The organism is Nostoc sp. JL34, from assembly GCF_017114945.1.
Lineage (GTDB): Bacteria > Cyanobacteriota > Cyanobacteriia > Cyanobacteriales > Nostocaceae > Nostoc.
Genome location: NZ_JABXKQ010000150.1, coordinates 1 through 57046, shown reverse-complemented (window position 1 = coordinate 57046; position 57046 = coordinate 1). Strand labels below are relative to the sequence as shown.

At 41.4% G+C, this 57046-nt stretch carries 57 protein-coding genes and 2 pseudogenes (1 of these 59 cut by a window edge); 28 read left to right on the top strand and 31 right to left on the bottom strand.

Annotated elements, in window-relative coordinates:
* A protein-coding gene (locus tag HWQ44_RS27685) for a hypothetical protein (protein ID WP_292725186.1) crosses the window boundary here: on the bottom strand, window positions 1-51 show its beginning. 834 nt of this gene lie to the left of the window's left edge; 51 of the gene's 885 nt are visible here — the first part of the coding sequence; its start codon is at window positions 49-51; its stop codon lies beyond the left edge, outside the window.
* A gap of 956 nt (window positions 52-1007) precedes the next feature.
* On the opposite strand from HWQ44_RS27685, the gene HWQ44_RS27680 reads away from it, so the two are divergent.
* The 3 genes from HWQ44_RS27680 to HWQ44_RS27670 all read left to right on the top strand — a co-directional run bounded on the left by HWQ44_RS27680 (window position 1008) and on the right by HWQ44_RS27670 (window position 4869).
* The gene (locus HWQ44_RS27680; RefSeq protein ID WP_292725185.1) at window positions 1008-3362 is read left to right on the top strand and encodes a ribonuclease R family protein; all 2355 of its coding nucleotides are present in this window, start codon (window positions 1008-1010) and stop codon (window positions 3360-3362) included.
* A gap of 17 nt (window positions 3363-3379) precedes the next feature.
* On the top strand, window positions 3380-4000 hold the full coding sequence (locus HWQ44_RS27675) for a flavin prenyltransferase UbiX (RefSeq protein ID WP_292725184.1): 621 nt from the start codon (window positions 3380-3382) through the stop codon (window positions 3998-4000).
* A 173-nt stretch (window positions 4001-4173) separates the two neighbouring features.
* Entirely contained in the window at window positions 4174-4869 is a 696-nt protein-coding gene (locus HWQ44_RS27670; RefSeq protein ID WP_292725183.1) for a LapA family protein, read from the top strand.
* A gap of 22 nt (window positions 4870-4891) precedes the next feature.
* Here the strand turns inward: HWQ44_RS27670 and HWQ44_RS27665 are convergent, their stop codons facing one another.
* The 4 genes from HWQ44_RS27665 to HWQ44_RS27650 form a co-directional block, all read right to left on the bottom strand.
* The gene (locus HWQ44_RS27665) at window positions 4892-5086 is read right to left on the bottom strand and encodes a hypothetical protein (protein WP_292725182.1); all 195 of its coding nucleotides are present in this window, start codon (window positions 5084-5086) and stop codon (window positions 4892-4894) included.
* A gap of 1008 nt (window positions 5087-6094) precedes the next feature.
* Window positions 6095-6259: a hypothetical protein gene (locus tag HWQ44_RS27660; RefSeq protein WP_292725208.1), complete on the bottom strand. Its 165-nt coding sequence runs from the start codon at window positions 6257-6259 to the stop codon at window positions 6095-6097.
* Window positions 6189-6359, bottom strand: a complete 171-nt coding sequence (locus HWQ44_RS27655; protein ID WP_292725209.1) for a hypothetical protein — start codon at window positions 6357-6359, stop codon at window positions 6189-6191. Before HWQ44_RS27655 ends, HWQ44_RS27660 begins: the two co-directional genes overlap by 71 nt.
* Window positions 6328-6669, bottom strand: a complete 342-nt coding sequence (locus tag HWQ44_RS27650) for a DUF433 domain-containing protein (RefSeq protein WP_292725181.1) — start codon at window positions 6667-6669, stop codon at window positions 6328-6330. Before HWQ44_RS27650 ends, HWQ44_RS27655 begins: the two co-directional genes overlap by 32 nt.
* Window positions 6670-6841: 172 nt before the next feature.
* On the opposite strand from HWQ44_RS27650, the gene HWQ44_RS27645 reads away from it, so the two are divergent.
* From HWQ44_RS27645 to HWQ44_RS27635, 3 genes are read left to right on the top strand one after another with little or no spacing between them, the layout of a single operon-like run.
* The gene (locus HWQ44_RS27645; protein ID WP_292725180.1) at window positions 6842-7387 is read left to right on the top strand and encodes a shikimate kinase; all 546 of its coding nucleotides are present in this window, start codon (window positions 6842-6844) and stop codon (window positions 7385-7387) included.
* 20 nt (window positions 7388-7407) lie between these two features.
* Window positions 7408-7824, top strand: a complete 417-nt coding sequence (locus tag HWQ44_RS27640) for a XisH family protein (protein WP_292725179.1) — start codon at window positions 7408-7410, stop codon at window positions 7822-7824.
* A complete protein-coding gene (locus tag HWQ44_RS27635; RefSeq protein ID WP_292725178.1) occupies window positions 7812-8147 on the top strand; it encodes a XisI protein in 336 nt (111 codons plus the stop codon). Before HWQ44_RS27640 ends, HWQ44_RS27635 begins: the two co-directional genes overlap by 13 nt.
* Before the next feature lie 103 nt (window positions 8148-8250).
* Here HWQ44_RS27635 and HWQ44_RS27630 read toward each other — a convergent pair.
* Window positions 8251-8436 (bottom strand): annotated as a pseudogene (locus tag HWQ44_RS27630) (Uma2 family endonuclease); the annotation flags it as partial.
* Between the two features lie 60 nt (window positions 8437-8496).
* On the opposite strand from HWQ44_RS27630, the gene HWQ44_RS27625 reads away from it, so the two are divergent.
* Together HWQ44_RS27625 and argB are read left to right on the top strand one after the other, a co-directional pair.
* On the top strand, window positions 8497-8631 hold the full coding sequence (locus HWQ44_RS27625) for a pentapeptide repeat-containing protein (RefSeq protein WP_292725177.1): 135 nt from the start codon (window positions 8497-8499) through the stop codon (window positions 8629-8631).
* Window positions 8632-8728: 97 nt separating this feature from the next.
* Window positions 8729-9625, top strand: coding sequence for an acetylglutamate kinase (argB, locus tag HWQ44_RS27620; RefSeq protein ID WP_292725176.1), 897 nt, complete (start codon window positions 8729-8731; stop codon window positions 9623-9625).
* Window positions 9626-9702: 77 nt separating this feature from the next.
* Here the strand turns inward: argB and HWQ44_RS27615 are convergent, their stop codons facing one another.
* The gene (locus tag HWQ44_RS27615; RefSeq protein ID WP_292725175.1) at window positions 9703-10125 is read right to left on the bottom strand and encodes a hypothetical protein; all 423 of its coding nucleotides are present in this window, start codon (window positions 10123-10125) and stop codon (window positions 9703-9705) included.
* Window positions 10126-10295: 170 nt separating this feature from the next.
* Between HWQ44_RS27615 and HWQ44_RS27610 the strand changes: the two genes are divergently transcribed.
* From HWQ44_RS27610 to pyrE, 3 genes are all read left to right on the top strand, one after another.
* Window positions 10296-10838, top strand: a complete 543-nt coding sequence (locus HWQ44_RS27610) for a tetratricopeptide repeat protein (protein WP_292725174.1) — start codon at window positions 10296-10298, stop codon at window positions 10836-10838.
* Window positions 10839-11018: 180 nt separating this feature from the next.
* Window positions 11019-11927 carry a DUF3153 domain-containing protein gene (locus HWQ44_RS27605; RefSeq protein WP_292725173.1) on the top strand — a complete coding sequence of 303 codons (909 nt, stop codon included), beginning with the start codon at window positions 11019-11021 and terminating at the stop codon, window positions 11925-11927.
* 82 nt (window positions 11928-12009) lie between these two features.
* Window positions 12010-12543 carry an orotate phosphoribosyltransferase gene (gene pyrE / locus HWQ44_RS27600; protein ID WP_292725172.1) on the top strand — a complete coding sequence of 178 codons (534 nt, stop codon included), beginning with the start codon at window positions 12010-12012 and terminating at the stop codon, window positions 12541-12543.
* Between the two features lie 75 nt (window positions 12544-12618).
* Here pyrE and HWQ44_RS27595 read toward each other — a convergent pair whose 3' ends face one another.
* On the bottom strand, window positions 12619-12972 hold the full coding sequence (locus tag HWQ44_RS27595) for a helix-turn-helix domain-containing protein (protein ID WP_292725171.1): 354 nt from the start codon (window positions 12970-12972) through the stop codon (window positions 12619-12621).
* Between the two features lie 148 nt (window positions 12973-13120).
* On the opposite strand from HWQ44_RS27595, the gene HWQ44_RS27590 reads away from it, so the two are divergent.
* Window positions 13121-13738: an FMN-dependent NADH-azoreductase gene (locus tag HWQ44_RS27590; protein ID WP_292725170.1), complete on the top strand. Its 618-nt coding sequence runs from the start codon at window positions 13121-13123 to the stop codon at window positions 13736-13738.
* A gap of 92 nt (window positions 13739-13830) precedes the next feature.
* Here the strand turns inward: HWQ44_RS27590 and pdxH are convergent, their stop codons facing one another.
* Window positions 13831-14475: a pyridoxamine 5'-phosphate oxidase gene (gene pdxH / locus HWQ44_RS27585; RefSeq protein ID WP_292725169.1), complete on the bottom strand. Its 645-nt coding sequence runs from the start codon at window positions 14473-14475 to the stop codon at window positions 13831-13833.
* 138 nt (window positions 14476-14613) lie between these two features.
* On the opposite strand from pdxH, the gene HWQ44_RS27580 reads away from it, so the two are divergent.
* The 3 genes from HWQ44_RS27580 (at window position 14614) to HWQ44_RS27570 (ending at window position 18213) form a co-directional block, all read left to right on the top strand.
* The gene (locus tag HWQ44_RS27580; RefSeq protein WP_292725168.1) at window positions 14614-15699 is read left to right on the top strand and encodes an AI-2E family transporter; all 1086 of its coding nucleotides are present in this window, start codon (window positions 14614-14616) and stop codon (window positions 15697-15699) included.
* 302 nt (window positions 15700-16001) lie between these two features.
* Window positions 16002-16811, top strand: a complete 810-nt coding sequence (locus tag HWQ44_RS27575; RefSeq protein ID WP_292725167.1) for a ScpA family protein — start codon at window positions 16002-16004, stop codon at window positions 16809-16811.
* Between the two features lie 232 nt (window positions 16812-17043).
* A complete protein-coding gene (locus HWQ44_RS27570; protein ID WP_292725166.1) occupies window positions 17044-18213 on the top strand; it encodes an NDP-sugar synthase in 1170 nt (389 codons plus the stop codon).
* 69 nt (window positions 18214-18282) lie between these two features.
* Here HWQ44_RS27570 and speA read toward each other — a convergent pair whose 3' ends face one another.
* Both speA and HWQ44_RS27560 read right to left on the bottom strand, forming a co-directional pair.
* Window positions 18283-20298, bottom strand: a complete 2016-nt coding sequence (gene speA / locus HWQ44_RS27565; protein WP_292725165.1) for a biosynthetic arginine decarboxylase — start codon at window positions 20296-20298, stop codon at window positions 18283-18285.
* Window positions 20299-20318: 20 nt separating this feature from the next.
* A complete protein-coding gene (locus tag HWQ44_RS27560; protein WP_292725164.1) occupies window positions 20319-20495 on the bottom strand; it encodes a hypothetical protein in 177 nt (58 codons plus the stop codon).
* Window positions 20496-20632: 137 nt separating this feature from the next.
* Here HWQ44_RS27560 and ndk point away from each other — a divergent pair, with 137 nt between their 5' ends.
* Window positions 20633-21082 (top strand): nucleoside-diphosphate kinase, encoded by a 450-nt coding sequence (gene ndk, locus HWQ44_RS27555; protein ID WP_191758145.1) that lies wholly within the window; start codon window positions 20633-20635, stop codon window positions 21080-21082.
* Between the two features lie 109 nt (window positions 21083-21191).
* Here ndk and HWQ44_RS27550 read toward each other — a convergent pair whose 3' ends face one another.
* Window positions 21192-21914 carry a TerC family protein gene (locus HWQ44_RS27550; RefSeq protein WP_292725163.1) on the bottom strand — a complete coding sequence of 241 codons (723 nt, stop codon included), beginning with the start codon at window positions 21912-21914 and terminating at the stop codon, window positions 21192-21194.
* Between the two features lie 288 nt (window positions 21915-22202).
* On the opposite strand from HWQ44_RS27550, the gene HWQ44_RS27545 reads away from it, so the two are divergent.
* Window positions 22203-22364, top strand: coding sequence for a DUF5615 family PIN-like protein (locus HWQ44_RS27545; RefSeq protein WP_334727543.1), 162 nt, complete (start codon window positions 22203-22205; stop codon window positions 22362-22364).
* 100 nt (window positions 22365-22464) lie between these two features.
* Here HWQ44_RS27545 and HWQ44_RS27540 read toward each other — a convergent pair whose 3' ends face one another.
* From HWQ44_RS27540 to HWQ44_RS27525, 4 genes are read right to left on the bottom strand one after another with little or no spacing between them, the layout of a single operon-like run.
* On the bottom strand, window positions 22465-23850 hold the full coding sequence (locus HWQ44_RS27540; protein WP_292725162.1) for an EH signature domain-containing protein: 1386 nt from the start codon (window positions 23848-23850) through the stop codon (window positions 22465-22467).
* Window positions 23851-23863: 13 nt separating this feature from the next.
* Complete coding sequence (locus HWQ44_RS27535; protein WP_292725161.1) at window positions 23864-24550, bottom strand: OmpA family protein; 687 nt, start codon at window positions 24548-24550, stop codon at window positions 23864-23866.
* Window positions 24507-27014 carry a hypothetical protein gene (locus tag HWQ44_RS27530; protein WP_292725160.1) on the bottom strand — a complete coding sequence of 836 codons (2508 nt, stop codon included), beginning with the start codon at window positions 27012-27014 and terminating at the stop codon, window positions 24507-24509. Before HWQ44_RS27530 ends, HWQ44_RS27535 begins: the two co-directional genes overlap by 44 nt.
* Before the next feature lie 25 nt (window positions 27015-27039).
* Window positions 27040-27429 carry a hypothetical protein gene (locus HWQ44_RS27525; protein WP_292725159.1) on the bottom strand — a complete coding sequence of 130 codons (390 nt, stop codon included), beginning with the start codon at window positions 27427-27429 and terminating at the stop codon, window positions 27040-27042.
* A 381-nt stretch (window positions 27430-27810) separates the two neighbouring features.
* On the opposite strand from HWQ44_RS27525, the gene HWQ44_RS27520 reads away from it, so the two are divergent.
* A complete protein-coding gene (locus HWQ44_RS27520) occupies window positions 27811-28080 on the top strand; it encodes a hypothetical protein (RefSeq protein ID WP_292725158.1) in 270 nt (89 codons plus the stop codon).
* The gene (locus tag HWQ44_RS27515; RefSeq protein WP_292725157.1) at window positions 28077-28328 is read left to right on the top strand and encodes a type II toxin-antitoxin system RelE/ParE family toxin; all 252 of its coding nucleotides are present in this window, start codon (window positions 28077-28079) and stop codon (window positions 28326-28328) included. The genes HWQ44_RS27520 and HWQ44_RS27515 overlap by 4 nt, the downstream gene beginning before the upstream one ends.
* 92 nt (window positions 28329-28420) lie before the next feature.
* On the opposite strand, the gene HWQ44_RS27510 is transcribed toward HWQ44_RS27515, so the two are convergent.
* The 4 genes and pseudogenes from HWQ44_RS27510 to HWQ44_RS27495 form a co-directional block, all read right to left on the bottom strand.
* Window positions 28421-28861: a hypothetical protein gene (locus HWQ44_RS27510; RefSeq protein ID WP_292725206.1), complete on the bottom strand. Its 441-nt coding sequence runs from the start codon at window positions 28859-28861 to the stop codon at window positions 28421-28423.
* Window positions 28862-28929: 68 nt separating this feature from the next.
* Window positions 28930-29619 carry a hypothetical protein gene (locus HWQ44_RS27505; RefSeq protein ID WP_292725156.1) on the bottom strand — a complete coding sequence of 230 codons (690 nt, stop codon included), beginning with the start codon at window positions 29617-29619 and terminating at the stop codon, window positions 28930-28932.
* A gap of 103 nt (window positions 29620-29722) precedes the next feature.
* A pseudogene (locus HWQ44_RS27500) lies at window positions 29723-30382 on the bottom strand (Uma2 family endonuclease).
* A gap of 53 nt (window positions 30383-30435) precedes the next feature.
* Window positions 30436-31080 (bottom strand): restriction endonuclease subunit R, encoded by a 645-nt coding sequence (locus HWQ44_RS27495; RefSeq protein WP_292725155.1) that lies wholly within the window; start codon window positions 31078-31080, stop codon window positions 30436-30438.
* A 232-nt stretch (window positions 31081-31312) separates the two neighbouring features.
* Between HWQ44_RS27495 and acs the strand changes: the two genes are divergently transcribed.
* Complete coding sequence (gene acs, locus HWQ44_RS27490) at window positions 31313-33286, top strand: acetate--CoA ligase (RefSeq protein WP_292725154.1); 1974 nt, start codon at window positions 31313-31315, stop codon at window positions 33284-33286.
* A gap of 329 nt (window positions 33287-33615) precedes the next feature.
* Window positions 33616-34296: a tetratricopeptide repeat protein gene (locus HWQ44_RS27485; RefSeq protein WP_292725153.1), complete on the top strand. Its 681-nt coding sequence runs from the start codon at window positions 33616-33618 to the stop codon at window positions 34294-34296.
* Between the two features lie 312 nt (window positions 34297-34608).
* Here the strand turns inward: HWQ44_RS27485 and HWQ44_RS27480 are convergent, their stop codons facing one another.
* The gene (locus HWQ44_RS27480; protein WP_292725152.1) at window positions 34609-36405 is read right to left on the bottom strand and encodes a DUF262 domain-containing protein; all 1797 of its coding nucleotides are present in this window, start codon (window positions 36403-36405) and stop codon (window positions 34609-34611) included.
* Between the two features lie 391 nt (window positions 36406-36796).
* Between HWQ44_RS27480 and HWQ44_RS27475 the strand changes: the two genes are divergently transcribed.
* Window positions 36797-37576, top strand: a complete 780-nt coding sequence (locus HWQ44_RS27475) for a Uma2 family endonuclease (protein WP_292725151.1) — start codon at window positions 36797-36799, stop codon at window positions 37574-37576.
* Here the strand turns inward: HWQ44_RS27475 and HWQ44_RS27470 are convergent.
* The 5 genes from HWQ44_RS27470 to HWQ44_RS27450 all read right to left on the bottom strand — a co-directional run bounded on the left by HWQ44_RS27470 (window position 37573) and on the right by HWQ44_RS27450 (window position 43764).
* Entirely contained in the window at window positions 37573-38175 is a 603-nt protein-coding gene (locus tag HWQ44_RS27470; protein WP_292725150.1) for a Uma2 family endonuclease, read from the bottom strand. The genes HWQ44_RS27475 and HWQ44_RS27470 overlap by 4 nt on opposite strands.
* 48 nt (window positions 38176-38223) lie before the next feature.
* The gene (locus tag HWQ44_RS27465) at window positions 38224-39819 is read right to left on the bottom strand and encodes a DHA2 family efflux MFS transporter permease subunit (RefSeq protein WP_292725149.1); all 1596 of its coding nucleotides are present in this window, start codon (window positions 39817-39819) and stop codon (window positions 38224-38226) included.
* 170 nt (window positions 39820-39989) lie between these two features.
* A complete protein-coding gene (locus HWQ44_RS27460; RefSeq protein ID WP_292725148.1) occupies window positions 39990-41249 on the bottom strand; it encodes an MFS transporter in 1260 nt (419 codons plus the stop codon).
* Window positions 41250-41667: 418 nt separating this feature from the next.
* On the bottom strand, window positions 41668-43134 hold the full coding sequence (locus HWQ44_RS27455) for an HlyD family secretion protein (RefSeq protein ID WP_292725147.1): 1467 nt from the start codon (window positions 43132-43134) through the stop codon (window positions 41668-41670).
* A 162-nt stretch (window positions 43135-43296) separates the two neighbouring features.
* A complete protein-coding gene (locus tag HWQ44_RS27450; RefSeq protein WP_292725146.1) occupies window positions 43297-43764 on the bottom strand; it encodes a MarR family transcriptional regulator in 468 nt (155 codons plus the stop codon).
* A gap of 274 nt (window positions 43765-44038) precedes the next feature.
* Here HWQ44_RS27450 and HWQ44_RS27445 point away from each other — a divergent pair, with 274 nt between their 5' ends.
* Complete coding sequence (locus HWQ44_RS27445; RefSeq protein WP_292725145.1) at window positions 44039-45769, top strand: hypothetical protein; 1731 nt, start codon at window positions 44039-44041, stop codon at window positions 45767-45769.
* 47 nt (window positions 45770-45816) lie between these two features.
* Here the strand turns inward: HWQ44_RS27445 and HWQ44_RS27440 are convergent, their stop codons facing one another.
* A complete protein-coding gene (locus HWQ44_RS27440; protein WP_292725144.1) occupies window positions 45817-47475 on the bottom strand; it encodes a glycosyltransferase family 39 protein in 1659 nt (552 codons plus the stop codon).
* Between the two features lie 328 nt (window positions 47476-47803).
* Between HWQ44_RS27440 and HWQ44_RS27435 the strand changes: the two genes are divergently transcribed.
* Window positions 47804-48448: a class I SAM-dependent methyltransferase gene (locus HWQ44_RS27435; protein ID WP_292725143.1), complete on the top strand. Its 645-nt coding sequence runs from the start codon at window positions 47804-47806 to the stop codon at window positions 48446-48448.
* A 122-nt stretch (window positions 48449-48570) separates the two neighbouring features.
* Window positions 48571-48972 carry an anthrone oxygenase family protein gene (locus HWQ44_RS27430; RefSeq protein ID WP_366931405.1) on the top strand — a complete coding sequence of 134 codons (402 nt, stop codon included), beginning with the start codon at window positions 48571-48573 and terminating at the stop codon, window positions 48970-48972.
* Between the two features lie 194 nt (window positions 48973-49166).
* On the opposite strand, the gene HWQ44_RS27425 is transcribed toward HWQ44_RS27430, so the two are convergent.
* From HWQ44_RS27425 to HWQ44_RS27415, 3 genes are all read right to left on the bottom strand, one after another.
* Window positions 49167-49991: a M90 family metallopeptidase gene (locus HWQ44_RS27425; RefSeq protein ID WP_292725142.1), complete on the bottom strand. Its 825-nt coding sequence runs from the start codon at window positions 49989-49991 to the stop codon at window positions 49167-49169.
* Window positions 49992-50073: 82 nt separating this feature from the next.
* Window positions 50074-51996 (bottom strand): Hsp70 family protein, encoded by a 1923-nt coding sequence (locus tag HWQ44_RS27420; protein WP_292725141.1) that lies wholly within the window; start codon window positions 51994-51996, stop codon window positions 50074-50076.
* Between the two features lie 14 nt (window positions 51997-52010).
* On the bottom strand, window positions 52011-52910 hold the full coding sequence (locus HWQ44_RS27415) for a hypothetical protein (RefSeq protein WP_292725140.1): 900 nt from the start codon (window positions 52908-52910) through the stop codon (window positions 52011-52013).
* A 155-nt stretch (window positions 52911-53065) separates the two neighbouring features.
* On the opposite strand from HWQ44_RS27415, the gene HWQ44_RS27410 reads away from it, so the two are divergent.
* Window positions 53066-53857 (top strand): S-adenosyl-l-methionine hydroxide adenosyltransferase family protein, encoded by a 792-nt coding sequence (locus HWQ44_RS27410; protein ID WP_292725139.1) that lies wholly within the window; start codon window positions 53066-53068, stop codon window positions 53855-53857.
* Window positions 53858-53900: 43 nt separating this feature from the next.
* On the opposite strand, the gene HWQ44_RS27405 is transcribed toward HWQ44_RS27410, so the two are convergent.
* Window positions 53901-54656 carry a glucose 1-dehydrogenase gene (locus tag HWQ44_RS27405; protein ID WP_292725138.1) on the bottom strand — a complete coding sequence of 252 codons (756 nt, stop codon included), beginning with the start codon at window positions 54654-54656 and terminating at the stop codon, window positions 53901-53903.
* A 330-nt stretch (window positions 54657-54986) separates the two neighbouring features.
* Here HWQ44_RS27405 and HWQ44_RS27400 point away from each other — a divergent pair, with 330 nt between their 5' ends.
* Window positions 54987-56486, top strand: a complete 1500-nt coding sequence (locus HWQ44_RS27400; RefSeq protein ID WP_292725137.1) for a cryptochrome/photolyase family protein — start codon at window positions 54987-54989, stop codon at window positions 56484-56486.
* 56 nt (window positions 56487-56542) lie between these two features.
* Window positions 56543-56749, top strand: coding sequence for a hypothetical protein (locus HWQ44_RS27395; RefSeq protein WP_292725136.1), 207 nt, complete (start codon window positions 56543-56545; stop codon window positions 56747-56749).
* Window positions 56750-57046: the final 297 nt, after the last annotated feature.

Here is a 57046-nt window from a genome sequence, read left to right as displayed (position 1 = left end):
TTCAGAAATCAAACTGCCCTGGGGATACAAGCTCTGGAATTGAGCCAACATAATACTGCTACCAATCTAAATCTGTTGGGGACTGGGGATTGGGGATTGGGGACTGGGGACTGGGGATTGGGGACTGGGGACTGAGAAAGAATTATTTTAATCTTAATTCCTAATACCTAATACCCAATCTCTAATCACCAGTCCCCAATCCCCAACCCCTTTTAAAGTAATATTCTTGCTTTGCCTTGTGTCCCAATTGTAGCAGTAGCTCTGTTTTGACGAAATTTTTGGCTAGTGCTAACTTATCTGGGTAGTCTTGCCTGCAATGCTATACTGATGACCCAACTCGATATCTACAACTATTTTCTGGAAGTGCGCTCTAAATCTACAATAATGGAGATAAGGTTCGCCCTCACTGCTTATTAAGCTGCTCACCTAATTGTTACCGATTCTACATGTGGGAAAATTGGGTTCACCGGCAGTTCCTCCTAGTTAAAAATCAGAGTCTAATGACGTAAAATTACCTTCACTCTAGACAATCAAACACCTGTAGTTTCCACGTCACTGCGGTCTTCTCCCCTTCTCCAAAGGGAGAGGCTAACGCAAAGGGAGAAGACCGCAGTGGCTCCCCTGCATAGCGCTTTTGGGCAGTATGGATTCTCTAAACCCAGCTTCTCAAAAACCCGTCGCGTAATTACTTAGCGGGGCTAAATTTTAATCAGGCGTGCAATCTGAAGTTTGGTTAGGTGAAGGGACTTGAACGCAGGCAAATTCTGAGAGCATCTTGCAGTGAGAAGTTCGTAGACGCCCAGAGTTGTTCGTGGGTGGGCTTCCTTTGCTCGAAACTGCGGGAGTAGTTTCCCGCTCTTGCTGGGTCGGGCTTCCTTTCCTTAGAACTTAGGAAGTCTTACTTCAGGGCAATTAGTTTCCAGCTTGTTTCTGTAAGCCGTGAGGGTATACAGAAAAGAACCAGATTAGACAAAAAATGATGTTTTGACCAAAGGTCGGTTCACTGCATGGAATTTTCAATCGCTACACTCCTTGCCAATTTCACCGATGATAAATTGGTAGCTCGAAAGGTTTTAGAAAAGAAACTTGGCTGTGAAGATGAAAAAAGTTTACAAAAACTTCACATTGCCTTAGATGTTCTCGAAAAAATCGGTATTTTAGTAAAGGAACGGGGCAAGTATCGCCGTGTTTCCGAAGACGGAATAATCGAGGCAAAACTCCGTTGTTCTAGTAAAGGCTTTTGCTTTGCGATTCAAGATGTGGAAGGCGCTGAGGATATTTACATCCGCGAAAGTCATCTAAGTAATGCTTGGAATGGCGATCGCGTTTTAGTGAGAGTTCTCAAAGAAGGCAGTCGCCGTCGCTCTCCTGAAGGGGAGGTGAAGCTGATTCTAGAACGTTCCAACCACACGTTACTGGCACGAATTAAGCAGGTAGAAGCTGGTTTCCGGGCTGTGCCTTTAGATGATCGATTGCTGTTTGAACTCAAGATTCAACCTAACGGGGCTAAGTTAGAAGAAGCGATCGATCACCTGGTTCATGTGGAAGTTTTGCGTTACCCATTAGCACAATATCCTCCCCTTGGTCGAGTGGTGCAAATCCTCGGTAGTGATGCCGAAGCTGCTGCTGATATAGATTTAGTTACGTGCAAACACGACCTTTCCCGGACTTTTCCAGATAATGTCCTGGAAGCTGCCGCCAAGTTGCCCAAAAAGCTGCTGAAAGCAGACCTGAAAAATAGGCTGGATTTGCGTAATTTGTTTACTCTCACTATTGAAGGAGTAAATGGCGATAGCAAAGTTATAGAAAACGCTTTTAGTTTAGAAAAAAACTTAGCCGGGAATTGGCTTTTGGGCGTTCATATCACTGATGTTTCTCACTATGTCCAACCTGACGAAGCCCTAGATAGAGAAGCGCTCAAACGGGGCAAATCAGTGTATCTGGGAGAATTAGTGTTGCCAATATTACCTGCAACTGTGGCAGAACGCTGTTCTTTAGTACCTGGGAGCGATCGCTTAACCATCTCTTTTTTAATTACTATTGATCCCCAATCTGGGCAAGTGCTGGAGTGGGAAATTCAACCCAGTGTAATCAACGTAGAGACAGCACTGAGTACTGAACTTGCCCAAGCAATTCTCACAGGTGAAGCTCAAGATAAATCACCACAGGTTTCCCAAATACTGCAAGACCTCCAAGCCTTGCAAACAGCCGTGAAACAGGTACGGTTGACTCGTGGTAGCCTCCAGTTGAATCTGCCGCCTAGCCAAAACGCCTATTATGATGAGGGGATTCTCGGCGCTGTGGTAGTGAATGATTTACCAGTGCGATCGCTACTCACGGAGTTGGTACTGTTAGTTAATCAACTGTTTGCAACTCACTTAAATGCCCTTGGTGTTCCCGCCATCTGGCGAGTCCAAGGGACTCCCGATGTTGAAGATGTCCAGGAAATGCTGAAATTGGCAGTCAATTTAGGCGTTGACCTCACACTAGATCCAGAAGTCGATATCCAACCCTTAGATTATCAACATTTGACCACAGCTTTTGCTGAATCTCCCTCTGAGCAAGTTCTTACCTACTTATTACAAGATACACTTAAGCCGTCTGCATACAGTACCACCAAAGGATCTCACTTTGGTCTGGCGCTACCACAATATGTCCACTTTAGCGCCCCCTTGCGGCGTTACCCAGATTTGCTGATGCAGAGAGTGTATTACGCGCTACTCGAAAACGGACGCGATCGCCGCAATACCCGTGTGAGAGAGCGGGTTAACCTGCGCCACTCCTCCAGCCATGAAGAAATTAACTGGAACGTTTTACCCCCAGAATTGCAACAAGAACTCCAAAGCGATTTGACTAGGGTAATTGTTCAAATCAACGACCGCGAAAAAGAAGTCCAAGAAGCTGAAGCCGATTTAGCCGGACTACAAAAAGCCCAACTGATGAAGCAACGCATTGGTCAGGTATTTCAAGGCGTAATTACCGGGGTTCAATCCTACGGTTTCTTTGTGGAAATTGAAGTACCGGCTGCTGAGGTGGAGTCCAGCAGTAATCCTGGTGTGCCTTTGCGGGTAGAAGGATTGGTACACGTCAGTTCTCTCAAAGACGATTGGTATGAATATCGCGCCAGACAACAAGCACTGTTTGGTCGTAAAAATCGCGCTTCTTATCGATTAGGCGATCGCGTCGCCGTTCAAGTTAAAAGTGTCGATTACTACCGTCAACAAATTGATTTGGTAACAGTCGGCAGCGATGGTGTACCAAAAGGTTTAACTGGCAATGATTCCCGTGACGAGCTTTCAGACCTCTATTTACCAAATGATATTGAGCCTGATGACCTAGACTCTTACTCCGAAGATGAGTAAAATCCAGTAAAACTTACGTGTCAAATCACACCAAACCTCTAATTTTAGGCGTATCGGGCGCATCTGGCCTGATTTACGCTGTTCGCGCGATCAAATTTTTGCTAGAAGCGGAGTATAGTATTGAATTGGTTGCCTCTAAATCAACTTACATGGTTTGGCAGTCAGAACAGGAAATTCGGATGCCACCAGAACCAACCGGGCAAGAACAATTTTGGCGAGAGCAAGCTGGAGTTGCACTTTCGGGTAAACTCCGCTGCCATCCTTGGAGTGATGTCGGAGCCGGAATTGCCAGTGGTTCCTTTGCCACTCTGGGGATGATGATCATTCCATGCAGTATGAGTACAGTGGCAAAGCTAGCGGTTGGCTTGAGTTCCGATTTACTAGAACGGGCAGCAGATGTCCAACTCAAAGAAGGGCGAAAGCTAGTCATTGTCCCGCGTGAAACGCCCTTTAGCCTCATCCACCTGCGTAATTTAACCTCTTTAGCAGAAGTTGGAGTGAGAATTGTCCCCGCTATTCCCGCCTGGTATCACAATCCCCAAACCATCGAGGATTTAGTTGATTTTGTAGTTGCCCGTGCTTTAGATCAACTAGATATTGACTGCATCCCAATTCAGCGGTGGCAAGGTCGTCGCTAATGCCCTCAGTGGATTTATCATAAATTTCACAATAGTCCTAAAAGGGTAATGATAGAGATGGCTGATAGTGTCAGTAGTCAGTGAACAGTAATTAGTGAAGAGTAATCAGACTGATAACTGACAACTGACCACTGACCACTGACAACTGACAACTGACAACTGACAAAATTGCTATGGCTGTAATTCGCTTAATTCTATTGGTGGCAGTACTGGGAGGACTAACGCTGTTGTTAGTCCAAAATTTCTCACCTGCCTTATCGCTAGTATTTTTGGGCGTGCGAACTCAACCACTACCACTAGCGATATGGATTTTGTTCAGTACTGCCACTGGTGCTTTCACATCTATATTGATTGCTACCTTGTTTAACTTATCCAATTATTTTGTGGCAGGACAACGCCAAACTCCTAACACAACTGCAACTTCGCCTCGTGCGAAGGCAACGCGTAGAGAAGAACCTACATCTCGCCCTGCTAGTCCTCCACCACCTGCTAGTAAAAAAGAAGAGACTAGCAGTGAGGTATTTGATGATTGGGAGACAAATAGCAGTGGAGATGATTGGAACTTTGATGAAAAATCAGAGTCACCACCTACCCCTAATCCTCAAGCTCAACAGCCGAGAGATTCTAAAACTTACGAACGTCAATCAGAAGCCAAAAGCAGTTCTCAGTCTGGTTCAGTTTACTCCTACAGCTATCGCGAGCCAAAAAATACGGCTGCGGGAAAAACTGAATCAATTTATGATGCTGATTACCGGGTAATCATCCCCCCTTATCAGCCGCCAACTACCAATCAAGCGGATGATGATGATTGGGAGTTTTTTGAGGATGATGATGATTTTGAGGATGATGGTAAACGTCCCCGTCGGTGAGATGTATGAGCAGGCTATGTTTCTACTTGATGCCACACCGCTCTCTAGACTCCTGCTTGACCTTACCAGTCATGGCAGCTTCTTGCAAAGTCATGAAAGCATTAAAATCTTCTAAGTCATATCGGGTAGTCAACAGTTGTCGTAGTTGATCTTCAGCTTCCACTGTCAAATAGCCAGTTGCTAAAGCTTTTTGTACAACATCACGAATTCGAGTCATAGTTGACACCTCATTCATACTATATTTATTCATTCAGGCTTATTGGGGTGAAATATGCAGTAGTCTTTGTGCCAAAACTTCAATTTCGTAAGGTTTTTTTGAGCGATCGCAGCAAATAAGTCATTATTTACACCTTTATCAAAAACATTTAATTGAGCAGAGCTTGTTATAACTGAACTTTTAGAGAAACGATACTGAACTTTTAGAAACACAGTATTATGTATACTTGAAATTATCCACCAGAGTAAAAACCCTGATTATTTAGATAGACAGATATTGTTTGGATAAAGTTTCAAACAAGCTACGTTAATTTTTTTGTTAAGCACCGCGATCGCTATGCAGCAATTACCAAGTTACATCAGGAAATTTACTACATTCTTTACAAATTCATCATTTATTACTTATGGAAATTTCACATAAAAATGGTTAATTTCTTGCCTAAGTTACTTTAAATACATTAATGGCAGTAATAACAGCAGTGAATTCAACTCAAATACAAAGATGAATTTGTATTATTTAAAAATAATTGAAAGTTAGAAAATTTCTACGAAAGCTTGAGATCTGCAAAGTGAAAAGCCTTGACATCCGTTGAAAATAAATTTCTCAGAGGTTTGCTTTGTGGTTATATTACTACGGAAATTGCTGATGTCGCCGATCAAAATCTTAGTAGCAATACTGTGTAGAGTTATCTTTTGAATAGATTATATAAATACATAGAATAAATGCTGAGTAACTAAACCAGATACTCAGTGAAGGTGAAAAACTGGAGTCGCCCAGGATGCGTTAGCATACACCTACTTTAAGTAAGCTACGCGTAGGTATTTCCCAAGAAAGCTTACTGTATTTCTTTCTTCCCTACAGGACACTGCGCGAACGTGGAAGCAAGCAAGCTACGCATAGCGTCTAGTTTTTTTGCATTTGAGTAAAACCATAAAAGCTTTCAGAGAAATTCAAGTTGATATCTCATCTCTTCAGGCTCAATAACTTCCCAGATTAAAATTAAACTCCTCAATATTTCCCCAATTGACCGGCGGTTCTGAGCGCAGTAAATAATTCCTGTATGCATAATAAGGCCACTTGATGAAGTATTACAAAGTCATCATCATGGGTGAAAATTACCCGATTCTGAGACATTGCAAAATAAAGCTGTTCTCCATCTGATGCAGCTATCAATCCTGTTTCTGATGTAGTCGTCACTACCACGACGACGTAAGCCTTTTGCTATAGCATCACTGACATTTTCATCTAGGTGGAATCGAATTTTTTGTGTCATTTCGATTCTTTAGTTTGTCTTGCAGAATCGAAGGAGTTTGAGCCTGTACTTCTCTGACAAAGGCTTCTCCTTCTGCAATTTCTTGCCTGATCTCATCTTGATGATCGTGGTAATAAGCTAGAGCAGCATAGACATCACCTAAAGTAATACTAGGATAATGATCAACGATTTCGTCAGGGGAAAGTCCCATCCCTTCATGCCAAATAACAATATCTTGCACTCTAATTCGGTGTCCAGCAATGCGCGGTTTACCTCCGCACACACTTGGAGTAATTTCAATGTGTTCTGAGATTACTGGTATCTTAGACATCTTATCGAGAAACACTCCTATAAGAACAAATTATATTCTAATTATCAGCTTATTAGTGATCGCTTTTCCAGTCGCAGCTTAACTCAGGCATTACTTGAATACGCACGGATGAGTCGTTAAGTCTATAATTTGAAACTGTGACTCAAAACTCATAATTGGAGCGAAGCAACTGGTGAGCAGCTTATTACAAGGAGTCAACCTGTACTTAATTGGTATTATGGGCGTTGGTAAGACGACGGTAGGGCGCTTACTAGCAAAGGAATTGGGTTATGGGTTTGTGGATACTGATGATGTCATTGCCCAAGCCACAGGTAAATCTATCAACCAGTTATTTGCACAAGTTGGTGAAGCAGGGTTTCGCCAGTTAGAAAGCGACGTACTTTCAAAAGTTTGTGCTTTTACAAAGTTGACTATAGCAACTGGTGGGGGCATTGTACTGAAGCGAGAAAACTGGGGTTACTTGCACCACGGTTTGATAGTGTGGCTAGATGCACCAGTGGAGATAATTTACAACCGTTTAGCTGAGGATATCACAAGACCATTGCTACAAGATGCCGATCCTAAAGGTAAATTGCGATCGCTCCTTGAACAACGAACACCACTTTACTCTCAAGCCGATTTGCACATCACTGAGCGAGAGGGAGATACACCTGAAGACGTTGCCAAGCGAGTACTTGAGGGAATTCCTGGCATCCTGAAAAAAGCTGTTTCTCATTAATGGGAAATATTAATCTAACTGTGTCTGCAAAAGATATTTTTCATGAATCAGTTAAAAGAGCTTTGCAAAAAGAACAATGGATAATTACAAGCGATCCATTAAAATTCAAATTTGGGGAAGTCAACTTCCAAATTGATTTAGGCGTAGAGAAAATAATTGCCGCAGAAAAAGGAAATGAAAAAATAGCAATTGAAATCAAAAGCTTTTTAAACCCCTCGGCAATTACAGATTTTTATTCTGCTTTGGGACAATTTCTTAGTTACCGTCTAGCGTTAGCAGGATATGAACCAGAGCGAGTATTATACTTAGCAGTTCCATTGGATACGTACAAAACATTTTTTCAACTTGAATTTACTAAAACTGCGATAAAACAGTATCAGGTCTTGTTAATTGTTTATGAGCCGGAAAATGAGGTGATTGTACAGTGGATAAATTAGCCAAATATCAAGAATTGGTGAAAACATTGTTGACGAACTATGCTAGTGATGATGTCTCGGATAATAATGTCGAAGTTCAACTGATTTTAGATACAGAACGCAATCATTATCAATGGATGAATGTCGGTTGGCAAGGATTTAATCGTATTTATCGATGCGCGATGCATTTTGATATTAAAGATGGCAAAATCTGGCTGCAACAGAACTTAACCGATCGCAATCCAGCAGAGGAATTAGTAATGATGGGAGTACCACGAGAGGATATTGTCTTGGGTTTGCAAGCTCCATACAAGCGTCAGTATACAGATTATGGCGTAGCGTAATGCGATCGCTCCTCGAACAACGAAAATCACTTTACTCTCAGCAAATACTTGAGGCAATTCCTAGCGTTCTCAAAACACAAGTTTTTCATTAAGAAGACTCAAGTTACCAAATTTTGCCCATCCGTAGGACAAATCCTGGTAATTCTGGATTGCCACTAACTGCTTCAGGATTATCCAAAATTTCAAATTCTCGATTCGGACGGTAAATGTAGACTTTTCGATTCTGCCGATCGATTAACCAGCCTAGTGATGTACCGTTATCGATGTACTCCTGCATTTTCTCTTGTAATTTTATCAAACGATGTCTACGACGGGCTACGCCTACACTGGATGAGCGTAACTTACTCGTATGGAGGGTGTCAATTTTGAAAATGCAAATTTATTGGAAGTTAATTGGCTTGGCGCAGAAATCTATGGGGCTTATTTCTACAATACGATTATGCCAGATGGTGAACTCGTCACTGAACCAAACAGCTATGAATAATCAGTACAAACATACTCAATGACATCAGAGATTGTGACGAGTTACAAAGTCTTCTACACTTACTGAAATAGGTTTTAACTCTTAACGGCGGCTCCTCATGACGGACAACGATTCTGAATACATCAGGCAAGCTGAAGCCACTCGTGTGCGTGTACTAAGCGAAGCACTACCTTATATTCAACAATTCGCCGGTCGCACTGTTGTTGTCAAATATGGTGGCGCAGCGATGAAAGATAGCACACTCAAAGACAAGGTTATCCGCGACATTGTATTCTTATCCTGCGTGGGCTTGCGTCCGATTGTAGTCCACGGCGGTGGCCCAGAAATTAACAGTTGGTTAGATAAGCTGGGCATCGAACCACAGTTTAAAAATGGTCTGCGGGTTACTGATGCCGCCACAATGGATGTGGTGGAAATGGTTTTAGTTGGTAGAGTTAACAAAGAAATTGTCGCGCTAATTAACCAAGCTGGGGGATTGGCTGTAGGGCTTTGCGGTAAAGACGGTAATCTATTTACAGCCCGTCCCCAAGGTCAAGAAGGCATCGGTTTTGTGGGGGAAGTCAGCAATGTTAACATCAAGATTTTGGACACCCTCGCTAGCAATGGCTATATTCCGGTAGTGTCTAGCGTCGCCGCAGACGAGACAGGGCAAGCTTATAACATTAATGCTGATACTGTAGCTGGAGAAATCGCTGCTGCACTAGGAGCAGAAAAGTTAATTTTACTGACTGACACCAGTGGAATTTTAAAAGATTACAAAGACCAATCTACTTTGATTCCAAAAGTAGATATTCGCGAAGCCCGCGAGTTGATTGCTAATGGTATAGTCAGCGGTGGGATGATTCCCAAAGTGAGTTGTTGTGTGCGATCGCTTGCTCAAGGAGTCCGTGCAGCACACATCATTGATGGTCGCATTCCCCACGCCCTATTACTAGAAATCTTTACTGATGTTGGGATTGGGACAATGATTCTGGGGTCGCAGTTTACCTCTTAAGAGTGCTGAGTCAGGAGTGAGAAGTGAAGAGTGAGGAGTGAGGAGTTGCTTATCCCTCATCTTCCCATTTCCCTGCTTTACCGAGGATAGGTAATAATAACCCGCGATCGCCCACCGCTAAATGGTGTACGTCGCCATGAATTATTGATAATTATCGGATTAACTAGGGTTGAATCTCGAATTGTCGGATTAATCAGGATGGGATTTCTCACATTCTGCCTGAACTGGGGATAGGAATAATCGCGGTAATGATTGCGTTGTGGTATTAATCCCGTTGCTGGGTCTACAGGCATAGGTGTAGGAATCGGACTACCATAAATAAAGGAACCGACAGCAGGCGATGTCTGACGACAAGCTGCTCCGCAGCTACGCCTGACTCCATAACCACCATCAATCACGAACACACGTTGGGCGGAAGCTGGAGCAATGCTTACACCCATCACTGCTAAAGTCATACCTGCTAAGAGCCAATTCAGTTGCGAATGCTTGATTTTCAACATAATTTTGCTCACCTGCATTTGATACCGGAATTTTTAATCAGAAAATAGTCGCAGCTACTTACTTAAAATTTTAGAAGTTTATCCACTTTCAGATTGCCAGCTTTTGAAAAGATTCCAAAAAGATTGCTGGCATTGGCAAAATGAAAATAGTGCTAATTTTTGTATAAGACGTGAGTACAGAAAGTTTAGAAATTGCTAAAACCCGCTACCAGACTGGGAAAGTTGCCTTTGAAAATGGGCAATACCGCGAAGCCGTAGAAAATTTAGAAAAGGCCAGCGCTCTGTTAGCTCGTAATTCTCGCCTTGGAGGCGAAGTAGAAATTCATCTAGTGACAGCTTATGAAGCGGCTGGACGCACGGATGATGCGATCGCTCTTTGCGAAAGACTCAAACGCCATCCCTATTTTGAAACCAGCAAACAAGCGCGGCAGATGCTTTATATCTTAAAAGCACCAAAGCTGAAAAGACCCAGCGAATGGATGACTGAAATCCCCGATTTGGGCGCACTACCCGATAATGAACTCAAAATTTCCGTAGCTGCTAAATCTAGTAAATCTTCTGTCCAGCAAAAGCCTAAACCTACGGAGCCAGAATTTATTGACCTCAGTCAGGTCAATACCAGAGATAATCGCTTTATCTGGGTGGCGCTAATTGCCATTGGTTTGACCATCTCGTACTTGGTTTGGTTGAGTTTTTCAGGAACCCCTGGCTGATAATAATTTTGGGGATTGGGAGGGTTTGAATGAATATTCAGACCCAAACCAAATCTTACTCATTTTTTCTTCCCCAGTATCCATTACCTAGTCTCGGAGTGACCAAAATGGTATTCCAGGAATCTCAAACAATATTAAGAGGTCAATATTGGTTAAAAAGTTTGACTTTTGAGGAAATTTATGGTTTCAAATTCTTCAATTTTTGGAAAGATTTTCTTGTGGTTAATCAGACCATTTAGTTTTGTGTTGGCAAATATGAAATTTCTCTCACCACTGAATGGTCGAAATCGAATCAATCGCGTCTTTCCTATCCGAAATCCTATTCTGTGGCTAGTGCTGTTAACCTCCCTGTTACTGACTGGCTGTGTTAAGTACGATGTAGGGCTTAACTTTGATAATTCAAATAGTGGCGAATTAGTACAGCATATTAAGTTGGGAGAACGGCTAACCAGTTTTAGTGGCGATTCTGTGTACGAATGGTTAAATAGCATAGAACGACGCGCCCGTCAACTTGAGGGTAAAACACAGCGAGTTTCCCAAGAAGAAATCATCGTCACAATTCCTTTTAGCAGTGGTAGGGAATTGCAAGAAAAGTTCAACGAATTTTTTAACTCCCATACTAATCAACCCTCTGAGTCTGTGCAGAGCGAATCTAACTCAGAACTGCCGAAAATTGAATCAAACGTCCTCTTGGAGCAGAATTATTTTTTACTTTTAGTGCGAAATCGATTGATTTATGATTTGGATTTGCGATCGCTATCTCTAATTGCCAGCAAAGGTAACGTTTTGGCTAATGCTGGTTCAATTCTCGATTTGGAATTTAGCTTGAAGACTCCTTGGGGAGCCAAAAACATTCAACTAACTGAAACTGCGATTGAACCCGAAAAAAATGGCAATCAATTAGTGTGGAAACTCCAGCCTGGTGAGCTAAACCACATAGAAGCTATTTTCTGGCTTCCCAGTCCCCTTGGTATTGGTGGGTTGTTAATTATCCTGTTTGTCTGGGGAGGATTGTACTTGAGATACAATTTCATGCCAGATCCCAGAATTCAGTTTTCTCCCAAAGCAGCAGCTATCCAGGAACAGTAGATTATTCATCTGTTCAATATTGTCAGTTAAGCCGATGCATTCTCCATCGGCTTTTTTACACTTACCCCAGCTTTTTGTAAAAATGAGTCAAAGTGAATTAGCCAAAGAAATTGTTCGTGTTTCTTACTTGAGAGGTGAGTTTCGGTTGCGTTCTGGTCAGATATCTTCCCATTACTTTGATAAATATCAGTTTGAATCTAATCCTTTGTTACTGAAGCGGTTAGCTAAAGAAATGGTAAAAAAGATTCCATCAGGCACGGAAATTCTAGCAGGGCTGGAATTAGGTGGAGTTCCTTTAGCAACAGCAATTTCATTAGAAGTTGAATTACCAGTTGTCTTTGTTAGGAAGACAAAAAAAGAATATGGGACTGAGAAAATAGCAGAAGGAATTGATATCCAAGGGAAAAAATTGTGTATCATTGAAGACGTAATTACAACAGGTGGTCAGGTTGTAAAAAGTACCGAAGCGCTGCGTAATGAGGGAGCGCTCGTGGACTTCGTACTCTGCGTCATCTGGCGCGGAAGTACACAAGACAACAGTCTCGAAAAAGCTGGTATTCAAAAAATTCCTCTATTTGATATGGAGGAGCTTTCGGTGTGGATAGAACCGTCTTGAAGCCCACAGTTACAATATTTTTGAACAACGCTCTAAAAATACTTAGCTTTGAAATGAGACTTGTGGAATTTAGGGTTAAACATTAGTATTGCTATGTTCCTGTTGTTCGCTGCCATACCAACGTTCAGCAAGTGCATTAAGTTGATGAAGGATTTCAATGAGTTCCTGACCACGTTCTGTGAGACCGTAAGTTACTTGGGGTGGAACAGTTGGTTCATACTCGCGATAAATAATTGCTGCTGCCTCAAGCATCCTCAGTCTTTCCGTCAGCACTTTGGTTGAGATGCCCTCAACTTGGCGCTTCAATGCACCAAAGCGAGTAGGCCCACTATTACACAAGACCCACAGTATATACATTGTCCAAGGTCCTGATAGTAAGGACATCAGAATACTGACTGGGCAAGCATCAGGATTTTTAGAGACAGACATCGATAAATTAGCCAAAATTGTCCAACAGTTACTTTATGGGAACTACTTTACTTTAGTAACTAGTTCCTTTTAGTATCTGACGTAATGCTTTGAAATTTAGATTCAAAAAAAGTAAAAGCAGAAATTTTAGCGAATCAGGAGATATTTGGTGGTAAACATTCTACATATTGATTCCAGCCCCCGTGGTGAACGATCGCACTCCAGAGAACTATCTAAGGAATTCGTCAGTGGTTGGAAAGCAGCCCATCCTCAAGATGCGATCGCCTATCGAGATATAGGGCGTCACCCAGTTCCTCACGTTAATGAAGCTTGGATTGCGGCGGCATTTTCACCACCAGAAACCCATACTCCAGAATTAACCGAGGCAATTAGGATTTCTGACGAACTGGTTGATGAGTTTTTGGCAGCTGATCGCTACATCTTTGGAGTGCCAATGTACAACTTCAATATACCTTCCACTTTTAAGGCTTACATCGATCAAATTGTTCGCATTAACCGGACTGTTGCTCTAGATGCTCAAGGTTTTAGAGGCTTAGTCGAGGGTAAAAAGGCAGTTATCATCACAGCTCGCGGTGGTGACTTTAGCGCAACATCCCCTTTCATTGCCTATGACTTCCAAGAACCTTACCTGCGGACGATTTTTGGTTTTATTGGGATTACAGACATTCAATTTATTAACGCTAATAGCCTGAACGAAGGTGATGCTCGTACCCAATCTCTATCAGAAGCACGAGCCGCAATTCAAGATTTAATCGCCCAGTGGTAATGTGATGCAGGGTATTGGGCATTGGGCATTGGGCATTGGTTATTCTTCCTCTGCTTCCCCTGCTCCCTACCCCCTGCTCCCCTGCCTCTTCCTCAGGGTGACAACCGCTCAATATTCCAAGTGCCATTATCTAAACGTCTATAGAGCAAGCGATCGTGCAGACGGCTAGGGCGTCCTTGCCAAAACTCAATTTCTGTGGGGATCACTCGTAAGCCTCCCCAATGAGGCGGTCGAAGAATCTCCTTATTTTCATATTTGCTCTGGAACTCCTGCAAACGTCGCTCCAGGACTTCTCGGCTTTCTATCACCTCGCTTTGATTAGATACCCACGCACCCAAACGACTGTTGGCAGGACGACTGTGAAAATACTGGTCGGACTCAGTTTCGGAAACTTTCTCCACATACCCCGAAATTCGGACTTGACGTTCCAGTTCTGCCCACCAAAAGACTAAAGCCGCTTGGGGATTTTCTGCCAGTTCTTGTCCTTTGTGACTGTTGTAGTTGGTAAAGAAGGTAAAACCCCGTTCATCAAAATTCTTGAGCAGCACCATTCTGGCTGAGGGCTTACCGTCAGGTGTGGCGGTGGCAATAGTCATGGCATTGGGTTCGGGGAGTTGTGCTGCTAGAGCTTGATCGAACCATTTTTTAAATTGGATAAAAGGATTGAGGTCTACTTCGAGTTCGCTCAAACCTTCCAAGGTGTAGTCTTTACGAAGATCAGCTACGGTTTTGTCCATTGTGATTTGTTTCCTTGCTATCAGATACGCTTATATATGTCTTTGCTAAAAATATCTATGATGATGATCAGATGATGATCAGCGCCATCAAGAATTTTACAAATTCTCTCAAGGAATAACTAAAATAGGTTGCATAAGATGCGCCGTTCGGCTTCCCTTCGACGCCTGTTAATTTATGGTCTGAGCGGTCCGATTATCGCTCTCAATGTCTGGCTGCTGTCTGTGCTTTTCCGCTATTTCCAGCATCCCATTACCGTCTTGAGTATTGCGGCAATTCTGGCTTTTCTGCTCAATTACCCGGTTAAGTTCTTTGAACGGGCTCGGATCACTCGCACTCAGGCGGTGATTATAGTTCTACTTGCAACATTAACCCTGTTTGGGATTTTGGGCGTCACCCTAGTGCCGTTGATCATTGACCAAACAATCCAATTGTTAAATAAGATCCCTGATTGGTTAGGCGCTAGTCAAGCAAACCTAGAGCAGTTTGAGATGCTGGCAAAGCAACGACGTTTGCCAATTGATCTGAGGGTTGTGAGCAGTCAAATCAATGCCAACATTCAGAATCTAGTGCAACAGCTAGCTTCTGGTGCAGTGGGATTTGCTGGAACATTGCTGTCAGGATTACTGGACTTAGTGTTAGTCATTGTGCTTGCATTTTATATGCTTTTATATGGCGATCGCGTCTGGTATGGTCTGATCAATCTTTTGCCCTCTAATATTGGAGATCCCCTGACCACATCCTTGCGCCTAAATTTCCAGAATTTCTTCCTCAGCCAGTTGTTGCTAGGACTGTTCATGGTGCTAACCCTGACGCCAATTTTCCTAGTGATGAAGGTGCCATTTGCTCTGTTGTTTGCCATACTAATTGGTATTTCAGAACTCATTCCCTTTATTGGGGCGTCTCTAGGCATTAGTCTGGTGACGATTTTAGTACTGTTGCAAAATTGGTGGTTGGCAGTTCAAGTTGCCATAGCGGCGGTTCTCATGCAGCAGCTTAAAGATAACCTGTTAGCTCCCAGGTTACTCGGCAACTTTATTGGACTGAATCCTATCTGGATTTTTGTGGCTATTTTGATGGGATTTGAGATTGCTGGATTGTTGGGGACACTTGTTGCTGTTCCTATTGCTGGTACTATTAAAGGCACTTTCGATGCGATTAAAAGCGGCAAGCCTAGTGACTTTGTACCAACTGTCACTGTTGCCCATGACTCGCCCCCTGATTAAGAAGGCAGAAGGGCAGGGGGAGAAATCAATTCAAAATTCAAAATTCAAACATTTTAGAACTTCTGCCTCCTGCCTTCTCTTTCCCAATACCCAATGCCCAATGCCCAAGGTCAAAAGTTGCACAATCTGATCTCACAATTCACAATGGTGGTTGATTACAAATTTTAGAGGATACTACCAGCAGGCAATTCCAGAATAAAAGCAGCACAAGCGAATGTATAGAGTCGCTTTGCCAATAGTCAATTAGTTTAGTGTTGAATTTACAGTCTTTTTATTCTCATTAATTAACTTAGAACCTGTTGATGGAAGCTTCCGAGCTCTTAGAAACAATTACATTTTTGATTTACCAAGCCGAGCAGGGGGAAATTGATCCTTGGGATGTCCAAGTGATTGAGGTAATTGACCGCTATTTAGAACTGATGGCACCAGGGGCAATAACAAGAGGTTATGAAGCGGATTTGTCTCAATCGGGACAGGCATTTTTGTCAGCATCAATGCTGGTACTATTCAAAGCCAATACTTTGATGCAGTTGTCAACAGTAGGAGATGCACAGGATGGTGTAGAAGATGATGCTCTATTGGCAGATGAAGACGGTGTATCACATCAAGGTCATCGTCTACCATTAGAACGGCAATTGCGTCGTCGTCCAGCGGCAATGCCGCCACCAAAACGCCGTGTGACTCTGCAAGAGTTAATCAAGCAATTGCAGATCATGGCTAACCAACTGAAACTAGTAGAAAAAGTCAGCAAACCTCTCCGTCCTAGGCGTCAACCTAGCGTCCAAAGTATGCGGGAGGCGCTAGAGTTAGCTCATCAGGAAAATTTGACAGAAGTTGCTGGAGAACTGGAGCAGGTGTTGAATTTGTCAGCAAGAGAGTTAAATTCAGAACAAAATTGGTTGAATTTAGAACAACTCGTAGAGTTGTGGACTCAGACAAAACTTTTGAACAAAAATGGGTCTGGACATGAGTCTAAACACAGCAAACTAGTTAGCGTTTTCTGGGCACTACTACTACTCTCGGCTCAATCAAAAGTAGAGCTATTTCAAGAGGAGTTTTACCATGAGATTAAAATTCGCTTACTTAGACCCCTTGAACACCCAATGAACTAAGAAAGCCAAAAGTAGCCCTACAGATAATTTACAGATTTTTGATTCAGCCCCAAAATCCGAGTAAATTGAAAAGATAAGCGATCGCTTATCATCTAAGTATATTGATGGTTGCAATAACCACTAAAGTCCTGTTATCCCTGTTGTGAGGGATGACTTAGAGCAGAAATAAAAACTGATGATTAAGTATCACTCGATGAAAGTAAACTGGCTTGTGGTTGAGGAATAAATTTTTATGAAAGCGATGATTCTCGCGGCTGGCAAGGGTACTCGCGTGCGTCCGATTACCTATACAATTCCCAAACCGATGATTCCCATCCTGCAAAAGCCAGTGATGGAGTTCTTGCTGGAACTGTTACGCCAACATGGATTTGACCAGATTATGGTCAACGTTAGTCATTTGGCTGAGGAAATAGAAAACTATTTCCGTGACGGTCAACGCTTTGGGGTACAGATTGCCTATTCCTTTGAAGGGAAAATTGATGACGACGGTAAACTGGAGGGGGAAGCAATCGGTTCAGCTGGAGGGATGCGCCGTATCCAAGACTTCTCACCGTTTTTTGATGATACCTTTGTGGTTTTGTGCGGTGATGCTTTGATTGACTTGGATTTAACTGCGGCGGTCAAATGGCATAGAGCTAAAGGCTCGATCGCCACTATTATTACAAAATCTGTCCCCAAAGAAGAAGTTTCTAGCTACGGTGTGGTTGTCACTGACGAAGAGGGTCGTGTCAAAGCTTTCCAAGAAAAACCTTCAACTGAAGAAGCCCTGAGTACCAACATCAACACAGGTATTTACATCTTTGAGCCAGAAGTTTTTAACTATATCCCCTCTGATGTGGAATATGACATTGGTAGTCAACTATTTCCCAAATTGGTAGAAATCAAAGCTCCCTTTTACGCCATCCCTATGGACTTTGAATGGGTAGATATTGGTAAAGTACCAGACTATTGGCGGGCGATTCGTGGAGTGCTGCTGGGTGAAATCAAAAATGTGCAAATCCCTGGTCATGAAGTCGCCCCTGGCATTTACACTGGCTTAAATGTCGCCGTCAATTGGGACAAGGTGGATATTACAGGCCCCGTTTACATTGGCGGAATGACGAGAATCGAAGACGGAGCTAAAATTGTCGGCCCAGCAATGATTGGCCCCAATTGTTGGATTTGTAGTGGCGCAACAGTGGAAAATAGCGTGATTTTTGAATGGTCGCGCCTGGGCCCTGGAGTCCGGTTAGTCGATAAACTGGTATTTGGACGTTATTGCGTAGATAAAACTGGCGCTGCGATCGATGTTCAAGCTGCTGCTTTAGACTGGCTGATTACCGATGCCCGTCAGACACCACCATCACATACCCCTGTTGAGCGACAAGCGATAGAGGAATTGTTGGGGACAAATGTAAATTAGAGAATGGGGCATGGGGAGCAGGGAGAAGATTTTTCCCCTCTGCCTCTTTCCAATGCCCAATGCCCAATCCTAACTATTTAAGTACGTATATCTTCTGAGACTCTGCTCGTAGGTTTGCAGTAGTCGCTGAGATTCTGCTAGGGTGATGCGTTTTTCTTCTAATGCTTTCTCGCAACGCTGGCGAATGTTTTCCACCATGTCTTCGGAGTCGTACTGGACGTAGCTTACCACTTCACTCATAGTGTCACCTTTGACAACGTGTTCAATCTGGTAGCCTTTGGGTGTTAATTGGATGTGAACAGCGTTGGTGTCGCCAAATAGGTTGTGCAAATTACCCATGATTTCTTGATAAGCTCCATTCAAGAACATCCCCAAATAATAAGGTTCTCCGGGCTTATAGGTGTGCAACTCTAAAACCGACTTGACATCGCGCAGGTCAATAAAGCGGTCGATTTTACCATCACTGTCGCAAGTGAGGTCTGCCAAAATTCCCCGCCGAATTGGTTCTTCATCCAAGCGGTGGATTGGCATGATCGGGAATAGCTGATCGATCGCCCAGCAATCTGGTGCTGATTGAAACACTGACATATTCACGTAGTAGATGGAAGCCATAATCTTTTCTAGGTCTTCCAGTTCATCGGGTACGTATTCTTGCTGTCTAGTGATGTTAAGAATTTTTTGACAACAAGCCCAGTAGAGCCGTTCAGCTTTGGCTCGTTCTCTGAGGCGTAAAATTCCTAAGTTGAAACGACTGATGGCTTCTTCTTTAAATTGTGCAGCATCGTGGTACAACTCTTGGTAATTTTCTTGGTTGATGGATTGAAAGCTTTCCCAAAGATAATTAATAATTGGGGATTCACCCTCTTGTGGAGGTTCTGGCGTATCCAATGGTACGTCACTGGTACTGAGGACATCAAAGATCAGGACTGATTGATGGGAAGCGATCGCTCGTCCACTTTCACTAATCAGTGTTGGTACGGTAATCTGCCGTTCAGCACAGGTATCTTTTAACTCTGCCACGATGTCGTTGGCATAGTTCTGCATGTTGTAATTTTTCGATGCATAGAAGTTGGTTTGGGAGCCATCGTAATCTACGCCCAAGCCACCACCAACATCAAGGTATTTCATATCCGCCCCCAGCATCGCCAATTCTACATAAATCCGGCTGGCTTCTTGGATGGCATCTTTAATCACATTAATGGCAGAGATTTGTGAGCCAATATGGAAGTGCATCAACTGCAAAGAATCAAGCAGGTTAGCTTCCCGTAACTTGTCCACAGCCTCGATTACCTCAGGCATTGTCAAACCAAATTTAGCGCGATCGCCACTAGAGGCTCCCCAACGTCCCATGCCTTGGGTACTGAGTTTAGCACGAACACCTAATATCGGCTTAATACCTAGCTGGCGATTGGCATTAATCACCAAATCAACCTCTTCAATCTGTTCTAAGACAATGATTGGTGTTTGCCCTAGTCTTTGGGCTAACATTGCCGTTTCGATGTATTCTCGGTCTTTGTAGCCGTTGCAAACTAACAATGCTCCTGGTGTATCCAAGACAGCCAGAGCAATCATTAATTCTGGCTTGGAACCGGCTTCTAAACCAAATTGATGGGGTTTGCCAAATTTTACTAAATCCTCGATCAAATGCCGCTCTTGGTTGCATTTGACAGGAAACACGCCACGGTAGACACCAGGGTAATTGTAGCGAGCGATCGCTTTATTAAAACAAGCGTTCAACCGCTCAATTCGGTCTTCCAAAATATCGGAAAAGCGAATCAACATGGGAAGTCCCAAGTTGCGCTGTTTCAAGGCGTTGACTAATTCAAACAAGTCAAGAGATCCCCCGCGATCGCCCTTGGGTGCTACGGTAACGTGACCAGCAGCACTAATGGAAAAATAAGGTTGTCCCCATCCTTCAATGCGGTACAAGGCTTCGCTATCCTCAATTTTCCAGGAGCGAGGTAAATCTCCTGTGGTAGGACTAGGTGGTAACAGTTTTTTTTGTTTATGATTTTTCACTTCAGATTTTTGTCCATTGGACGGTAGTACCACCTCGTCAGATGTAGCAGTTGACTCAACACCCATTTCTTCCTAACCTCTGTTTTTCACCCACGAGTTAACAATTTAGCGCATTCATCTGAGAACGTATATGCACCCAAAGATAATTTCTGAGATAAACTCTGATTGGTCAAGAGTTGTATGTCATTAGTCATTGGTGAGCCAGTGCGGTCTTGGGGGTTTCCCCCATGAGCAACTGGCGAACCCGAAGGGTCATTAGTCACGGGTCATTAGTGCAAAATCCTTGGACTCAATACAGAGGATGAAGAACAAATGACAAATGACATAGACGCGCCAGCGGCTTCCCGCAGGGTAGGACAATTGACTAGATAAAAACTTTATTAAGCTTTGGGAGATAGCAATGGAACGTACATTCTTAGCAATTAAGCCTGATGGAGTACAGCGGGGATTAGTGGGGGAAATTATCCGTCGCTTTGAAACTAAAGGTTTTACCCTAGTTGGTTTAAAGTTCCTGAAAGTCAGTCGGGAATTGGCTGAACAACACTATGATGTTCACCGAGAACGTCCCTTTTTTGGTGGTCTAGTCGAATTTATCACTTCTAGCCCAGTGGTGGCGATGGTATGGGAAGGTGATGGCGTCGTTGCATCTGCTAGAAAGATTATTGGTGCGACAAACCCTTTAACAGCAGAGCCAGGAACGATTCGCGGCGATTTTGGTCTAAATATTGGTCGCAACTTAATCCACGGTTCTGATGCTCAAGAAACCGCGCAACGGGAAATAGCCCTATGGTTTAAGGATGAAGAATTGGTCAGTTGGCAACCACACTTAACGCCTTGGTTACACGAGTAAGGGGGAGACACGATTAATCGCGTCTGTACAAAAGTTAGGAGTAGAGACGCGATTAATCGCGTCTGTAAAGGAGTTAGGAATTAAAAATTTCTCACTCCTCACTCCTCACTTACTTAGAGACTTCGCTCTTTTCTGGTTCCACTTGGGGTAATTCAGTACTAACGCGCTTAGAAAATCCCCAGCCTAAAATCAGGAAGATGGCAGCAATCATGATCCATTCTGGTGGAACTAAACTATCGTTCACCACTTTCAACAACAAACGTAAGCCCACCAAGGCCACAGTTACATAGCCTGCGTCTTCTAGGTTTTCATATTCGTCTAGCCAACGGATAAACAATCCCGCCATGAATCGCAGCGTAATAATACCAATTGTTGCACCCGTCAGTACTAGCCATTTTTCTTGAGAAACTGCGATCGCAGTTGTCACGCTATCCAAAGAAAATGCCAAATCTGTAAATGCAATTACGGGTATCGCTTGCAACAATGAATTAAAGCGCGGCCCGTGATGGCGATCGTCTTTGGATTCTTCCGAGGTAAAGTGTTGGAATACCAACCAAAGCAGATAAGCAGCGCCCAATAATTCAAATTGCCAGAATTGTTGTACCCAAGTGGCAGTTAAAATCAGGGTGATTCGCAGCACATAGGCAACGACTAAACCAAAGTTCAAAGCTTTGCGCTCAAGTTCTTTGTCTTCCAGCCCCCGAGCGATCGCAGCGAGGGCGATGGCATTGTCGGCAGATAACAGCGCCTCTAAAAGCACCAGGATCAGCAGAACTATCGGGGCTTCAACGCTGAAATGAAAGTCGAGGTAATCAAAAATTCGGTCTAGCATTCCGGGTTTCTCAAGCAGAAAAAATTAAAATTTGACAAGAACAGAGATTTGCATATTAAAAAGCGCAATAAATTGCTACTCTAGTCCAGCTTAACGTGGTTGTGGTGCATTTTGAAGGGGGTTGAATGGATGCGATCACCGTGTCATAATGACAATATTAGTATTATTTAATACATAAAATATTTTAATATCTAGCTTAGTGCGATCGCAATGGACTGCTGTCAGTTCGCATCTAGAATTAGAAAATAACAACAAAAATTAGGAGAAAATGCTACGCCAGATAATGAGATTAATGCCGTATCAATTCAACAGAATCGAATTTTAATTACTAAAGATGTGGATTTTGTCAACTCTTTTTTAACAGTTCAGCAACCTTATAAATTACTTTTAATCACGACAGGGAATATCAATAACTCAGAATTGGAATCCCTTTTTACTTTTTATAGCTAACTTCCAATCTGTAGTTGAATTGTTTAAGCAGCATTCCTATATTGAAATAAATCGAGACACCATTATTGTGCATCAGTAGTCTCTATAAAAATTTCTAATATCACACATAGACTCGATGTTGCCGTTCCAGATATTCAATTTCTCTTTTCCACCGCCCAAGCCTGTTTTCTCGCTGTTGTAATTGATCTGCTGTCGGGTTTCTGTAAGATTCAGTACCTGGATTTGGGTTAATTCCCTTATTTGCAAGCCATTGGCGGCAAAAGAATTGCCAAAGAAATTCATGATCGTGCTTATCGCCACCCAGACAACGAATCCGCTTGACTGAAAGTGTGGATTCACTAAAAAGGATTTGCTCATTTCTGGAATTTTTCGGAAACAGGCGTGTCTCACTACCTCTTCCACGAAAGAATTCGACTACAAACCACTCACCAAAATCGAATATACAAACCTCTGTTGGGTCGCTACCATCATCCTCTAATAGATCAACATCACCTTGGATTTGATACCCTATGGCAATTTGTGATGTCTTGGGTAACAAGATACGAAGCCGTTCAAAGCGGTTACTGTAATTAGCCCAAAAATCCCTGCGGCTACATAGCCGATTTGACTCGAAGTTTTCTAAATCTAGCTTGTTCAATATGAGATTTACTAACTTTTGGAAATCACCATAATTGATACCTCCAATCCACTCTCGAAGTCTTTGCCTTGCTGGATCTGAAAGTTTATACCAATTTTCACCATTTCTATAGTTATGTCTCAACCAATCAACCAGTAAAGAATGATTGCTAGCTATATCATTGGAAACATTAGTGAGTAAATGATTAACAGCTTTTATTTGCTGACTATCTGACATTTCATCCAAACAACTTAGTAGCCATATAACTTGCTGCTGATTTGGAGAGCGAATTGTAGTAAAATAGGGAGTTATGTCTTCTATAAAGTTGCTGAATAATGGAATCCAAACAGGTAAATATTCTTTGATTATGTTTAGCAATTCAGTTCGATTAATACGGTGTTCACAAGCAATTTTTGCTAATTCTATACCTGCTTGTGTACTGCGAAATGCCCGAATAATTTGAAATGGTAGCAGGTGACTAACTAAATCAGAATTAGCAAAGATATCAAAAGATTCAGCGAAAGACTGTGCTAACACCTGTTCTTGCCAATCACCATAATAAAGAGCTAAACGCCACAATAGCTGATGTTGCAACCATGAGTTAGAAATTGCTACCTTCCAAATGGCTGCTGATATTTTCCTAGATCGGTCAATATTTTGCTGATCCCACTGTGCTTTAGCATGGATGCAGTAAATCCAGTCCAACCTACTTACTCGATCAGCTTTACCCTGTTCAATAGCTTCCAATACTTTATCAACACTTGGTATTAATATTGTTGCATTTGGTAACTTACTTGCAAGTTGAATAAGTTGATTAGGACTACACTGGGGAGTTTCAGGTAGGGAAGGAATGGAAAACTGAGAATTCAATTTTTTAGCTCTTTTAAAGAGAGGTTTTTACAGTATCTTTCTTTAACTCATCACTGCGAAACTGAAAGCGGAAAACTACCTTGCGATCGCCTGGATTATCACGTTTCTTGTCAGATTCTATTTCTCCACGACCAGCAGCTAATATTTTCTGGCTTAAAGGTGCTTTGGTAGGGAAATTCATATCATAGAAAATGTAGTTGTAAACTGATGCTGATCGCAACAAGCTTAGTTGTAGATTGGTTTTATTGTCTCCATCTGAGCTAGTGTGACCTTCTATGACTACCCGGCTAATTTCCTTCTCAAATTCTGGTTTTGAGAAAATAACGCCACTGTAAACAGGAATAAAGCTGCGTAGGAAGGTTTTACCTTCTGGTTTAAGTTCTGTACTTCCCTTGGCAAAAAGAATTGATTCTTGGATACTGACATCCCCTGTTTCTGGGTTGACTTTAACATTGATGTTATTGCTTTTCATCTGTCCCACAACATTACCAATTACTACCCGTTTTGGTGCATCTTTTTGTGCAAGTTGGAGTAGTGTAGTGATAAATAGCAACGCAAAAAACATTAGTAAACTAGACATTATATCGGCAATAGACAGATAGATACTAGAGTCATCCTCCTCTACAATCTCTGCATTAATTTCACCTCTGATAAAATCATCCATGACTACTTCCACTATTACCAAATTGGCGGTTATCATGTGCAGCAACTAGAACTTTTGCTGTCTCTAGTAAACCTCCGCAAACTCTAGCCATAGAAGTATCTGCTTGCTGGAAAAAGCTTAACTGTGAATCAACAGTCCTTTGCATAGAAACTTCAAGATGACTTTGCCAAGCCTGAAGGCTATTATCGAATTTTTCATTCAAATTTTTGTATGACTTGTCAACTATGTTCACTTGCTTGGCAATATCAGTAGTAAGATTTGCTAGTTGTATTAGTCGTTGTGAATCGTTTAATCCAGCCGCAATAACTAATTGGTTAATTTGTTCGACGGACTTCTGAATTTTTGTCATACTTTCGTCTACTTCTTGAGTCAATTTACTACGTCTTTCAAATTCCTCCCTGAAGACTTGATCGAGATTATTCACAACCCCAGATAATCCTTCCTGTTGTTTGCCTAGCGTCACCTCAAGTAAGTTGTTTTGTTTGTGAAAGAATGTCTGTAAATTTGTTTGATATTCTTCCCTAAATTTTGTCAAATCATCTTCTACTGTTTGGCGGGTAGCTGTGAGTGTTGCGTCGATATTTCCTAAAGTAGCCAGAAGATTATCCTTCGCACCATTCATCAACCCAGAAGCTTGATTACCAACTGTTTGTAGAGTATTAGTTTGCTCATGAAAGGTTCTATTTGCTTGGGTGAGAATATGGATAATTCCAGTCCGAGTAGCTTGAAGCGTCTCCTGTTCTACTATTGCGCGTTCTTGTAGTGCTGTTTGCAGTTCCTCTCGAATTCCTCGGAAGGTAGCAGCAGCTTGCACTGCACTTGCTTCAAAAGCACTTCGCTGGGCTGTCATTCCTTCGATACTCTGAACTACACCTCGATTAATTTCGTGGGCTGTTTGTTGTATAACTGCCGTAGTTTCAGTTTGGAATTGACTCAAAGTTTGTCCCATATTGTTAGCAAATCCTTGAAGCATCTGCTGTTCTACTGCTGCACGTTCTTGTAGCGCTGTCTGAAGTTCCTCTCGAATTCCTCGGAAGGTAGCAGCAGCTTGCACTGCACTTGCTTCAAAAGCACTTCGCTGGGCTGTCATTCCTTCGATACTCTGAACTACACCTCGATTAATTTCGTGGGCTGTTTGTTGTATAACTGCCGTAGTTTCAGTTTGGAATTGACTCAAAGTTTGTCCCATATTGTTAGCAAATCCTTGAAGCATCTGCTGTTCTACTGCTGCACGTTCTTGTAGCGCTGTCTGAAGTTCCTCTCGAATTCCTCGGAAGGTAGCAGCAGCTTGCACTGCACTTGTTTCAAAAGCACTTCGCTGGGCTGTCAGTCCTTGGATACTCTGATCTACAGCTCGATTAATTTCGTCGGCTGTTTGCTGTAAAACCCCTTTTGTATCTGTTTTAAATTGATTGAGAGTGTCTCCCAAATTCTTAGCAAATCCTTGGAGTTCTACCAAAGTCTTTTTTTGAAAGTTCTCAATTGTCAGGATGGAACTTGCCAAACTTTGAGATATACCACTCAATTCTCTATGCAGAGTCAGCACAGCTTCGGAAGCTTGTTGGGTTAACTCTGCACTTTTATCTAGTCGATCTGCAATCGGTTCGAGTACCTGAATTCGCAAATCTTTGATGAGCTCTTCTAAAACTCTCTGTCCCTGGTTTTCTTGAATTTCTCGGAGTTTTTTCTGTTCTTTGAATATTTCTCCCAAGGCTGGCTTAATCTGCTGACCTACGGCTTGACCAATAGCTTGGGCTGACAACTGATTTAAACCTGCGAGTTGTTCTGCAATACTCCTACCTACAGCTTGACCAATGCCTTCTGCATTTAGCTGCTTTAACCCAGTCAAGTTTTTTGCTACAAGAGTAAGTGCTTCAGCTATTTCATGGTTGGCATTGTCTGTTGTTTTTAAAGTTGCGATCGCCTTCAATTTGTGACGCAAACTATCACGCCGTATCTGGCGTAGCGAATCACACCCAAACAAAACTAGAAGAAACAAGCTACCAGAACCAAGCCCCATCATGGAAGTGGAGAAAGCTGTTTTCATTCCCACCAGTAGCTCTTTACTGGCAGTTATCAGTTCTTTGGTATCTTCTGTAGATAAATTAATTCCTTGGAGTCCCTGTTGTATACCATAAAAGGTTCCTAAAAGACCAATAGCAGTACATAAGGTTGTCACGAAGCGTAGGGAACTGCGAGGTATTGGGTGGGCTAAGACAGATGGATACTTTATAAGTATGAAGTTACCATCTTGTTGTCTGAATCTACTAGAGTCATCAGTTCCTAGATGGTCTTTTAACCAGGGGCGAATTTTGTTTGAAAGCTTTACATTTTTACCCTTTTTAAAATTACTCAAAAATTTAATAGAGGCTCCATCTGTGCCACAATACTGCAATAATGTGTAAAGCTCGACAATAATTGCAACTATTAACACAAAAGCAATTGCCCAATGAAAAGGTTCGTTATGCCAAATAATGTTCCAAACTTTTGTTATTTCCACGCTGCACCCCTCTTGTTTGTCTTGGTTATATCTTTTTGAATTGCTTTAATTCTTTATCCGTAAGAACTTCTTCAGCTATTCGTATTGGGAGATGCTCTGCATACAGGCGTTCTCCTATAGGTTTCCGAAGACGTAAGCTGTAAAGTGGTTCACCTTCTGATTGTTTATCCTCAATTAAATAAACCTGTTTTGGTGCATAGCTTCGCAACAAACGCACCTGCAAACAGGTTTTTAAATCCCGTGAAGAAACAGATAGGGGTGAATCTTGTCCGAATAATTCACAAGCCACTTTCCATGCGTGGTTAATTGCCACAATCTCTTGAACCAATTTCTCCACCGAGGGGTACAATAGTTTCGCAGTTTCACTAATCAATGCTTTTGACCTACCTGCCTTCAATAGGTCTATAGTTCCCAAAATGGAAACTTATTTAACTTTTTTGCTAAAGTTATATTGATAAAAGTAATTTTTGATGTCAAATTGCTCTTTGGGCGTTGAAGTTGAAAAGGTGCGGTGTATAAATTAACCTTTTCGCAATGCCATTCCTATTTAATAGACGATGCCTTAATAATGCACCCTACAAATTGGGTATTTTTTACTGGTATTTTGCTAATTATTATATTGAATAAAACCAACTAATTAACAAACAATTGAATTATTTAAAGTGTGTCAGGATTTAACTCAGATGTACCTACCAATTTACTTGGTGAGATTAGATGAACGGACAACACGTATTTATATTCTGGCTGGACAAAGTTTTGAAGTCGAAATATTGCCAAATGGGAGGGTAAGATATTTATGACTAAGGCAAATTTTCAAGGGATGACTAAACAAGAGTTAAGAGCTTATGTATTGAAACATCGAGACAATCGCAAAGCTTTTTATGCATTAACGGACAAACTTAGAGAAGAACCAGGGATTGAAATTACCTCAACAGAGCAGATGCATGAGCTAATTGAAGCAAGGTTAGATGAGGCTGATGCAAGAGATGCTTATAAGGTACTAGAGGAAATTGCAGAGCTGGGGACAACACCCTTGGAAGACATTAAAAGAGAGCTAGGGATATGAGCTACCAAGTAACATTAGTACCTTCGGCTGTGCAGAAAATTACAGAATTGGACTCAGAGGTGCAGCAACGGCTAGCACAAAAGTTAGAGGAACTAGCATTAAATCCACGTTCAGAAGATGCTCATCCATTGAAGGACACCGAAGGGCTGTATAAGCTTCGTTTGGGTGAATACCGCATTATTTACCAAATTCAGAATCAACCATTACTACTAACGGTGATAAAGATTGCACATCTCAAAGATTATTAAAGCTTATCTGGAAAAGCGATCGCCTATATGCTAACCTATGGCAATCAAAATAAAACTTCAAAATTTAATCTACCACTACGCAACTAAAAATCTCACAAAATCTCTGCTAACTTTCCCACTAGAGTATTTGCTAAATCTAAGAACCTGATATCATCTGTATCAACACTATTTCCTTCACCAGATAACAGATTTTTTACAGCAGATAACCTGTCATTGGTTTCAGAAATTCTCCAAACTTCATCTAAGTTTACTGCAAAATCAAACAGCGATCGCTCGCCTAAATGCTCTCTTATCTTAACAGCTACACTATCATTACTTACCAGAAATTCTTTAATATTATCTAATTGAAAATTACCTAATATTTCATCATGTCCCCACGTTTCTAGCCAGTCTCCCTCCACATCCTCAACGTAAATATTGACAAAATCAACCCCATAAGTTAGCCAGTTCTGCTGCATTTGTCGCGCTGTCGCTAAAGCTTCAGCAAATGTATCTACTTGATTGTTGCAGTGAGTTTCTCTTTTATTAGCCATAGAAGCTGTAATTAGCAGGTAAGTATGTAGGCTATAACACAAATCTTGAATATCAAATTCCAGAAATTTCACGAAAATTTCAAATATTTGCCACCAGAAAGGTAATCACTGTTATACAGGGCCACGTTGACTAACTGGTTGACAAAATTAGCGTCCTTGGGATTGTAACTTAAGAACAATCCTCTCTCGATTTCCCACGATCGCAGTGTATTTTGCCAAGCTTGGTACTTTTGTTGATTGAGTTCTTCACTAACACTGGTAACTTGAATGCACAGTGGTTGATTGTTACGACTAACAATTAAATCTGTTGCCATAGAAAGGTCGGCAATATAACGCTGCCAAAAATTACCTTCTCGCTGAACAATATCTTGGGCTATTGATCTAATGATATCATTATCAACCTGATTAAATTCGCCTGCCATCAATTTTTGTTTCCAAATATAAAACTTGGAGTCACTTGCATTGATCCATCTGGGAAATAGATAACCGTACCAATATCTCTCAATCGGCGTCATCATCTCGAACTTTGCTTTTTGTTCCTCTTCTGAAGGTAAGGATTTGATCATCAGCCATATTGTCGAATCCGTAATCACCTCTAGCAGAAAGGCGATGACAAAGGGTTTTGCAGTCAGTGAACCTGGCTTGATGTTTTTTACCCAACGATTGATTTCATCTAATCTTCTCGCTAAATTATGATCTATCGAGGAGGCTTGCTCGATAAGGGACTTTAGCTTATCCTTAATTTCTTGTGCTTGCAATCGATGCCCTACTTTCAGAAGATTACGCTTTTTTTACACATTGATAACTAGATTTTAACTTGAAAATGTCTTTAGTTAATTTCCTGATGTAATCAAATATTCTCTAGATCGATGCCCTGTATACGTAAACCTCCCGCAGTCTAGCAATTTCTTGCTCTGCTCGTTCGGCACGTTCTTCTGCCTGTGCGGCACGTAAACGTTCTTGTTCAGCCAAGTCTTCTGATGATAGTATTAATTGATTTTCAGTAGTGAAGAATCTTAATTTACCTTCATAAACTCCCAAATAAAGTTTTAACTGCTGACTCCAAAAACGTCCATCAGTAGTGGTTTGAATTTCTTGATACTTTCCATCAACTAGATGAAATCCCTGGAATTCCATTGTTACAGGAGCAAACCAGAAATAATCTGGGGTACGGAAGGTATCTTGATAAACTTGTTTTTTTAAACCTTTATCAACTGCTGCCGTTGAACTTGACAAAATTTCCACAATCAGGTTAGGATATTTCCCGTCTTATTGCCAAACTACCCAACTCTTACGGTCTTTTTTCTGGGTTCCCAAAACTACAAAAAAGTCTGGACCACGGAAGCTTTCTGATTTTTTTTGGTTAGGACTGTAGTAAATCGTCAAATTGCCATCAGCATAAAAATCTTGACACTCTCGCCACCATAATTTAAGTATGCGAATCAGCAAATCGATTTGGTCGCGGTGCAGGTCACTTTCTAAGGCTGGTTCGTCACTCAGTATATCACCAGGAAGAAAAATAACTTCGTCTTCTGAAAGACTATCAGCGAGCGCTCCGCAATTCTACGTTGATGTTACTGAAAATTCGGTAACTTGCAGATGGCTTTGAAAACTTGTAACAACTGAATTGCACCGGGAGATTCATTCAGATTTAATAATGGCATTAATTGATAAGTTGGCTGCTCGTCACGTCTTAAATAAACAAATTGATAACGCAGTCCATTAGTTACCAAACCCCAAACTGATGGTTGTTGATCTAAACTTTTAAAAGCATAAGTAAGTAATTGAGGTAAACCCTCACCCACTTCAATCGCACTATTTTTAGTTTCAATTACTACAACCAAAAAGGGCGGCGCAATATTACTTTGAGGATTATTGATTGCTAAAATATCCATCCGTCCAGTAATTCTTTTGTCTTCATCTTCGACTGCGATCGCAATGCTATCTTCCATTGTCAACCGAATCGGCACATCGTAGAATCCTGAGAGCCGCATTAAGGGTGCGATCGTTAAGAATTTAACCAACCCTTCAGAAATTTTACCTGCACTTAAATAACGATCAAAGTCGTTTCTGATTCGTAATAAATCCTGCTGTTCAAAGTCAGAGAGTGGTTCTAGCCTTAAGAAATCTGTAAATGAACCATTGGAAAGCTTTTCTAGTTTGAGAAAGCGATGAACATCGTTGAGAGATAAGCTGCTAGCTTCAACAGTGAGCGTCATAATTTCAGGTTTTTCTTGTCAAGACTACTTATATTTTGCAACATTGGCAGTAGATAGGTTGCAATGTAACCTCTTTACATTTCTTGATCGCTTGCTTTTGCTAGATGAAAATGAATGTAAACTAAATAACTCGGCAATTTCTACCCAGCTTAACGAAAATCTAAACATTGTCTAGCACAACTGGGCTAAAAATGGTTTTTAGTAACAATAGCGATCGCACTCATAACTAATCATGTCTCAACCAACTATAGAATCAATCCTACAAGAGAACCGCCTTTTTCATCCTACCTCGGAATTCTCGCAGAACGCCCATATCAAAAGCCTGGATGACTATCAGCGTCTCTACGCTCAAGCCAAAGCCGATCCACAGCAATTTTGGGCAGATTTGGCTGGAAAAGAATTAGAATGGTTCCAAAAATGGGATACAGTTTTAGACTGGCAACCACCTTTTGCTAAGTGGTTCGTTGGTGGTAAAATTAATATTTCTTACAACTGTCTTGACAGACATCTCACTACCTGGCGCAAAAATAAAGCTGCACTGATTTGGGAAGGAGAGCCAGGTGATTCCCGTACCCTTACCTACGCCCAACTGCACCGGGAAGTTTGCCAGTTCGCTAATGTATTGAAGCAACTAGGCGTACAAAAAGGCGATCGCGTCGGTATATATATGCCGATGATTCCCGAAGCTGCGATCGCAATGTTAGCCTGTGCGAGAATTGGCGCACCCCACAGCGTAGTATTTGGTGGTTTTAGTGCCGAAGCTTTGCGCGATCGCTTAATTGATGCTCAAGCTAAACTGGTAATCACAGCTGATGGTGGTTGGCGCAAAGATGCGATCGTTCCTCTCAAGGAACAGGTAGATAAAGCCTTAGCTGATGGTGCTGTTCCCAGTATAGAAAACGTCCTAGTTGTCAAGCGCACCGGACAAGAAACTGATATGCAGTTGGGCGGACGCGATCATTGGTGGCACGATTTGCAAAAAGGTGTATCAGCAGATTGTCCCGCCGAAGCAATGGACAGCGAAGATATGCTGTTTGTCCTTTACACTTCTGGCAGTACGGGCAAACCGAAGGGTGTAGTGCATACAACTGCTGGTTATAATCTGTATACCCATATCACCACTAAGTGGATATTCGACCTTCAGGACACAGATGTATATTGGTGTACTGCCGATGTAGGTTGGATTACGGGACATAGCTACATTGTCTACGGCCCCCTTTCCAATGGTGCAACCACGATAATGTATGAAGGTGCGCCCCGTGCTTCTAATCCTGGCTGTTTCTGGGATGTAATTGAAAAATACGGCGTTAATATTTTTTATACCGCACCTACAGCAATTCGGGCATTTATTAAGATGGGTGAACACCATCCGAATGCGCGAAACTTATCTTCGTTGCGTTTGTTGGGAACCGTTGGCGAACCAATTAACCCGGAAGCTTGGATGTGGTATCACAAAGTTATTGGTGGCGATCGCTGTCCAATTGTGGATACTTGGTGGCAAACGGAAACCGGCGGTATCATGATTACACCGCTACCAGGGGCGATTCCCACCAAACCCGGTTCTGCAACTCTTCCCTTCCCCGGAATTATTGCAGATGTCGTAGATTTGGAAGGAAACACCGTACCCAATAACGAAGGCGGTTATCTGGCGGTGCGACATCCGTGGCCAGGAATGATGCGGACAGTCTACGGCGATCCAGAACGCTTTCGCCGCACCTACTGGGAACACATTCCGCCCCAAGATGGTAAATATACTTACTTTGCTGGTGATGGTGCTAGACAAGATGAAGACGGCTACTTCTGGGTAATGGGTCGTGTGGATGATGTACTGAATGTCTCAGGGCATCGACTCGGTACAATGGAAGTAGAATCAGCTTTAGTTTCTCATCCAGCGGTTGCAGAAGCGGCAGTAGTGGGTAAACCAGATGAACTTAAGGGTGAAGAAGTAGTTGCTTTTGTGACTCTAGAAGGCACTTATCAGGGAAGTGAGGAACTGATTAAAGAACTTAAACTGCACGTCGTCAAAGAAATAGGTGCGATCGCACGTCCTGGAGAAATTCGCTTTACAGACTCTTTGCCCAAAACGCGATCGGGTAAGATTATGCGGCGCTTGCTGCGGAATCTAGCTGCCGGACAAGAGGTATCTGGAGATACTTCGACATTGGAAGATCGCAGTGTATTGGATAAGTTACGAGAAGGCGCGTAAATAATTTCAAATGAGCTTAGTAGGGACGCACATATATGCATTGGTGTCAACTTAAGCCGAAAACTATATTGGGTAGGTGTTTTACACATCACGCCCTTATCCCCTAACCCCTTCTCCCAAGGGAGAAGGGGAATTGAATCTCTAGCTCCCCTCTCACGGATGGGAGAGGGGCTGGGGGTGAGGGTAAAACGTTGTCACCAAGCGGGTTTCACGTAAAATTGACACCAATGACATATATGCTGCACTTACCGTCTGTCTTGTGATGCATTACGCGCTAACGCAGGCCAATTTATCATAAAGATTAGAACATTATTGAGGTATTCAGGGCGATGAAGGTGAAGTGCAAATCCAAATCAGCATTTGTTCAACCTATTGGCTGCATGATGCTGAGTATTATCAGTGGAATGGGAATATCACCATTAGTGTTAGCGGTTCCTGGACAAGTTTCTTTACATTCGCCAGAACAGTCTGCACAGAGACAACCACAAAAAATAGCACAAGCTTCAGGTACAGGGACACCAGAGCGATCGCAACTAATCCAACAAGCTAATACTCTGTATAGTCAAGGAGACTTTAAAGGTGCAGAAGAAAATTTACGCCAATTTATTAAAAAATTCCCAGAAGATGCTTTTGGGCACTTTCAATTAGGAAACGTACTTTTTCAGCAAAAAAAATCAGAAGAAGCAATTAGCGCCTATCGAGAAGCCATTCGCCTCCAGCCAAAATATGCTTTAGCCTACAATGCGAGCGGTATGGTTTATGCAAGTCAAAATCGCTGGGAAGAAGCCATTACTGAATATAAAAAAGCTCTGGAAATTAATCCGAATTATGGCGAGGCACTGACTAATTTTGCACTAGCAATGTGGCAAACAAATAAAAAAGATGAGGCGCTATCTTCTTTAGAAAAAGCTTTAAATATTTTCAAAACACAAAATAGAGGTGAAAAAGTTAACCAAGTAGAACGAATTTTAAAAGAGATCAAAACTGCTGATGAGCCTGGTGTTTCCTGAAAGTCATATTATTCACTGGATAAAAGTTAAAAAGAGTTGCTGCGATCGACTTTAAAAATGCTTTGCCAGGAGTGCGATCGGGTATTATGCGTCTATTACTGCGGAATTTGATCGTGCAGTAAGAAACACGTGACGATACTCAATATTAAAGGATAGGTTTGTCTGGGATAAGTTGTGGGAAGGAGGATAAGAATAATTTCATGCAAAGGCGCAAACGTTTCTAAGAAACTTTGCGTCCTGCAATGAAAATCCAAAAATGGATTATGAAAATAGATAAGTAATGATGTGTGATTGCACTTATGTTTGAAGCTTTCATCTGAAGAGATTGTAAACCGCAGCAGTTTGCCCACCAGATACTTCTTGTGGTTTTTTCTCATGTCCATCACGAATATAAAGCTTGTCTCCATACCATACAGGCTCATTACCAGCTTTAATCTCAATCATTAATACTGTATGTTCCATATATGTAAGCGGAGTTAAACTTGTATTAACTGCTGTTTTTAACCATTCTGGTAATTTTGAATCGCGAATTTTTCTGCTGATAGAAAGAATGTAATCATCAAGGCTAATATCTTTTAAACGTGCCTCTCGCTCTAAACCTACAATACCAAATGTAAAAAAACGAGGAGCAGTAATATTGTCCAACTTTTCAATGCGTTGAGTATCTTGTTCTTTATCAGTAACACCAATAAATATATATCCCTTTTTTCCTTTTCCTAAATTTGCTATTGCAGCAATATTTTGTATAATTTTTTCTAAGTTTTGCTCATCAAATCTTCTGTTTTTATCTTCTAAAGTATACAGTCCCTGTTTAAAATCATAATTAGGTGCTTCTGTTTTTGAGCGTCTCAAGTAATTTTCAAAATCAATAGCATATGATCCACTGCTGCGAGTTGGACTATTAGAATGCTTAAAATAATTTTGAATTAATCCTTTAGTAAGATTAATATTGTCGATTCTATTTTCCGTTTTAACAGTAGGACTCATTTTAATTTTTGTTATTAAATTTTGAACAGCAGCAAAAATTTTTTCGTACTCAAAAGGCTCCTTAGATTCTTTGATAATAAGTTCATAAAAAGACATAAATAATGTATAGAAAGGCTCTTTTACTGGATTACTTCCTCCAGATTTACGACTTAAAATATTTCTTAAGAAGTTATTTTGTTTTGATAGATTAACAGCACTAATAGCATTGATTATATGAGATAAAACTGTTTTTATATCTTGTTGAAGATTATCTTCTCCATATTTAGCAATAGCCAATTCTATTTTGTCTAATTTATTATTATCGCCTTTTCCATAGTAAGCATCAAAGTTTTCTTTGCTAGCTGCAAAAGGTTCTCCTAATGCTATAGAAAGTATTATATCTGCTAGTAACTGTTCATCCTCACTATCTCGAAGACCAGAAATACGTAGTATTCCTTGATTGCACCAAAATGTATCTTCTGCATAAACTCCATATCCAAGAGCAATAGATTTGGCATCAATACTAATTTCAGGCATTTCAGTGAGAGGAAGTTCTTCTCGTGAGACATCCCCACGAATTTCAGCGGCAAGAAACCTAACCAAAGTTGAAAACTTTGTTGTGACTCCAGCTTGTCTTACTTCTTGAGGTGATAAATGTTTACCATTTGAATTAATTCGATTGAAAATATCCTCAATTTCATCAATTAAATTGGCTCTGTATATTGTTACTGCAACGGAATACTCTAAGAATTTTGCACAAATATCAGAATCCCAGGAAGCGTATTTATTAGCATCTACCGACTTAAATACTTTTGCTTGACTCAACTCGTATGCAAAGGGATGTTTGGTAACATCAAAATATTTATCTTGGACAGAAAACTCATTTTCTATGAAACTAAATATTGCATTAAGTCTTTGCATACCATCAATTATTTCATATACCTCTTCTCCATCACTATCATTAAACACTCCCAGTAATATTAATGGAATAGGATAATTAAGTAATAAGCTTTCAATAAGACGAGTTTTTTCACTTTTTGTCCAAACAAGCTTACGTTGATATCTACGATTGACAATTAACTTTTCTGTTCTATAAAGACGGTATAACTCTAGTACACTTGTACCTTTTGGAGTAATGCTCATAATATCTTTTCTACTTTGATTTAGAATAAAAATTTTTGACCGTAATTCAAACAGAGTCGATAGCTATAACGTTTCTCGATTGAGTCCAATACAGATTTAACAAGAACAGCCCCAACCCTTGTAGCGTTGGGGGGTAAGATTCAAAGCCTCTCTCGTTTTAAAAGAGAAGTCAAAGTGTATTGCATACAAACGAGAAGCGCTATATTTCATCGCTTATTCTTAATTTCAAGAGATATTGTATAATATAGCACATTAAATATTTTGTAAACTGTTAATACCCAGTTATTTTGATCGCATTCCTAAAAAAACTCATCATTGTAACTGATGCAATCATCCCAAACAGTTAAGTTGCCTATCTACAATAAAATTTAGATACATCTTGGCTATCACTATGACTTCCTTATCGGCATTAACTTTACCCGATCACACCCAGTTACCAGACTCAGATGGTACATTTGTGAAAAATCTTCAGGAGCATCCGCAAAGCATTTTAATCACAGATTCAATTAAACTTGTTTTAGACGAACTTTATCCTGATGGTCAATATTGTATTGGACAAGATTCTGGTATCTACTGGCGATTGACAGATCCTCCTGAAAAAGGGGCGGAAGCACCAGACTGGTTTTATGTACCCAATGTACCACCGACACTTAACGGTAAAATGCGCCGTTCTTATGTGCTGTGGAAGGAGTATGTTGCACCCCTAATTGTGATTGAATTTGTCTCTGGAGATGGTTCAGAAGAACGAAATAACACACCGCTATCTCAAGGGGAAGGTGGAAATGTTGGTAAGTTTTGGGTTTATGAGCAGGCAATTCGAGTGCCTTATTATGGGATTTATGAAGTAGCAAAAGCACAGGTTGAAGTGTATCACCTAGTCGATAATACTTATCAACTGATGCAACCCAATGAACGGGGACATTACCCAATTGCTCCTATGGGTGTAGAGTTAGGAATCTGGCAGGGATTTTATCTGAATGCAGAGTTACCTTGGTTGCGCTGGTGGGATGCACAAGGAAATTTACTGCTAACGGGTGAGGAACGTGCTGTGAATGAGCGACAAAGGGCGGAAGTTGAGCGACAAAAACGAGAGACAATTGTAGAGAAATTGCGATCGCTCTCTGCTGAACAACTCAATGCTTTAGGAATTGACCCAGAAATGTTGGATTAGGAAATATTCTCATCTACCAATAATACATCTTCATATATTTCTGCGTAGGCGTAGCCCGCCGTAGGCATCGCACAACGAAAATCAACGCTAGCTAAATGCACTTCTTCTCCTTTTTCATAAGGGTAAAGTACCCATTGTCCATCTGCATTGCGGCGGAAGCATTCTACACTCATTCTATCTGGTGAAATTAGCACATATTCTTGTAGTGATTCTAAGTGTCGGTAGCTGGCAAATTTCTTGCCTCTGTCATAGCCTTCGGTTGACTCAGAAAGCACTTCGACAATTAAGGAAGGATAGCACTTAAAATATTCAAATTCTTTATCTCGTGTATCACAAGTAACCATTACATCGGGATAAAAATAGCGATTTATAGCCTCGATTTGTGCTTTCATATCTAACATATAAACACGGCACCCACCACCCCGGAGATGGTTTCGCAGCAGCATAAATACATTCATGCTAACTGTGACATGAGCATCACTCGCCCCTGCCATTGCATAGACTTGCCCATCAATATACTCGTGTTTAATTTCACTTACTTTCTCGCCTTCTAAATACTCTTCTGGGGAGATATAGTACTCACTTTGGCTAATGACCATTTTAGTACCTTAGTAGTTTTATCAAACATTTTAACTCATACAACAAATCTAATGAGCAACAGCCCCACCAGTTGGCTTCACCTTTTTGAGGAATAAAATAGCAATTCCACTGAGTAATAAGGCGATACCAATAAAGTAGAAACAATCGTTAAAAGCCATTACAAATGCTTCTCTGCGGACTATATTGGATATAGATGCGATCGCCTGATTTTGGGCTGTACTTAAATCTGCTCCTTTACTGACAAAATACTGTGTCATCTGGTCAATTCGCTGTTGAGTTTCTGGGTTATATAAAGATACTCCATCACCCAATCTATTCGAGTGAAATTGCTCTCTATTTGCTAATAAAGTCGCTAAAGAAGCAATTCCGATAGAACCGCCCAGATTCCGCATCATATTAAATAAACCACTTGCCGAACCTGCTTCTTTCGGACTCAAACCAGCAGTAGCAATAGAACTAAGCGGCACCATAATTAGGGGTTGTCCCATTGCGCGCACAAATTGCGACCAGCGTAATTGATCTAACCCTGTTTCATTAGTCATTCCAGAATTCATAAATGCGCTGATGGAAAACAAAGTCACACCAAAAGCTACCATGAAACGCACATCAATGCGTTGCATTAATTTTGGTATGAGGGGAATAATAAACAGTTGGGGAATACCAGCCCAAATTAATACTTCACCAATTTGCAGAGCATTGTATTGTTGAATTTGAGCGAGATACAACGGTAAAATATAAATTGAACCATACAATCCTACTCCCAACGACACATTGACAATACTGGCTAAACCAAAGTTTCGCCTAGACAAAAGCCGTAAATTAATAAATGGTTGCTTCCGAGTTAATTCTATAAAGAAAAATATCGCCAAAAAAATTACTGCGATCGCACTTAAACGCACAATCAAAGCTGAACCAAACCAATCTTTGCGGCTACCTTCTTCTAAAACAACTTGCAGGGAACCTAAGCCAATAGCCATTGCAATAATTCCCCACCAGTCACCTTGTTTGAGTAAATTAATTTGGGGTTTTTCTTGCTTAATTCCGTACCAAACACCAGCCAGCATTAATGCCCCTGGAATTACATTTATATAAAAGTTGTATTCCCAACCAAAATTTTCGGTTAACCAACCTCCTAATGTTGGCCCAATTGAAGGTGCAAAAACTGCACTAAACCCAAATGCCGCTAACCCAACTGATTGTTTTGATTGGGGTAAAGTTGTTAAGACAACTGTCATAGCAGTGGGAATTAAAACTCCTCCGCTAAAACCTTGCAAGGCGCGAAAGAAAATCATGGAATTAAGATCCCATGCCCAACCACAGCAAATAGAAAAGAAAATAAAGAGTGCAGTATTGACTAATAAATAACGCTGCAAAGAAAATACTCGTGATAACCATCCTGTTAGAGGAATTACCACGATTTCTGCTACTAGATACGCCGTAGAAATCCAAGAACCTTCTTCGAGAGTTGCTCCTAAACTTGCTTGAATATCTTGCAGCGAAGCATTAGTGATTTGAATATCTAATACCGCCATAAATGCACCAAGCATACTGGCTAATACACCAATCCAGGTTCTTAGCGGTACACGCTCTGGTGGTAAAGCAGGATTTTGCCCTTGCTGACGAATTACACCTGTATTAGCCATAACTTTGTTCCAGTTTCAAGGTTAAGTAGCAAAAAACTTGATTATTAAATCTTATACCAATATGTTCTCTGCCTCTGCGTGAGCTTGCATCAGCAACTCTAAAAATTAAAAAATAATTGCTATAGAAAGCCCCTTTAACATAAATATAAATTTAACTGCGGTTATTTGTCTTAAACTTCTTGAGTCGTAATAATCCCCTTTTGCTCATAAATTGGACGCATTATTTTCCTTAAAGCAGGTAACTGTCTGCTAAAAATAATTGACCCTAAAATACAAGCTATTCCATCAATAATTAAAGTGTTGGGAGCGCCAATATGACTTGCTAATAAACCTCCTAATAAATTACCCACAGGAATCATTCCCAAAAATGACATTGTGTATAAGCTCATCAATCGTCCGCGTTTATCGTCTTCAACAATGGTTTGTAAAAATGTGTTGCTAGCCGCAATCTGGAGAATTGTTCCTAAGCCAACGAATAACATTGTAAATAAAGAGAGTGGTAAAAATCTAGATAAAGAAAAGGCAATTAAACCAGTTCCTAAAATTGCTGGAGCTAAGGCAATCAATTTCCCAATTCCTAAGATTGTTTGGCGGGTAGCTAGATAAATACCACCAGTTAAGGCTCCAACTCCAGATGCCGCCATCAAAAAACCCAAACTTTCTGCACCACCTTTGAGAACTTCTTCAGCAATAACGGGGACGAGAATAGTATTTTGCAATCCCATCAGGCTGACTAAAGCTGATAGCAATAAGACAGATCGAATCGGTGAGAAACTAAAGGCATATACAAATCCCTCTTTGACTTTTTGTAAGGGATTACCTTCAGTTACCGAATTTTTCCAAGGTTTAACTTTCATTGCCAATAAAGCGGCGATTACAGCAACGTAGCTTAAACCATCAATTAAAAAACAATAGCCAGTTCCAACGCCAGCAATTAATAAACCGCCGATCGCAGGGCCAATTAATCTAGCACCGTTAACCATCGTGGAATTAATAGCGATCGCATTGGCTAAATCTTCTCTGCGTTCAACTAATTCTGGCACAAAAGCTTGGCGGGCTGGCGCATCTAAGGCATTAATAAATCCTTGCAACAAACTCAAGGCGATGATGTGCCATACCTCAATCACTCCAGTTAGCGCCAGCGCTGCTAATGTTAACGATTGAATCATCGCCAAGATTTGCGTACCAATTAAAGTACGATACCGAGAAAAGCGATCTACAAATACTCCCCCAAAGGGAGCTAAAAAAAAGTTAGGAATTTGACTAGAAAATCCCACAACTCCTAGCATTAATGGGGATTTTGTCAAGTCATAAACTAGCCAAATCGTGGCAAGTTGCGTCATCCACGTCCCAATTAGGGAAATACCTTGCCCAGCAAAAAACAGCTGGTAGTTTCTTGACCTTAATGCAGGTAGTAGCGATTTTTTCATCTCAGGCTTGTTTTATACCAAATCTGCTTTCATAGATATCATCTCACCTCATCTCTACACGCCTCTCTATAGATGTAGGAGAATGTCATGGACAGAAAGAGGTTTTTCATCTTGTTTACAGGCAATTTCGTATTTAATCATGTCCGGTTGATTACTTACTAAACCCCAAGAACCCCACCCCGCCTGCCTACGGTGTACACACAAGTCTTTGAGAGTTGCCTCACAGCGTTTAGATCCCCCTTAACCCCCCTTAAAAAAGAGGGGAACCAGAGTCAAAGTCCCCCAATTTATCGGGGGATTTAGGGGGATCTTCAACGATTTTGGTTTTATACAAAGATGTCTGTACACCGTAGCCCCGCCTGCGGGGAGGAGTTGGGGGTGGCGTTCTTTTATTATGGGTAATTTGGCGGACATGATATTACTTGACTTCCACCGCAACTTCCGCAGACATCCCAGGAGTAATCCGCGATTCGTATCCTTGAATGCTCTTTTGATCGAAAACTACTTTTACTGGAATGCGTTGGACAACTTTAGTAAAGTTACCTGTAGCATTATCCGGTGGCAATAAGGCAAACTGAGCGCCGGAAGCTGGCGAAATACTGTCAACACGACCGATAAAGGTGTGATGAGGGAAACTATCCAGCTTGATTTCTACTGGCTCTCCTGGCCGCATCTTTTCTAATTGAGTTTCTTTGAAGTTCGCAACTACCCAATAGTTGTTATCCACGATCGCCATTAATGGTGTTCCTGCTGCGACGCGGTTGCCAACTTCCACGTTTTTCCTACCTACCCGTCCGGCACTGGGGGCGGTAACATTGGCATAAGATAGTTGCAATTGTGCGTCTTTCAGCGATGCTTCTGATTGCGCGATCGCCGCTTTTGCCGCTTCGTATTGACTACGCTTAACTGTGGTATCTTGTCCGCCTGCGGTAGCTTGTTGCAATCCTCCCTTAGATGCTGCTAATTTAGCTTGGGCGTTGGTGACATTTTCTTGCGCCTGTGCCAATTGAGACTGGGCTTGGGCTACACCAACTTTGGCTGAGGCTAACTTGGCTTTAGCTTGTTCTACTCCCTGAATCGCAGCGTTTTTCTGTGCCGTCGCCACATCATAAGCAGCCTTGGCTGTGTCTAGTTGCTGGCGAGGAATCGCACCTGTTTTATACAATTCGTTGTAACGATTGTAATCTGCTTGAGCTTTTGACAAATTTGCGTTAGTTTGCGCTACCTGCGCTTGGGCTGCGGGAATCCCAGCTTGAGCTTCTTGGACTGCTGCTTGGGCTGCGGGAATCCCAGCTTGAGCTTCTTGTACTGCTGCTTGGGCTGTAGAAATTGCTGCTACTGCACCACTGACATCTCCTTGTGCTTGAGTTGTCTTACCAGTAGTGGTTTGTGAAGTTAAAGCAATATTGGCTTGAGCAGCTTGCGCTTGACCACGAGCATTTTCGAGGGCGGCTTGTGCCTGTTGTACCTTACTTTGATAGTCTCGTGGATCTAATTTCACTAACAATTGTCCTGGTTGTACCAGTTGATTGTCATTCACCAGCACTTCACTTATAGTTCCGGGAATGCGGCTACTAACTTGGTGAATATTTCCCGCAACGGTGGCGTTGTCTGTTTCTTGGTGGGTGGAGGCATATTGCCAGTAGTGAAAACCAAAAGTACCTGCGGCGATCGCACCCACGCCTAATCCTGCCAAAATTAAACCAGTTGGTCTTTTGCGTTTCGGTGGAACTTCTTTCTCGATCTCAGGAGTTACAACAGGTGCTTCTGCTGTTGCGGATGTTTCTGTGGTAACAACTTCTAAAGTCTCTAAATCAGGAATCACTTCTTTTTCTAAAATTGGGGTCTTGTGTCCGTTGCGTCCGTTAAAAGTATTAGCACCCATGATTGTTAACTCCCTTGTTCGTCCAATAACTTGATTGATAGTCGTTTATTTAGAATGCGTAATATTCCCTGAAAAAAATCCTTATTTCCTTAGTATGCGTAATATTATCTCAAAACATATCTTTACACGACCTCCCCCGGTCGGGTGATTGTGAGATCATCTTTAGGAGAGGTTAGCGATCGCCCGATTCAAGATTTGGGAAAACAGTTCTCGATCGGCAAAGGAAATACCATCCATTGCTTCATCACGCACGGCGGCGGCGATTGGTGGTAAAACAGCTTCTAGTTCCTTACCTGCATCCGTGAGCCAGATTCGCCAGATGCGGCGATCGTGAGTGTCGCGTTCTCGACGCACCAAGCTGCGTTCTTCCATCCGATCTAGTACGCCTGTTAAAGTCCCTCCTACTTGTTTGAGTTTGTCCCCAATACTAGAAGTAGGTAAACCATCTTCTTGCCAAAGACAGCACAACACCAACCAGTGAAATGGTGTCAATCCAAAGGGTTCTAGCTTCTCAGTAAACTTGCGACTGAGCAGTTGTGAGACTAATTTGATTCTGTAGCCCAAATTGTATGGTGCAAGATTTTGCTGCCACGACTCTAAAGTTGGGGAGTGATTAGATGTAGAAACCATTTGAAAAATACTTAGTATGCGTAGTATTATCCTAGCAAGATTAATCTTTTTTAGCAACAGTTGCTTTGTAACTCTCTTAGGGAAGAACTTGAATCAACTGGTACTCTTTGACTATACCGACAATGCGGTGAAACGTAGATAATTTCGGGTAATGGTCAGCATAAATCCAAGCATACATTGGACTCCTATTATATTTTTGAAAAAACTCCGTACAACTAAAAAAGGCTGATTTCTTACTCCCTACTCCTGATTTATTCAGACATAAAGGCGCACAATGCTAATTCCACAATTACAAAAAGTTTTAACAACACCGATTACTCAAAAAAGCAGACAAAATCAATCTAGATTGACTGTCATCTTTTGGTACAGTCTAAGTCTAACTTTTGCTGTTGGTTATATTATTATGGGGCTGCGACAAGCTTTCAGTAGTAAATATATAGTTAGCGATGATGCACGGGAATATATTTCTTGGATGTATCGTTACTTTAACCCAGATTTATTTCCTGGGGATTTAATCGCTGATTATTTTCAGTCGGTTACACCAATTGGATATGGTATTCTTTATAAAATAATTGCGGTTTTAAATATCGACCCAATTTTCTTTAGTAAAATTTTTCCAATAGGACTGGGAATCATTACAACTAGCTATTGCTTTGTAGCTTGTATGCAGATATTACCAGTGCCAATGGCGGGGTTTATCGCATCTTTACTTTTAAATCAAAGTCTTTGCTTACATGATGACCTATTTTCTGGGACTCCTAGAGATTTTATTTATCCCCTCTTTTTAGCTTTTCTATATTATTCAATACGGTTTTCTCTGTTTGGTATATTAATTGTACTTGCACTCCAATGTTTAATATATCCTTTAATAGGTTTTGTCGATTTATTAATTTTATTTCTGAGATTATTTCGCTGGCAAAATGGTCAGATAACTATTTCTCAGAACCGAAAAGATTTTATTTTATTTGTAGCAGCCATTATGATTGCTGGTATTCTAATTCTACCTTATGCCATTCAATCATCACAATTTGGGCCGACAATTACTGCTGCTGTTGCAAGAACTATGCTGGAGTACTGGCGTGGAGGAAGAGTCAGCTATTTTAGTCATAATGTTATTAGTTATTGGTTTGATGGTAGAGATAGCGGTTTTTTTGCTTTAATTGCACCTCCTCAACTATTATTTGGTTTATTATTACCAATTCTCCTGAAATTCCAGTCTCACTTTATCCTCAGCAAGCAAGTAAAGGATGAAGCAAAACTATTACTACAGGTAGTGATAGCTAGTTTAATCATGTTTTTTACTGCTCATGCCTTAGCTTTTAAACTGCACTGGCCTAGCCGCTACACCCATCATACTTTTAAGATAGTACTTGCTCTCGCAGCAGCAATTTCTATTACCTTGATTTTAGATGCTACATTTCGATGGTCGAGACAAAATGGCAGACAAATTTTAATCTTGGGGACTATTATGATCCTTGGTGCAGGACTCGTTTTGTACCCTAGTAGCTTAAAAGTTTTTCCCAAAACCCCTTATTTAGCAGGTCAAGCCCCAACATTATATGATTTTTTGCAAAAGCAACCGCAAAATATTGTCATAGCCTCTACTTCCCAAGAAGCAGATAACATACCCATCTTTGCTCAAAGAACAATTTTGGTGGGTAAAGAATATGGTTTACCGATCCATACAAAATATTACGCTCAATTTCGCAAACGGATGCTTGATCTGATTAATGCCCAATATACTGAAGATATTAACCAGATTAAAGACTTTATCCAAAAATACCACGTAACTTTTTGGCTATTAGAACGTTCTGCATTCACTCCAGAATATATAACTAAAAACACTTGGCTACAACAATATCAGCCAGAGGCACAACAAGCGAAGGTAAAGTTAGAGAAATCTCTACCTGTCTTAGCTACATTAATTAACTCTTGTGCAGTTTTTGAGACTGATAATTTAGTCCTTCTCAAAACAGAATGTATCAAAGTCGTAACGAAGAATTGAACACTAACTAGATTAATTTTTTTAGCAACAGTTGCTTTGCATCTATCTTAGGGAAGAACTTGAATTAACTGGTACTCTTTGACTGTACCGACAATGCGGTGAGGCGTAGATAATTTGGGGGACTGGTCAGCATAGATCAAAGCATAACTCAAAGCTGGTACTTGGGAAATAGAGACTACCTGTTGGGGACGACTAGAAAGATAGAAATTAAGCAGTACTTTGGTTTTAGCATCTATTTGCACAATGTAGATAGGATTAGTTTTGAGAATTGATGCGATCGCAGGTTGTTGTAAGAAAGTTCTCAAAGTAGGGTTATAGTCACTTAACATCCCAATGTTACCCATCGTCGCCAAAGCCAGCCAACAGGGAATTAACCATCCTGCAATCCAATAACGGGCTGTAAGAAACTTTTGGCCAAAGTGGTAACGACTAATCCAGACCACAGGTAAAATTAACCAACCCAATCCTAGAACCAAGCTAATAGTTGCATACTTGCGGATGTCAGAAGCACCCCAACTAATAACGACAATACCCGCGATAACAAGTAAAACACCTAACCCACCAAAGCCATAACTAAGATTTCGAGGAAGATTTTTGATTGCAAAAAGGTTTAATATATTGTTTTTACCCTTTTGAAGAGGTAATTGTGGGGGAATTTCTATTTGGTAAATATTGCCTAACCAGTTCAACCCCACAGATGCAAAAAAAGCTATGAACGGATAAAGGCAAAGAGCATAGTGAGGTAAACGAGTCCGAAAAAGACTAATTTCTACAAATAGGACAAGTGGAAAGCCAACTAATATCAAATGATAACGAGAAATCGGACGACGGAGAGTCAAAAACAAACCTAAAAGTCCGAAAAAAGCCCAAGGAAATCCTTTTAAAGGGATATTCCAGACAAAAAACAGCGGGCCATTATTAGAATTGTCATCAGAACCTAACTGCACAACGAACTTGAATAACTCCTCAAAACTCTGATTTCCGTAATGTAGCCAACTTAACCACAGCCAAATACAGGTCGGTATTAAACCTACAAAAAAACCTAAATATAAAATTGGGTTAGTAAGATGACGATGACGGCGATGTTCCCAAATTAAATAAGGCAATAAAGCTACAATAGGCAAAAAAATCATAAAGCTTCTGACCAAGAAGCCTAAACCTAAACTTAAACCAGCTATAAAACTCCAAAAATAGCGATATTTAGGATGTAATTCCGTTTTTATTAAAGACCAGATAGCTAAAAGTACCAAGAGAATCATCGGCACATCAGGTGTGCTTAAGCGGCAGTATTGCAGCCAGATAAATTGCACACTTAGAATTGCAGCAGCTAGCCAAGCTATTTTTTTGCCTAGCATAATTTTGCCGATTTCATACACAAGCCATAAGCTAAAAATGCCAGCAATCATACTAGGAATACGCGCACTCGTATCACTCACACCAAACAGCTTGTAAAAACTGGCAATTAACCAATAAGGGCCAGGGGTTTTATGATGTGCTTTTTCCCAAGGAGATATCCAGTTACCAGAATCAAACATCAGACGTGCACGCGATGCGTAAAGTCCTTCATCATGTGCAATCAGACTATTGTGCCCAGAAGTAAATAATAATAAGGGCAGTATCCAAAGTAACAAACTAAAATAGGGTAACGCTCCGACTCGGTGGATTTGTCGCCAAATATGCTGCAAGAAGTGTAATTTATAGAACATTGAATTGATCAAGTTGAATGCTGCGATTTAGACTCTTTATCTGAAAGTAAAGGGTTAAATACCCTTTGACTGTGGATGCAGAACGCTACGTCTACACATAGTTTTTGTTTCAGTCTGGGTCAAAATCTCCATCTCTAATAGTCTTCTCAACAAGAGCCTGCGCCACAACTTCTCTACGAAAGCCTGCGCCAACGTGACGCTGTGCGAACAATTTTGAATTTGGAATTTTTTTGTGTGCTGCTGTTATTAAAATATCTTACATAGTGATTGTTAAAAAATACCTGAAATTGTCGCAATTTTCGGAAAAGGTTCTCCAAAACAGAGATTTATGCAGTTAAGACCGAATCAACGCCTGAAATTAGACGACACAGACGATAAGCTGTTCTATGCCTATCCCCGCTTCGTCACCCATGTCGATGAAGGATTTATTCAACAGCTAACGGATTTATATCGCGATCGCCTGAAACCCAACACTCGCATTTTTGATATGATGAGCAGTTGGGTGTCTCATCTGCCAGAAGAGATGCAGTTTGACCATGTGGAAGGACACGGACTCAACGCTGAGGAATTAGCACGTAATCCCTGCTTAAATCATTACTTTGTGCAAAATCTTAACGAAAATCCCCAATTACCTTTACCAGATGAAGATTTTGATGCTGTTCTCAATTGCGTATCTGTGCAATATGTGCAATATCCAGAAGCAGTATTTTCCGAAATTTACCGCATCCTGAAACCCGGTGGTGTTGCAATTATCAGCTTTTCTAACCGCATGTTTTTTGAAAAGGCGATTCAAGCTTGGCGGGAGGTTTCAGAAGCAGCTCGAGTGGAATTAGTCAAAGAGTACTTTGCCTCAGTTCCAGGATTTACAACCGCAGAAGTTATAGCTTCTAAATCAACATTACCGAATTTCTTCCAGTGGTTGGGTGCAGCTGGAGGAGATCCATTTTATGCCGTTATTGCTTACCGCAATTAAGGCAAATAGTCACAGGAGACTTTATGACAACCACTAATAACTTGCTTTTCGCATTGAAGCTGTTCTCGGCACTAGGCTGCGGGCTGGTGGCTGGTGTCTTCTTTGCCTTTTCGACTTTTGTGATGAATGCCCTTACCCGACTCCAACCGAAGGAGGGTATTACCGCCATGCAATCTATTAATATCACGGCGATCAATCCGTTGTTTATGGTGGCACTCTTTGGAACGGCTGCGGCTTGCATGTTTCTAGCGGTTTCCTCGGTGTTAAGGTGGCATCAACATGGTGCTGCCTACTTACTTGTCGGCAGCCTGCTTTATCTCATTGGCACCGTTCTAGTGACGATCGCGTTTAATGTACCACTGAATGATGCGCTGGCGATCGCTAAACCGGACAGCACTGAAGGCGCAAACCTATGGGCTAGATACCTAACCAACTGGACAATCTGGAACCATGTTCGCACAATATCAGCACTGGCGGCAGCAGCAGTGTTCACGATCGCACTCTGCGATCGAGCGGTGAAATAGGACTGATCGACAAAATGCAGCTATATGAGTGTTCAAGCAGCACTAATATCATGTTCGGGTAAAGTACTTATCATTTAGACCGCAGGGGTGCAGGGGGCAGGGAGCAGGGAGAAAGAGGTTTTCCTGACTTTTGCACGGATGCGGTAATCATAAGTAATTAACCGGACTTCATATAACTTGTAATCCACTGTAATTTAAATCCATTGCACAGGATCTAATTGATAGTAACGTTGCAGTTGCTCATAAAGTGACGGATGCTTGGACAGCAATTGGTGCGGTTTCTCAAAGAATGTTTCAGTTGCTACGGCGAAAAATTCTGCGGGATTCGTTGCGCCATAGCTATCCATTACTGTCTTTGCACCTTGTAGAACATCATTACAAAGTTGCTGATATGTCTCTGTCATCACCTTCGCCCAAATAGCATAGTCAGAGTTATGTTGCAGTATCGGAACTCCTTCAGCTTTACCATCCTCTTGATCCAATTGATGGGCAAATTCATGAAGCACAACGTTACGTCCATCTCTCCAGTTATTAATGTCTTGTTTCACCTGTTCCCAAGACACCACTACTTGGTCATTTGTCCACGATTCACCCAATCTTGCTACACGCCTTTCTTCAACAACATATTTTCCAACGGAATTTGTTTCCTGAACAAAATAAGCGTTAGGATACACCAGAATTGAACGAAGTCTGGGGAAGTACTGCCCACGTTCATTTAGTAGGAGTAAACAGGCGACAGATGCAAGGGTAAGTTTCATTTCCTCTGTCACCTGTAATCCTCTACAGCCAATAAATTGCTTTTCTGCTAAGAATACTTGAATATGTCCCTGAAGTCGTCTGATTTCATCTGGGGAAAGACAGAGATAAATGGGAAGATTATTCTCAACAATGGCATTCCAAAGTGGGGGGAAAGGACGAGATTTTAACCGATTTCTTCGCCTTTTTACCAGAATCGGATTGAGTAAAATCCCAGCGAGAATTAGCCCAATGATCAGAAAGAAAATTATTGTTTTAATCATTGACTTTTGAGCATTTTACATATTTAATTCACTCAGAAGCAGAAAATTTAGAATAATTGTTGTTGTGCCTCACTAACTACCGCTATTGAATCAGAATTATGCAAGATTGAACCTTGGTGGAAAGGCTTTTTTGAAGTCCTTGCTCAACTTTGACAATCAGTTTGTCAAAAGCCTCTTGATTTGCTGTCAGTTGTTCTTGAAGAACTTTCTCTAACTCAGGCTTTATTTGCTCGCACATATCTTCAATTTTTTTGTCGCTCAAAAAATTAGAACGAATCCAACTAGGTACATCCACTTTTGTTTTAATTACTTCTTGAACAGTCTTACGATTTAGTTCCATTCCTGCCGCCATCACCGAAGCCCCATATACTAGTGCAATCGGCCAGGTTAAATGTCCAGTTAGGATGAGAGTGATGATGCTAGCCACAGCGCCTCCACCAATTACGACATTGACGATAAACGCTACTGTATCAGCCAGAATAGCATCTCCAATTTGTAACTCTGGGTTAACAAAATTTGGGTCAATACTATCCTCGAACCTTAAGCTGCTTCTAGGTATCTGAAACTTTCGACAGATTGGATCGGTTTGTGCGGCTAAATCGGGTTGGATTTTATTGCTAAACCAATAAGCGCATTGATAATTAATTATCTGCACAGCGCGTTCGCTTTTGAGCCACTGTTCTGCCCGACCGATCAAAGCTATTTCCAAATCGGCTAAAGTCCGTATTTTGTTTTTTTGCCAATCTTTTAAAGCTGGTTTAACTGCGTTGACAATCAAGCCATCTGTCAAAGGCTTAGTTAATGATTCGATTAACTCCGGGATATGCTTTTCAATCAAACCTTTAAGCTTGTTTGAGGTAAATAGTTTGTTGACTTCTTGCTTAAAAGCAGCAGCACGCAGATCCCATCGTCCTACTCGTGCTAAACCCATTGCAATACACCGTTCCGGTTCTGGATCGGGGCGAAGCAGGGTTTCTGGTTCGGGAAACATTTCCTGACAAAGAACGTGCGTGAACTTCATGCGAGATGCACCGCCAGTCATCAGCACAAGTTGCGGCACGATTCCAAGTTTTTCCAGTTTTTCTTTTGCCTCCTTTAAAGAGTTGCGAAATGATTTAATCCAACTATGATTTTCCAGTTCAGGTAAGGGTTGATTTAAAATTTCCTCCATCAGCAATTTATTCACTTGGGGAATAAAATAAATCTGTTCGTTGATCGACTCGAAGCCACGCGCAAAGGATTCAGGATCGCTGTATAACTGTTCATTAGAAAAGTAATCTTCTTTAGCTTTGCGGCAAGCAAGTTCACAACGAGCTTGGTGATGCGGATATTCTTTAAATACTTTTTCCAGTAATGCTTTTTGTTCGTGGTTGGCAAGAGTCCGAGCAAAAATAGCTTTGTCTATTAGGGATGCACCTAAAGTATTACTCCCGAAATCTATCGGGATTTCTTCTAAACTTTTAACCAAAGTAAAATCTGTGGTTGAAGAACCAATATCGACAATTAGCACCGATGCCAGAAGTTTGTCATACTCCAACTTCCCGGCTTCCTTGGCTTGCATGAAAGCAGCCCGCGATTCGGGTACAACATTGAGTTGGGGAATGCCAGCTTCTTGAAGTAGCTTTTGGTATTCGGTGCGATCACTAACTGTCCACCCTGAAGGGCAACCAATGTAAAAATAGCTCCCTTCTCCACCTACGAGTTGGTTACTTTCTTTCAAAAGGCGGTAGTAGGTTGCCACAAACGTGCTAATTGTTTCCCGATATTTAGGATCGTTGTTGGGTTTTTGCTTGAAAGAGATTGTCAGTTGGGTAACACCAGCTTGAATTAATGCTTGTTCGCCGACAAGATAACCGAGTTTGGGATGCCAACCAAGAGCTGTAATTTGGTTCTTCTTGTTATTAATCTCTAGCATCTGGGGAGGTTCGATGCTTTCCACGATCGCTTTAGCTATAGCCGTTTCACCGTGTCCCAAATCAAAACCGATTGTTTCTAAAATTTCCATATCCTTATTGTCTATTATTCTCTAGCAGAGGAATATGCTGGCTCAATTACCCTACCGCGTCTAATCAAGCGATCGCCTTTTAACAAAGCCGGCGTTAGAGTCACGTGTTCTTTGGTATCGGGGTCGATACTTGGCTCAAAGTCAAAATACTCGCGATCGCTATTCGATCGGTAAATTTGAGCGTTAATTCCCTGAGACATTAAAATCTGTGGCAGAAGTTTCGCCAGTTCATGAGCCATTTGGGGTTTATCAAGTTTGGATGCGCCCATTAGTCTTTGCAGAAAATTCAATAACTCTGGCAGTTCTTCTATTGCTAGATCGCCTTCATGTTTATTTGATTCTTCTACTCTAGCCACTGCTAGGTCGATAGTGTTGAGAGCATCGCCAAGGCAATCTAGAAATACTTTGCTATCAACCCTAAGAATCGGTTGAGGTAATTCCAATAGTCCTTCAGATATAGAATTATTTTGCTGATTCTTTAATTCGAGTTGAAGTACAATTTCTAGTCCTATAAGTAGAGAAGTTAATAAGATAGCCATCCACGCACCTGGGGTAGTTTTAGTTAAAGAAAACAACGAACCTAAGATGCCTATATAAACTAGTCCTTGTAGTAGTTTCAAGATTAATCTGCTGCTAAACAACTTTGTGCCTGTATTAGTAATTTGCCTTTGTTCGGTTGGAGCAACTTGAAGATAGTTAGCCGCAGCCAGAGTGGCGATAGACTGCCGCAGCGTATCCAGGAAAAAAGAAGCCAGACGAACTTGAGCCAAATTAAGCTTTTCAATGTAAATTCTTTCGAGATTATCGAGTCGGTTTTGAACCAGTTTAACTATTTGCTCAATGCCAATTGTGTTATCAATATCTATCTGGAGTTGGTTGCGTTCTTCGCTAAAAAGTGAAGTGATTGTTTTCATTGCATTGACTAAGACTTTAACGTTATTAATTAGGAGTGAAATGAACAATCGTTTTTTCATTTCACCCAGTAATCACATAATGACCGAATAATTCATAATTTCTCATTATGAATTAGGTTGATTGCAAATTACTACCCATCAAAAGGAGGAGCAGAATGTTTATCTGCGTCATTGCAGACTACGGTACAGGAGATCCGGCATTTACTGAAGTCACACAACGTCTGCTGATGACTTTTCCCCATGCCCAAATTCATTTGCTTTCGGTTCCAGCATTCAGTACCTTAGCAACGGGATTCTGGATTGCCCAACTAGGACTTAACCCAGGCCCTAGCGATCGCCTAATTTATCACAACTGTGCGCCTCGTCAAGATGATCCTGAAGCCCGTCGAGATAATGAAGGTGAAGGACTAACTTATGCCCTTTTATCCAATGGTGTAAAAGTAGTAGGTGTGAATGCAGGCTACACTCTCTCCTTTATCAAAGACTATACAAAGGAGTTGCGAGTCGTCAACGTTTCTCGTGGTGGATCGCAGTTTCGCTCACGAGATGTGTTTCCTCCGGCTGCGGCTGCCATTATGAATGAAGATTTTAGTATTCTGGGAGATAGCTTGAAGAGTGAGCAAATCCCAGATATTCCACCAGATCGCATTGCCTGGATTGATGGCTACGGCAATATCAAAACAACTATTGGGGCCCATACAGTTAACTTGGAGCCTCAAAGCAAGATCGTGATCCGAATTGGAGATGTGGTCAGCGATGCAGTGTATTCTGATGGCAGTTTCAAAGTGTCTGAAGGAACCTTAGCTTTTGCTCCTGGTAGTTCCGGTTGGTCAAGAGGCGATTCAGGAGAACCATTGCGCTTTTTAGAGCTATTTTTGCGAGGAGGGAGTGCTTGGGAACGCTTTGGCCGTCCTCGTGTGAATCAGCAAGTAACTCAAATTGCCTGAAATTTGGTAGTTGGCTTTATCGAGTTACCCTAACCAAAAGCAATTAGATTTGCGCTGTGCCACCATCGACAAACAATTCGATGCCAGTGATGTAGCTGCTCTCATCGGAGGCAAGAAAAGAGACTGCCTTGGCGATTTCGTCGGGTGTGCCTGGGCGACCCAAAGGCGTGGTGGTAGCGGTGTCCGCCTTCATTTGCTCAATTTGCTCGTCGCTCATACCGAGTTCGGTTTTGTAGCCAGGTGTGATCACCGTCCCAGGACTGACAACATTGACTCGGATTTGGCGGCCTTTGAGATCGACTGACCAAGTGCGTGCGAACGATCGCAGGGCTGCTTTGGTAGCAGCATAAACGCTGAAAGCTGGTATGCCCTTGATTGATACCATCGACCCGTTGATGACGATCGATCCACCAGCAGGCATCAGCGGCAGTGCCTTCTGGACGGTGAAAAGCGTACCTTTGACGTTGATGCCAAAATACTTGTCGAAGTGCGCCTCGGTGATTTGTTCGAGCGGCACAAACTCGCCGCCACCTGCGTTAGCAAAGAGGATATCAAGGCGTCCTTTCTGCTCTTTAATCGTGGCGTAAAGGCGATCGAGATCGGCGAGATTCGACACGTCACCCTGAACAGCAGTAACATTTTCACCGATCTCCTTGACCGCAGCATCAAGTCCGTCTTGACGACGACCTGTAATAAAGACATACGCCCCCTCTCCTACGAACCGCTTTGCTGTGGCGAGTCCAATGCCACTGTTGCCGCCAGTAACAAGTGCAATTTTTCCTGTGAGTTTCTGTGACATGGTAATGACTCCCTTGAATGAGTTGAGTATGAGTTTTGATAGTACCTATACTTAAGCGCTGTAGCCGCCTTCGATATCAAGCATCCTTTCGGTGACGTAGAAAGCGGCAGGGCTGGCGGCGAGTAATTTATTTACCAATCGGTATGAAAGTGACATCACCTTTTAACTCATGTTGTCAAGTGATTTTTATACTAAAAGGTATGAAAATAGAAAATCTTATAGCCAACACTGATGCGATCGCTCTTACATTACTTCGTCGCAACTCCCCCACGCCCTAGAGATAAAGACTAATCTATGTTTATGTAGTTATAGATATTCGTGGTACTAACAATGACAATTGGTATTTGGATATTAGGCGACCAACTTTGGGTAAAACAAGCAGCTTTAGAAAGTTGTTTTCATCAGGAAAACGTGCCAGTAATTTTGATCGAGTCACTGCATCATGTTCAAGTAAGACCTTACCATCGGCAAAAGTTAGTCTTACTTTGGTCGGCAATGAGGCATTTTGCCCAAGAATTGCAACAACTAAAATATTCAGTAACCTACAAAATAGCTGAAGATTTTGCAACACCACTCCAAGAATGGATTAAAGAAAATAAAATTACTCAGTTGCGGGTGATGACACCGAACGATCTACCGTTCACCCAAATGATTCAAAATTTAGAACTTTTTTGCCCAATTACTTTGATTCCTAACAATCATTTTTTGTGGAGTACAGAAGAATTCAATAATTGGGCATCAGGTCGTAAGCGCCTGTTAATGGAAGACTTTTATCGGGAAGGAAGGCGACGTTTCCAAATTTTAATGGAGAAAGATAAACCAGTCGGCGGACAGTGGAATTTAGATAAAGAAAATCGTCAACCACCCAAAGATAAATTAAATACACCACCTGCACAATGGTTTGAACCAGACGAAATTACTCTCGATGTCATTGCTCAAGTTAATTCTCTTGCTTGCCCAACTTATGGGGAAATAAAACCTTTTCGCTGGGGAGTAAATCGCCAACAGGCACTTCTAGTATTAGACTGGTTTATTCAAAATCGTCTACCACATTTTGGCCCTTACCAAGATGCAATGGTAACGGGAGAAGAAACAATGTGGCACGCGCTACTTTCTCCTTATTTGAATATTGGGTTACTCCAACCAATGGAGGTAATTCAAGCCGTACAACAAGCATACTTCCAACAGCAATTGCCTTTAAATAGTGTAGAAGGTTTCATTCGGCAGATGTTGGGTTGGCGAGAATATATGCACGGCATCTATCACTATGTAGATGCAGATTACTCAGACAAAAATTGGTTTAACCACACACAACCGCTCCCGGATTTTTTCTGGACAAGTAGAACCGAAATGAATTGTCTACACCAGATTCTCACGCAAGTGGAACGCACTGGCTACGCTCATCATATTCAACGGCTAATGGTGTTGAGTAATTTTGCTTTAATTGCCGGACTTTCACCACAATCTGTAGAAAACTGGTTCCATGCGGTGTTTATTGATGCTTATGACTGGGTTATGCAGACAAATGTCATTGGTATGGGTTTATTTGCTGATGGAGGTGTGTTGGCATCTAAACCCTATGCTGCTTCTGCTAACTATATAAATAAAATGAGTGACTATTGCAAAAGTTGTGTTTATAACCATAAGGAACGTGTGGGTAAAAATGCTTGTCCGTTCAACTTCTTCTATTGGGATTTTCTTAACCGACACCGCCAACAACTAAAGTCTCAAGGAAGGATGAGTTTTATTTTAAATAATTTGGATAAAATGTCTCCTGAAGAATTACAGTCTATCCGCCAACAAGCTCAAGATTGGCACGCCCAATTATAGGTATCGTAAAGGTATATCAGAACCAGTCACTTAACAGTACAGTAGAGGTACTTAAAATGACAAAAACAACGGAGAACACATTTGGTTCAGGGATGACTAATGAAGATTGGTTTAACTTAGGAAAATCTGATGCTTGGGCTGGAAAAGCTAAATTGGCACCAGAAGAAGATTCTCAAGCTGCTAGTATGTACGACCTGGGTTACTGCGAGGGAGAAATTAAACGGCCGCCAACTGAAATTAGTCAGTCTGCTACAGCCCTTTGATGCCGTCTTCAGCTTGACTAACATCGTAGCCAGCCATTTCCAATCTGCTTTGGCTGTAGCAACTTCCGTTTTCACGTTTGAGTGTTTCGCGCACGCTGTAGCAACTTCCGCCTGAACTGTAGTAACTTCCGCCTTCACGTTTGGGTGTTTTGCGCAGTCTGTAGCAATTTCTGCCTTCACGTTTGAGTGTTTCGCGCAGGCTGTAGCAACTTCCGCCCTTACATTATCAAAAGTAGATGTCACAATACTCCGGACAATTTTTCGTTGAGGGAATCGACAAGAAAGCTATCGAACCAT

Excerpts from the sequence above, each read along its gene's own strand:
- HWQ44_RS27680 (WP_292725185.1), top strand. The coding sequence starts at position 1,008 with ATGGAATTTTCAATCGCTACACTCCTTGCCAATTTCACCGATGATAAA.
- HWQ44_RS27670 (WP_292725183.1), top strand. The coding sequence starts at position 4,174 with ATGGCTGTAATTCGCTTAATTCTATTGGTGGCAGTACTGGGAGGACTA.
- HWQ44_RS27665 (WP_292725182.1), bottom strand. The coding sequence starts at position 5,086 with ATGACTCGAATTCGTGATGTTGTACAAAAAGCTTTAGCAACTGGCTAT.
- HWQ44_RS27655 (WP_292725209.1), bottom strand. The coding sequence starts at position 6,359 with ATGACACAAAAAATTCGATTCCACCTAGATGAAAATGTCAGTGATGCT.
- HWQ44_RS27650 (WP_292725181.1), bottom strand. The coding sequence starts at position 6,669 with ATGTCTAAGATACCAGTAATCTCAGAACACATTGAAATTACTCCAAGT.
- HWQ44_RS27625 (WP_292725177.1), top strand. The coding sequence starts at position 8,497 with ATGGAGGGTGTCAATTTTGAAAATGCAAATTTATTGGAAGTTAATTGG.
- argB (WP_292725176.1), top strand. The coding sequence starts at position 8,729 with ATGACGGACAACGATTCTGAATACATCAGGCAAGCTGAAGCCACTCGT.
- HWQ44_RS27615 (WP_292725175.1), bottom strand. The coding sequence starts at position 10,125 with ATGTTGAAAATCAAGCATTCGCAACTGAATTGGCTCTTAGCAGGTATG.
- HWQ44_RS27605 (WP_292725173.1), top strand. The coding sequence starts at position 11,019 with ATGGTTTCAAATTCTTCAATTTTTGGAAAGATTTTCTTGTGGTTAATC.
- pyrE (WP_292725172.1), top strand. The coding sequence starts at position 12,010 with ATGAGTCAAAGTGAATTAGCCAAAGAAATTGTTCGTGTTTCTTACTTG.
- HWQ44_RS27595 (WP_292725171.1), bottom strand. The coding sequence starts at position 12,972 with ATGTCTGTCTCTAAAAATCCTGATGCTTGCCCAGTCAGTATTCTGATG.
- pdxH (WP_292725169.1), bottom strand. The coding sequence starts at position 14,475 with ATGGACAAAACCGTAGCTGATCTTCGTAAAGACTACACCTTGGAAGGT.
- HWQ44_RS27580 (WP_292725168.1), top strand. The coding sequence starts at position 14,614 with ATGCGCCGTTCGGCTTCCCTTCGACGCCTGTTAATTTATGGTCTGAGC.
- HWQ44_RS27575 (WP_292725167.1), top strand. The coding sequence starts at position 16,002 with ATGGAAGCTTCCGAGCTCTTAGAAACAATTACATTTTTGATTTACCAA.
- HWQ44_RS27570 (WP_292725166.1), top strand. The coding sequence starts at position 17,044 with ATGAAAGCGATGATTCTCGCGGCTGGCAAGGGTACTCGCGTGCGTCCG.
- speA (WP_292725165.1), bottom strand. The coding sequence starts at position 20,298 with ATGGGTGTTGAGTCAACTGCTACATCTGACGAGGTGGTACTACCGTCC.
- ndk (WP_191758145.1), top strand. The coding sequence starts at position 20,633 with ATGGAACGTACATTCTTAGCAATTAAGCCTGATGGAGTACAGCGGGGA.
- HWQ44_RS27550 (WP_292725163.1), bottom strand. The coding sequence starts at position 21,914 with ATGCTAGACCGAATTTTTGATTACCTCGACTTTCATTTCAGCGTTGAA.
- HWQ44_RS27535 (WP_292725161.1), bottom strand. The coding sequence starts at position 24,550 with ATGATAACCGCCAATTTGGTAATAGTGGAAGTAGTCATGGATGATTTT.
- HWQ44_RS27520 (WP_292725158.1), top strand. The coding sequence starts at position 27,811 with ATGACTAAGGCAAATTTTCAAGGGATGACTAAACAAGAGTTAAGAGCT.
- HWQ44_RS27515 (WP_292725157.1), top strand. The coding sequence starts at position 28,077 with ATGAGCTACCAAGTAACATTAGTACCTTCGGCTGTGCAGAAAATTACA.
- HWQ44_RS27510 (WP_292725206.1), bottom strand. The coding sequence starts at position 28,861 with ATGGCTAATAAAAGAGAAACTCACTGCAACAATCAAGTAGATACATTT.
- HWQ44_RS27495 (WP_292725155.1), bottom strand. The coding sequence starts at position 31,080 with ATGACGCTCACTGTTGAAGCTAGCAGCTTATCTCTCAACGATGTTCAT.
- acs (WP_292725154.1), top strand. The coding sequence starts at position 31,313 with ATGTCTCAACCAACTATAGAATCAATCCTACAAGAGAACCGCCTTTTT.
- HWQ44_RS27485 (WP_292725153.1), top strand. The coding sequence starts at position 33,616 with ATGAAGGTGAAGTGCAAATCCAAATCAGCATTTGTTCAACCTATTGGC.
- HWQ44_RS27480 (WP_292725152.1), bottom strand. The coding sequence starts at position 36,405 with ATGAGCATTACTCCAAAAGGTACAAGTGTACTAGAGTTATACCGTCTT.
- HWQ44_RS27475 (WP_292725151.1), top strand. The coding sequence starts at position 36,797 with ATGACTTCCTTATCGGCATTAACTTTACCCGATCACACCCAGTTACCA.
- HWQ44_RS27470 (WP_292725150.1), bottom strand. The coding sequence starts at position 38,175 with ATGGTCATTAGCCAAAGTGAGTACTATATCTCCCCAGAAGAGTATTTA.
- HWQ44_RS27465 (WP_292725149.1), bottom strand. The coding sequence starts at position 39,819 with ATGGCTAATACAGGTGTAATTCGTCAGCAAGGGCAAAATCCTGCTTTA.
- HWQ44_RS27460 (WP_292725148.1), bottom strand. The coding sequence starts at position 41,249 with ATGAAAAAATCGCTACTACCTGCATTAAGGTCAAGAAACTACCAGCTG.
- HWQ44_RS27455 (WP_292725147.1), bottom strand. The coding sequence starts at position 43,134 with ATGGGTGCTAATACTTTTAACGGACGCAACGGACACAAGACCCCAATT.
- HWQ44_RS27450 (WP_292725146.1), bottom strand. The coding sequence starts at position 43,764 with ATGGTTTCTACATCTAATCACTCCCCAACTTTAGAGTCGTGGCAGCAA.
- HWQ44_RS27445 (WP_292725145.1), top strand. The coding sequence starts at position 44,039 with ATGCTAATTCCACAATTACAAAAAGTTTTAACAACACCGATTACTCAA.
- HWQ44_RS27440 (WP_292725144.1), bottom strand. The coding sequence starts at position 47,475 with ATGTTCTATAAATTACACTTCTTGCAGCATATTTGGCGACAAATCCAC.
- HWQ44_RS27435 (WP_292725143.1), top strand. The coding sequence starts at position 47,804 with ATGCAGTTAAGACCGAATCAACGCCTGAAATTAGACGACACAGACGAT.
- HWQ44_RS27430 (WP_366931405.1), top strand. The coding sequence starts at position 48,571 with ATGAATGCCCTTACCCGACTCCAACCGAAGGAGGGTATTACCGCCATG.
- HWQ44_RS27425 (WP_292725142.1), bottom strand. The coding sequence starts at position 49,991 with ATGATTAAAACAATAATTTTCTTTCTGATCATTGGGCTAATTCTCGCT.
- HWQ44_RS27420 (WP_292725141.1), bottom strand. The coding sequence starts at position 51,996 with ATGGAAATTTTAGAAACAATCGGTTTTGATTTGGGACACGGTGAAACG.
- HWQ44_RS27415 (WP_292725140.1), bottom strand. The coding sequence starts at position 52,910 with ATGAAAACAATCACTTCACTTTTTAGCGAAGAACGCAACCAACTCCAG.
- HWQ44_RS27410 (WP_292725139.1), top strand. The coding sequence starts at position 53,066 with ATGTTTATCTGCGTCATTGCAGACTACGGTACAGGAGATCCGGCATTT.
- HWQ44_RS27405 (WP_292725138.1), bottom strand. The coding sequence starts at position 54,656 with ATGTCACAGAAACTCACAGGAAAAATTGCACTTGTTACTGGCGGCAAC.
- HWQ44_RS27400 (WP_292725137.1), top strand. The coding sequence starts at position 54,987 with ATGACAATTGGTATTTGGATATTAGGCGACCAACTTTGGGTAAAACAA.
- HWQ44_RS27395 (WP_292725136.1), top strand. The coding sequence starts at position 56,543 with ATGACAAAAACAACGGAGAACACATTTGGTTCAGGGATGACTAATGAA.